The following is a 55,454-nucleotide window of genomic DNA, read 5'->3' on the forward strand; positions in this document are numbered from 1 at the left end:
GCGCGCTCGCGCCTGCTCGAACGGCGCCGGGAGGACTTCGCGCGGCAGTTCGTCGCGCCGCTCATGACCGAGGCGCACAAGCTCGGCATCGAGCCTGACTACGTGAGAAAGCTGATAGACGTGTGGGAGGAAGACCAGTGAGCATCATCGAGCTCGACCACGTCAGCAAGCGGTTCGGAGACGTCAGCGCCCTGGAAGATGTCTCAATTCGCTTGGAGGAGAACGCCATCCACGGCCTCCTCGGACGCAACGGCGCCGGCAAGACGACCCTGATGCAGATCCTGACGGCACAAGCCCTCGCGACCTCCGGCGACGTGCGGGCCTTCGGCGAGGACCCGTGGGAGAACGCCAACGTCCTCGACCGGGTCTGCTTCGTCAGGGAGGGACAGCACTACCCCGACAGCTTCACGGTGCGTCACGTCCTCTCGGCCGGCCGGATCTCGTTCGCGAGGTGGGATGAAGACCTCGCGCAGGAGCTCGTCGACCAGTTCCGGCTCCGGACGACCCAGCGGGTCAAGAAGCTGTCGCGTGGCCAGCTGTCGGCGGTCGGTGTCGTGCTCGGCCTCGCGTCACGCGCTCCCCTGACGATCTTCGACGAGCCCTACCTCGGGCTCGATGCCGTGGCTCGGCAGCTGTTCTACGACCGGCTGCTGGCCGACTACGCCGAGCACCCGCGCACCATCGTGCTCTCGACCCACCTCATCGACGAGGTGAGCGACCTGCTCGACCACGTCGTGGTGCTCGACCACGGGCGGGTGGTCGTCGACGAGGACACCGACGTCCTGCGAGGGAGCCTCGTCGTGGTCAGCGGCCCGAGCGGGGCGGTCGACGACTTCGCCACCGGTCACGAGGTCGTGCACCGAGAGAGCCTGGGCGGCTTCACGCGGTTGACCGTCCGAGGTGCACCCACCGGTATCGCCGAACGGCATGGGCTCCGCCTCGAGCCTGTTTCGCTCCAGCAGCTGGTTGTGCGCACCACCACCGGCCCACCACCGCACCCCGACACTCTCCAGCCCGACACCGTGATCCAGCACGAGGAGGCCCACCACTCATGAGTGCAGCCCTGAAGACCCTGCGGATCCACCTGCTCCCTGGACCGATCGCCATGTTCTGGCCGTGGATCATCCTGGCCATCTCGTTCTTCGCCAACCTCGCGATCTTCGGCCTCACCGACGTGCCCGTCGCCGACCGGCAGACCGGTGGTATCGCCTCGCTCTACGGCGTTGCGATCTTCGCGAACCTGTCGCTGTGGACGCAGGTGTTCCCCCTGGCGATGGGGTTGAGCTCCACCCGTCGCAGCTTCTTCCAGGGAACGTGTCTGTACGTCCTGGGGCAGTCCGTGCTCGCGGGTGTCGTGCTCACCGCCCTCCACGCCATCGAGGCGGCCACACACGGCTGGGGCGTCCACATGCGGTTCTTCGGTCCCTGGTTCCTGGACCGCGGCAACCCCGTCGAACTGTTCCTCACCTACACCGTGCCCTTCATCTGCGTGTCGGCGCTGGGAATGCTCATGGGCACCGTCTTAAAGCGGTGGGGGCAGACCGGGATGTTCTCCTTGTCGACGGCCAGCCTCCTGCTGGGATGTGGCGCGGCCCTGCTCGTCACCTGGCGCCACGCGTGGAACACCGTCGGGCGATTCTTCACCGACACCGACCCGTTGGCCCTGACCAGTGGCTACCCGCTCCTGCTGGCGGTGGCGCTCGGCGCGGCCGCCTGGGTGGTGCTTCGCCGGGTCACGCCCTGATCCCAGCTTTATCGGGTCTACCGGGAAGGGTCGGCTTCACCCCGAAACGGTTCCGGGGTGAAGCGAGAGGCGGGCCTTGACGACCTCGACGAGACGGTCGGCCACTGCCTGGGCCTGCTGCTGCTCGCCGGCTTCGACCATGACACGGACGACAGGCTCGGTGCCCGACTTGCGCAGCAGCACGCGACCGGTGCCGGCGAGCGCCACCTCCTCGGCCTTGACGGCCTGCTGGAGCTCCTCGTCGGACTCGACGCGAGACTTGTCGACGTCCTTGACGTTGATCAGGACCTGAGGCAGGCGGCGCATCACGGTGGCCAGCTCGGAGAGCGGCCGACCGGTCTCGGCCACGCGGGCAGCCAGCATCAGGCCGGTGAGGACGCCGTCGCCCGTGGTGCCGTGGTCGAGGAAGATGACGTGGCCGCTCTGTTCGCCACCGAGGGAGTACGACGACGCCCGCATGTCCTCCAGGACGTAGCGGTCGCCCACCGCGGTCTGTCGCATGGCGATCCCCTCGCGCTCCATGGCCTGGAGCAGACCCAGGTTGCTCATCACCGTGGCGACCAGCGTGTCCTTGGCGAGGGCTCCCCGCGACTTCAGGGACACCGCGAGGATGGCCATGATCTGGTCGCCATCGACCTCGACGCCGTTCGCGTCCACCGCGAGGCAGCGGTCGGCGTCACCGTCGTGAGCGATGCCGAGGTGTGCACCGCGGCGGAGGACGGCGGCCTTGAGGTGGTCGAGGTGGGTCGAGCCGTAACCGTCGTTGATGTTGAGGCCGTCCGGCTCGGTGCCGATCTCGAACACCTCCGCGCCGGCCAGCCGGAACACCTCGGGCGAGACCGAGCTCGCCGCTCCGTGGGCACCGTCGATGACGACCTTGATGCCGTCGAGCCGGTTGGGCAACACCGTGAGGAGGTGGGAGATGTAGCGGGTGTGTCCGTCGGGCATGGTCACGACCCGCCCCACGTCGGCGCCGGTGGGGCGGTCCCACTCCTGGTCGAGCCGGGCGGCGATCTCGTCCTCGATCTGGTCGTCGAGCTTGTGACCGCCTGCGGCGAAGAACTTGATTCCGTTGTCGGGCATGGCGTTGTGCGACGCCGACAGCATCACGCCGAAGTCGGCATGGGTGTCCCCGGTGAGGAACGCGATGGCGGGCGTCGGCAGCACGTTCGCGTGGTAGACGTCGACCCCGGCCGAGGCCAGGCCCGCGATCACGGCGGCGGAGAGGAACTCACCCGAGGCGCGGGGATCCCGGCCGACCACGGCCTTGGGGCGGCGACCGGCGCGGCGGGCGTCGTCACCGAGGACGTGCGCTGCCGCCACGCTGAGCCGCAGCGCGAGCTCGGCCGTGATGTCGACGTTCGCGAGGCCGCGAACACCATCGGTACCGAAGAGTCGTGCCGTTGTGGGCATGGAGGGGAGCCTTTCCGACGATCAGGGTGCGCACCCGGCATACCTCGTCGGCCTGGCCCGGGCACACGGACGCAACTGGAGCGAACCTACTCCTGACAACGCCGCAGGCGGCACCCGAACTGTCGGGTGCCGCCTGGGGCGGTGCTGCTGGCAGGAGCCAGGATCAGCGCTTGGAGTACTGCGGAGCCTTGCGGGCCTTCTTGAGACCAGCCTTCTTGCGCTCCGGGACGCGGGCGTCACGGGTGAGGAAGCCGGCCTTCTTGAGCGCCGGACGGTTCAGCTCCTCGTCGATCCCGTTGAGCGAGCGGGCCACGCCGAGGCGGACCGCGCCCGCCTGGCCGGAGGGGCCACCACCGTGGACGCGCACGAGCACGTCGTAGGCACCGTCGAGCTCGAGCAGCGTGAGCGGCTCGTTGACGATCTGCTGGTGGACCTTGTTGGGGAAGTACGCCTCGAGCGTGCGGCCGTTGATCTTCCACTCGCCGGTGCCGGGGACGATGCGCACGCGGGCGATGGCCTGCTTGCGTCGACCGGTCGCGGCGCCGGGCGCCGTGGCGCTCGCGCGACGGGTGGGCTCGTCGGAGACGGGGCCCTCGGACTCGGAGGTGTACTCGGTCAGCTCGACCTCGTCACCCTCGACAGGGGTCTCAGTGTTGATGTCAGTCACAAGAAATCCTTACTGGGAGACCTGGGTGATCTCGAACGGGACGGGCTTCTGGGCGCTGTGCGGGTGCTCGGAGCCGGCGTAGACCTTGAGGTGGGTCAGCTGCTCACGACCGAGCGTGGTGTGCGGGAGCATGCCGCGGACGGCCTTCTCCACGGCCTTGGCCGGGCTCTTGGCGAGCAGCTCGGTGTAGGAGGTGCTCTTGAGGCCGCCCGGGAAGCCGGAGTGGCGGTAGGCCTTCTTCTGCTCGAGCTTGGCGCCGGTGAGGGCGACCTTCTCGGCGTTGATGATGATGACGAAGTCGCCACCGTCAACGTGCGGGGCGAACGTGGTCTTGTGCTTGCCGCGCAAGAGGATCGCGGTCTGGCTCGCCAGGCGACCCAGGACGATGTCCGTGGCGTCGATGACGTGCCAGGTGCGAGTGACCTCGGCCGGCTTCGGGGTGAAGGTGCGCAAAGTTCTGAACCTTTACATCGGTCATGTCGGGAAATGCGGTGGTCATGAGGAACTGCGATGGTTCGGTATGCCGTGTGCGCCCGAGGCGCACGGACCGCTGGGCGGTCCGGGGTGTCGCCTTTCGAGGGCGCACGGCACAACAGTGCTCAAGTTTACGGGCAACGCGCTGTGCACCCAAATCGCCTCTGACAGCCCAGAAAACAGCCCCTGACCTGCGGCGATACCCATGCACATTTTCCTTGCACACTACTTGTGCAAACGAACTGTGCAAAGGTATTGTGCACGCATGGCCACCTCCACCACGAAGATCGGCGACCTGACCGGCCTTCGGCTCGACGCCGCCGCGCTCAAGGTCCTCGCCCACCCCCTGCGGTCACGACTGCTGAGCGCACTGCGCGTCGACGGCCCGGCGACCGCCACCGACCTCGCCACCCGGCTCTCGACCAACTCGGGGGCGACGTCCTACCACCTGCGCAAGCTCGAGTCGGTGGGCCTCGTCTCGGACACCGGCGAGGGTGAGGGCAAGCGACGGCTCTGGCAGGCGGCCACCGACTTCCACACCTGGGAGGCGAGCGACTTCGCCGGCGACGAGGACTCCGAGACGGCGCTCAACTGGCTGGTGCGCGACTACGCCCGCCACTTCGCCCAGCAGTTCGAGCGCTGGCTCGACGTCCAGGAGACCTGGCCCCTCGAGTGGCGGGACGCGGCGGGGATGAGCGACAACTTCGTCGTCGCCACCCCCGAGCAGGTGGAGCAGCTGAAGGTCGAGCTCGACGAGCTCCTCCTCAAGTACCGCCGCGTGGGGCAGGGCAACCCGAAAGCACGGCGGCTGGCCGTCTACAGCGCCATCTACCCGCTGGACCTCGACCGGGTCCCGACCGGCAAGGACATGTCGTGACCGCCCTCTCCCCCACAGCCGCCAAGCGGGTCTTCCTGATCCTCAGCACGACCCGGTGGCTCCCCGTCGGTTTCGTGGTCGGCATCTTCACCCTCGTCGCCCGCGAGCGCGGCCTCACCATCCAGCAGATCACGCTCTACATGACCGCGCAGGGGATCATGGTCTTCCTGCTCGAGCTGCCGACGAGCGGCTTCGCCGATGCGCTCGGCAGACGTCCGCTCCTGCTGGTCGCCGGGGTGGTCAACATCGGCGCCGGCGTGGCCTTCCTCTTCGCCCAGTCCTTCTGGCAGTTCGCCCTGTCGGCCGGCCTGATGGGGGTCTACCGGGCGCTGGACTCCGGGCCCCTCGAGGCCTGGTACGTCGACACGGTTCACGAGCGCGAACCAGGGGCCGACGTCCACCGCGCCATGTCTGCCCAGGGCGTGCTGGTCGGGATCGGCATGGGTGGCGGTGCACTCGTGTCGGGTGCATTGGTCGCCTGGCACCCGTTCCGCGACTCGAGCGCGCTGCTCCTGCCGATCCAGGTCTTCGTGGCCTTGTGCGTCGTGCACCTGGTCGCCACCGTCGTGCTGCTGCGCGAGACCCCGCGCAGCGACAGCAGGATGCGGGCCCGGCTGGCCGACTCGGTCCGTGAGACGCCCGTGGTGGTGCGCGACGGCGTCCGCCTGGTGACCCGCAACCGCGTGTTGGCCGGGCTGGTCACGGTCGAGCTCTTCTGGGTCATCGGGATGATGGCCTACGAGACGCTGATGCCCCTGCGCCTGTCCGACCTCCTCGGCTCGGAGGCCAGGGCCGGAGCGTGGATGGGCCCGGCGGCGGCGGGAGGCTGGGCGCTGTTCTCGGTCGGGTCGTGGCTCGGCGGCCGCGCCGCCGACCGCTTCGGGCTGGTGCAGGCCGCCGTGCTCGGTCGCGTGCTCAACGGCCTCGGCGTCGTGGCGATGGGCCTGGTCCTCGGACCTGCCGCCCTGATCGCGGCCTACCTCGTGACCTACTCGCTGCACGGGGCTGCCAGTCCCGCGTACATGGGCCTGATGCACCGCGAGGCGAGCGCGAAGAACCGAGCGACGATCCTGTCCCTGGGCTCCCTCGTCATGCAGGCGGGCGGCGCTGTCGCGGGTCCCCTGCTCGGCCTCCTGGCTGCGCGCACGTCGATCGCCACGGCGATGGTCGTCGCGGGGGCCATCAGCACCCTGGGCTTCGTCTGCTTCCTCCCGGCCTGGCGCCGGCGGCACGCCCAGCCGGTCGAGGGGCGCGACGTGGAGGAGCGCGAGGTGGAGGGGCTCGACGTGGAGGAGCTCGAGGTGGGACAGCGCGAGGTCGAGGACGCCGCCACCACCCAGTGAGCCGGCAGGGTCGCCAGCACGGGAGAGGATGGGGCATGCGCAGGTTCCTGCTCGGTCTCCTCACCGGACTGCTGGCCGCTGCCCTCCTCCTCGCGGCAGGGGTTGCGGCCCTGGTGCTGTCCGTCCCTCACGACGACCCGCCACCGAGCCCGCCGCCCGTGGCGATCCCCGGCGCGCCGACGCGGCTCGGACAGGGACAGACCTGGCTGTCGACAGTCGCCCTCGACAGCGCCGCCGTCCTCACGGCTGACGGCCCGCTCACCGACGTGCGCGCGACAGGGCGCGAGGTGAGCCTCACCGAGCGGGGCCTCACCGCGGGCAGCCTGACCATCGACGCCGTCCTCCCCTTCGCGTCCGCCGGCGCGCAGGTGGGCGACGGCGTGGTGCTGTATGCCGCGGGGTCGGGCCACGCGGGCCTGCGCCGGACCGTGACGTTGCTGGGTCGCGACGTACCGGTGACCGCGACGGGCACCGTGCGCGCCGAGGACGGCCTGCTCGTGATCGAGCCGGAGACGGTGGACCTGGGTGGCCCGGACCTCCTCAACACCGCGGCCTCGGCTGCCGTGCGACGCCTCGTGACCGTCCGTCAGCAGGTCGAGGGACTGCCCCAGGGCATGCGCCTGACCAGCGTCGAGGTGGTCGCGGGAGGCTTCCGCGTGCACCTCGAAGGCCGTCGCATCGCGTTGGTCAGCTAGCCCCTCACTCGCTCGTCACCGTCGTGAGGTGCGACACCGAGTCGAAGCTGAAGGTCGTCGTCGCGCCGGCAGCAGGCACGGTCAGTGCGATGTTGGCCGCACCACCGCCGTCCCCGTAGCTCTCGGCGAACGACAGCCCGTAGGCCACCTTGAACTCGTAGTCGCCGGCGGGGATCAGCTTCGTGGACCACGTGAAGACACCGTCACCGTCCTTGTCCTGCAACCACGGTCGCATGCAGGCGGGCTGCCAGTCGGCGGAGCAGCCGAGCTCGGACTGGAAGGTGCCCGGCGCCGTGACGATCAGCCCCTGCTCGTCGGACGTCGCCCAGTGGGTCGTGGGGTCGTAGTAGAAGGTCACCTTGCCGTCGTCGGTGTCGTAGGAGATGTTCGCGCCGTCGCGAATCCCCTTGTCGCCGTAGTTCTCCGCCCAGCCGCCGTCGAGAGCGGCCTTGTAGGAGTAGGACCCTGCGGGGAGGGTGAAGGCCTTCTTCCAGATGCCGTCGTTGGGGTCGAACGCCAGCATGGCCTGGGTGCACGCAGGCATCCAGTCCTCCGAGCAACCCATCTCGGAGTTGTGCGTGCCGGCCACAGTGACGCTGGTCGGCTGCGTGGCAGGCCGGTCACCGTTGTCGATCACCGGCTGGGGCGGGTTCGCGACCACAGCCCAGGTGGAGTCGGCGGCGACCCGGCCAGCGGCGTCCTTGGTGACGGCGCGGTACTCGAGGTAGGTGTCGACCGGGAAGCCCGAGACGTCGTGGAACACGCGGAACGGAGCGTTGTCGTCGGTGCCCAGGGTCGTCCAGGTCGACGTCCCGACCGGCCGGTAGAGGAAGGTCGTCTGGGCGAAGGTGCTGGCCTGGACCTTCGCCGTGATCTCGGCGCGGCCGTAGATGCCGTGGCCTCCGTCGGCGCCGACCACCTCGGCCTGGACGGTCGGGACCGCGCCGGAGGTGGCGATGGCCTTGTTGGCCCGCCACACGCTCACCGTGAGCGGCGGGACGGTGACGGTGACCGACCCGTCAGCCTTCGGCTTCGTCGCGGTGTCGGTGCCGAACACCGGCGTGAACACCACCCCGTTGCCCTTGCTCCACGTCGGGAACGTGGCCGTGGAAGCCTTGGTGTCGTTGTTGGCCGCGACCACGTACTCGACCTTCTGCCCCGCGTCGATGCGGGACACCGCGAAGATTCCGGCACCGTCGGCGGCATACCTGTTGATCTGGGCACCGTCGGCGAGCGCAGGGTGCTTGGCCCGGACCTGGGACAGTGCCGCGATGTGCTGGTAGATCGGGTTGGTGGTGCCGTACCGGTCCATCGAGCCGTCGGGGCCGCCGAGCACCGTCTCGTTGTTGTAGAGGGCGACCTTGCTCGCGAACATGTCCTCGCGCGCGGCCTGGTCACCACCGGTGCTCACGAAGCCCTGCTCGTCGCCGTAGTAGGTGACCGGGTTGCCACGTGTCGTGAACATGAGCGAGTCCGCGAACTGGACCCGCTTGAGGTGCTCGGCCTCGGTGGTCGCCGAGTCCTTGAGGAACATCGCGACGCGGCCCATGTCGTGGTTCCCGAGGAACGTCGGCAGCTGGTAGGCGTTGCTGTCGGCGTCGGTGTACCAGTCGTCCTTGGCGAAGAAGTCGGCCAAGGTCTTGGCGGGCCGGCCCTTGGCGAAGTCGACGCCCTGCTGCTGGAACCCGAAGTCGAGGGTGGCCTGGAGCTTGCCGGCCGTCGTGTACTCGGACATGACCGCGGGGTTTCCGTCGAAGACCTCGCCGAAGGCGAAGAAGTCCTGCTTCCCGGCCTGCTTGGCATGGCCGAGGATGTCGGGGATGAACTTCTGCCAGAACTCGAGGTTCACGTGCTTGACGGTGTCGATGCGGAACCCGTCGATGCCGAAGTCGACCCACTTCTTGTAGATGTCGCCCATGCCCTTGACGACCTCGGGGCGCTCGGTGAACAGGTCGTCCAGTCCCGAGAAGTCGCCGTAGGTCGAGGACTCGCCGGCAAAGGTCGAGTCACCTCGGTTGTGGTACATCAGCGGGTTGTTCAGCCACGCCGGGACCTTGGCGGTGTCGCCGCCCGGGTGGAAGAAGGGCACGTACGGGAACGACGTGGCCGGGTTCATCTCCGGGAACGCCTTGTCGATGTAGGCACGGTCGTCGAAGGTCGTGCCCGAGGCGTCCTTGTAGGGGAACCTGCCCTTGGACCGGTAGGTGTACTTGCCGCCCTCGTAGTCGATGACGTCGGCCGTGTGGTTCGTGATGATGTCGAAGAAGACCTTCATGCCCTTGGCATGGGCCGCGGCGATCAGCGACGTCATGTCGGCGTTGGTTCCCAGGTGCGGGTCGATCTGCGTGAAGTCGGTGACCCAGTAGCCGTGGTACCCGGCGCTCTCCTGCCCCGGGCCGCCCTGCACCGCCTTGTTCTTGAAGCTCGGCGTCAGCCAGATCGCTGTGGTGCCAAGGCCTTTGATGTAGTCGAGCTTGCTCTCGACGCCCTTGAGGTCGCCACCGTGGTAGAAGCCCTTGGCGGTCGGGTCCAGACCCGTCGTCAAGGGTCCACCCGTCAACCCTCCGGCGTCGTTGGCCGTCGAGGCGTTGGCGAACCGGTCGGCCATGACGAAGTAGAAGCGCTCACGCGTCAGGGAGGAGCGCAAGGAGCTCTTCGCGTATGCCGCGTCGGCGGCCGTCGTGCCCCCGGCCAGGTCCGCGGGGGCGAAGGAGACCACGTGGCTCGTGTCGTCGTAGCTGAACGCCACCCGCATCGGGCTGAGCAGCTTGAGCGAGAGGTTCGCCCCGTCGGGCTTGCCGTCCACCCCGTAGTTGACCGCCCACGAGTCGTTGATGGCGACCTTGAAGGCCCACGTCCCCGCTGGCACGGTGAAGGTGCTCGCATAGGTGGCAGTGGTGCCGACCCGGGCCAGCTTGGAGGCGTCGCACGGAGGCGACCAGTCCTCGAAGCAGCCGAGCTCGGTCTGCAGGTCTCCGACGAGGGTGACCGTTGCGGTCGGTGGCACCGCCACCGCGGGAGACCCCGACACCACCCCCGAACCGATCGCGAGGGCTGCACCCAGCAGCACGGCATACAGACGGCGTGGACCTGGCATGTGATGCTCCTCCGAGGTCGCGGCGCGACTCCTTCGGCGCGCTGCGGTGCCTCGCACGCTAGCTGCGAAAACCTTTACACGCATCCCCACGGTGACGCTCCGTGGGGGCCGGTTCAGCGGGCGCGGACGACCCGGCCCTCGTCCCAGACCGGTTCGTCCGATTCGTACACCCGCCCGTCGGCACCGAAGACCAGGAACCGGTCGAAGCCACGGGCGAACCATCGGTCGTGGGTGACGGCGATGACGGTCCCCTCGAACGCCTCGAGCCCCTCCTCGAGGGCCTCGGCCGAGTGCAGGTCGAGGTTGTCGGTCGGCTCGTCGAGCAGCAGGCAGGTCGCGCCGGACAGCTCGAGGAGCAGGATCTGGAACCTCGCCTGCTGGCCGCCCGAGAGCGACTCGAAGGTTTGCTCGCTGGCGCGGGCCAGACCGTACCGGTCGAGAACCCGGGCCGCCTCCTCGCGGGGACGTCCGGTGCGGTGCTCGTCGCCGCGGTGCAGGATCTCGAGCAGGGTCCGGCCGACGAGGGCCGGCTGCTCGTGGGTCTGGGCGAACCAGCCGGGCCGCACCCTCGAGCCCAGCCGCAGGCGACCCGTGTGCGTCACCGACACCGGCTGGATGTCGCCGACCGGGCGGTGCTCGGCGTCCGGATCGCTCCCGCCGGCGGCCACGAGGCGCAGGAAGTGCGACTTGCCCGAGCCGTTGCTGCCCAGGACCGCGACCCTCTCGCCGAACCAGATCTCGAGGTCGAACGGCTTCATCAGGCCGGTCAGCTCGAGCCGCTCGGCGATGACGGCTCGCTTCGCGGTGCGACCACCCTTGAGCCGCATGTTGACGTTCTGGCGCAGGGGCGTCTCCTGCGGGGGCCCGACCTCCTCGAACTTGCGCAGGCGCGTCTGGGCGGCGTGGTAGCGCGGCGCCATCCCGTCGTTGTACTTGGCCTTGACCTTGAGCATCTGCACCAGGTCCTTGATCTTCTGTTGCTCCTCGTCCCAGCGCCGACGCAGCTCCTCGAGGCGTGAGTTCCGGTCCTCGCGGGCCTGGTGGTAGGTCGCGAACCGGCCCGGGTGGACCCACAGGGTCGAACCGGCCCCGCCTGGTTCGAGGGTGGCGACCCTCGTCGCCACGCGGTTGAGCAGCTCCCTGTCGTGGCTGACGAACAGCACGGTCTTCGGCGAGGCGATGAGCTGGTCCTCCAGCCACCGCTTGGCCGGCACGTCGAGGTAGTTGTCCGGCTCGTCGAGCAGCAGCACCTCCTCGGGGCCGCGCAGCAGCGCCTCGAGGACGACCCGCTTCTGCTCTCCACCTGACAGGGTGGTGACCTTGCGCCACTGGGCCTTGTCGAACGGCATACCAAGGGCTGCGACGGTGCAGACGTCCCACAGCGTCTCGTAGTCGTAGCCGCCCACGTCGCCCCACGCCACCAGTGCGTGGGCGTAGGCCATCTGGTCGGCCTCGCTGTCACGCTCCATCATCAGCAGCTCGGTGCGGTCGATCTCGGCCGCAGCCTCGCGCACCGGCGCCGGCGCCACGGAGAGCAGCAGGTCACGCACCGTCGACTCGTCGCGCACCTGGCCGACGAACTGGCGCATCACGCCGAGGCCCCCGGAGCGGGTCACCGCCCCCTCGTGGGCCACCAGGTCCCCGGCGATGATCCGTCCGAGCGTCGTCTTTCCCGTGCCGTTGGGACCGATGAGCGCGACCTTGGCACCCTCTCCCACCCTCAGCGAGACGTCGCTGAGCAGCGGCCTGCCGTCGGGCAGGGTGAAGTTCACGGTGTTGATGTCGAGGTGTCCCACGGGGTCAAGGGTGCTCTACGCGGCCACCGCACGTCATCTCAGTTGTCTGGCTGGGCGAACCAGCACAAAGGGACTAGACGACCTTAAAGGCTTGGCCAAGTTGGTCAGGGGCACTGCGGCCGGCCCCCGATGATGGGCGAGGTCGTCGAAAGGACAACGTGTGCCACGCCCCGCATCTCCCCTCCGCCTCATGGCTAAGGTCGCCCTCGTGGCGATCGTCGGTGCCGTCGGTGTGACGGTGGCAGGTCAGGCAATGGCTGCCCCGCTGACCGCGGTCGACCGCTCGGGTCGCCCTGCGGCCGCACGAGCCATGTGGGTCTGGGACACCTCCGACCCACAGGCGGTCGTCACCCTCGCGACGGCCCGCAGGATCGGCCAGCTGTATGCCGCCGTGCCCCCGCACGTGGACACCTCGCCGAAGCTCGCCGAGCTGCAGCAGCTCGTCGCCCTGGCCGACGCGGCCGGCTTGCGCGTCGACGCCCTCGGCGGCGACCCGGGATGGGTCGACAACCCGGCGTGGGTGGTCACCAACTGGCTGCGACCGACGCTCGCGACCGGACTGTTCACGGGTCTCCACGTCGACATCGAGCCCTACACGACCCCCGCCTGGACGAAGAACCGCAAGGCCGTCATCACGAAGTACCTCGCCACCCTCGACACCCTGCGCACCGCCGCGGCGGGCACGGCGATCGAGGCGGACATCCCCTTCTGGTTCGACGAGGTCGCCGCGAACGGCTCGACGCTGGACCGCGAGATCATGCGACGCACCGATGCGGTCGCCGTGATGGCCTACCGCAACCACGCCGACGGACCGGACGGCACGATCGCCCTGGCCTCGGCCGAGGTGGCGGCGGGCGCCCAGCTCGGCCGCCCGGTGCGGATCGGCCAGGAGACGAACGTCCTGGGCGTCGACCCCACCGAGGTCAAGCAGACCTTCGCCGGGATGACCCGCACCCAGATGGAGGTCCAGCTGGCTGCGGTCACGGCGGCCTTCTCGACGTCGCCCACCTTCGCCGGTCTGGCGATCCACGACTCACGCGGCTACGCGTCCCTGGCTCCCTGAGCCCCGGGGCGAGCCGGCCTGCTCCCGCGTGGCTGGCTCGCCCCCGCACCCTCACCCTCACCTGGCGAACCGCACGCGACAGGGGCCCCTCAGGGGTCGCCGCTGAGCAGCATCCGACACCACAGGTCGTCAAGGTGGGCGGCGTAGCGCTGCGCCGACCAGCCGCGTGAGTCCAGGAGCAGCCAGTACTCCGGCCCGTTGGTCGACCAGACGATGTCGGCGACCTCGCGGTCGGTCAGGTCGGCCCGCAGGTGACCGGTCGACCGGAGGTCCGCGGCGAAGAGCAGCATGTTCGCTGCCCTCCGCTCCACGAGCCGGTCCCACGCCTGCGCGCACTTCTCGTCGGCGTCGCCCGCGCGACGCAAGGCGTCGATGAGCGGCGCCGTCCGCGGCATCAGCCGACCGAGCGACGCGGCATACACGGCGATCTTGGCCCGGCCCGACGGCGCAGCCCGCACCGCGCGGACGTAGTCGCGCTGCTCTGCCGGGATCGGCTCGTCGGAGGAACCCAGCACCATGTCGATCACCGCCACCATCAGCTCGGGCTTGCGCCCGACGCTGGCGTACACGGTGTCGACCGACACCCCTGCACGGGCGGCGATCTGAGCCACCGTCGTGGCGGCATACCCGTTGTCCGACAACAGGTCTCGCGCCGCCGCCAGTACCTCGCGGCGGGTGCGGGCAGCCCGCTCGGCGCGGACGGGCGAGGTGTAGCGCCGAGGCTTGACGGAGTCGCTCATCGGGCATACCTTACCAATATTCGCCCGAATCCGTTTCGGATGAATATTCGGGAGGAAACCCCATGACCGAGAAGTCGACGCCCGCCACGGCCCCCACCGCCACCGCTACCGCCACTGCCACTGCCACCGCCACCGAGCGCGACGACGAGGCCATGCCACAACCCCGGGCGGTCTTCCGGCGCCAGGGAGATGCGCGCGGCACCTGGGCCATGGGCTCGCTATTCGAGCACCTGCTGACGGCGCAGGAGTCCGGGGGCAAGCTCGGCGTTGCCCTGGTCACCCAGCCTCCGGGCATCGCGACACCCCTGCACCGCCACCACCGTGAGGCGGAGGCGTTCTACCTCCTGGACGGCAGCATGACCTACCGCGCGGGGGACGAGGTCTTCCACCTGACCGAGGGTGACTTCATCTGGTTGCCGCCGATGCTCCCCCACGCTTTCCGCGTCACGGGCGACCGGCCGGTGCGCTTCCTCGGGCTGGCCGACCCCGGTCACCTCTTCGGCCTCTACGACGAGGTCGGCCTGCCGGCCGGCGAGCTCCGCCTGCCGGGCGCTGACGGGCGACCCATGGCGGAGGAGATCCCGCGCTGGAACGCCGTCGGGCCGAAGTACGGACTCGAGGTGGTCGGGCCGCCGCTGCCCGAGGACGCCTGAGCCAAACCCGAGTGCGCGGGTCAGTCGAGGGTTCGCCTGACCCGCGACTCCCTGGCGCGGACAGCCAGCCCCGGGTCGTCGGGATAGACGACCTCCTCGAGCGAGAGACCGTGCGGCGGCATCACCACGACAGCGGCGTCCCGGACCGCCGCCCGCATCACCTCGGCCGGCCAGTCCACCGGGCGGCGTCCCTCGCCCACCGGCACCACGGCCCCCACCAGTGAGCGCACCATGGAGTGGCAGAACGCGTCAGCCACCACCGTCGCCTCGAGCGTGCCGTCGTCGGCTCGCCGCCACGAGTAGTCGAGCAGGGTCCGCACCGTGGTCGCGCCTTCCCGCCTCTTGCAGAACGCCCCGAAGTCGTTCAGCCCCAACAGCTTCTGTGCCGCCGCGTGCATGGCGTCGACGTCGAGGGTGCGCTTGGTGACAACCGTGTCGCGGCGACGAAGCGGGTCCGCCAGCTCCGGTCGGTCGGCCAGTCGGTAGAGGTACCGCCGCTGCAGCGCCGAGAACCGCGCGTCGAAACCCTCGGCGGCGACGGCCACTGCCCGCATGCCGATGTCGATCGGGAGTATGCCGCGCAGCCGGCTCAACGCCGCCTCCTCGGGAGTGCGGGTCGAGCGACCTGGCAGCTGCGCCCAGCCGGCCGGCTCCGGGTCGAGGTGTGCCACCTGACCGCGCGCGTGGACCCCGGCATCCGTGCGCCCAGCGACGGTCAGCCGCACCGGCTCCTCGGCGCGCAGGATGGTGCTCAGGGCAGCGGACAGCACGCCTTCCACGGTGCGCAGGCCCGGCTGGGCCGCCCATCCGGAGAAGTCGGTGCCGTCGTAGCCGAAGTCGAGCCGGATCCGCAGGGGCGCAGTCGTCGGCTCCCCCTGCTGCTCGTCCATACGTCAAAGCCTAGCCACGCGCGAGGGTTGGCCCCCGCCTGACCTGACGTCTGCCAGAGTGGCCGAGTGAGGAGTGCCACCGCCCCGCTGCCGACCACCGCCGCGCTGCCCCGACACCGCGCAGCGGTCGCCGCCGCCTTTGCCGTGCAGGGCCTGCTGTTCATCTCGCTGACGACGCGGCTGCCGAGGTTCCAGACCATCTGGGACCTCTCGGAGCTGTTCGTCTCGGGCCTGCTGCTCATGGTGGTGCTGCTCGCCGGCGCTGGGTCCGCCCTCGCCGAGCTGGCGGCCACCCGCATGGGCAGCGCCGGCACGCTGCGGGCCGGGTTCGCCCTGCAGGCAGTGGGCCTGGGTGCTGTCGCGGTGGCGCCGCAGCGTGCCGTCTTCGTGGCGGGCCTGGCGGTCTACGGCCTGGGGCTGGGAGCGGTCGACGCGGCCTCCAACATGCAGGCGGTGGCGGTGGAGCACCGCTACGGCCGCACCATCCTGCCGTCCTTCCACGGCGCCTGGACCGCGGGCGGGATCGTGGCGACGCTCGTCACGATCGCCGTGACCCGACTCGGACTGGTCACCGGCCTGCTGCCGCTCTGTGTGCTCGCCCTCGGACTGCTCGCGGCACCCCTGCTGCCCACGAGTGCCGACGCCCCCGCCACTGCCTCGGACAGCCCCGCCCTCGAGGTGCCCTGGCGCAAGATAGCCCTGCTCGGCGCCGCGATGGTCCTCTTCTACATGGTCGACACGGCAGCCACCACGTGGGGGCCGGTCTTCCTCAAGTCGGTGCACGATGCCCCTGACTGGTTGCTCCCCCTCGCGACCCTTCCCTACCTCGTGGCGAGCCTTGGCACTCGGCTCGCCGGCGACGCCGCGGTGGCCAGGGTCGGGGCGGTGCCGCTGCTGCGGATCGGTGCACTCGTCGCCTGCGCGGCGCTGGCCGTCATCGTCTTCTCGCCGTCGTGGCCCGTCGCCGTGCTGGGCTTCACCGTGCTCGGCGGCTCGGTGGCGGTGATCGCTCCCCTGTCCTTCTCCGCGGCGGCAGTCGTGGCCGGCGGTGGGCTCGACCCCGAGGCGCGCCGCGCGCGGGTGGACGCGGTCATCGCCCGGTTCAACCAGTTCAACTACGTCGGCGGCCTGCTCGGCGCGGTCCTCACCGGCGTCGTCGGCTCCGACTCCCTGCGGCCGGGTTTCGCCGTGCCGATGGTCCTGATCCTGGCCATCCTCCCGCTCGCCGGCGCCTTCCGCGCAGAGCCGGCCCCCCGGCATACCTGACGCGGTCGACGGCAGTCCTGACGCGCAGGACGCCCGCACTTGTTGCCACACGCACGTCACCAGACCCCCGAAACAGCCCCTCCGTGACCGCCACCCAGCAACAAGTCACAGGACGCCCGCACTTGTTGCCGGACGCACGTCACCAGGCCCCCGAAAAAGCCCCTCCGTGACCGCCGTCTGGCAACACGTCGCAGAGCGCCCGCACTTGTTGCCCCACGCACGTCACCAGACCCCCGAAACAGCCCCTCCGGGACCGCCACCTGGCAACAAGTCGCAGGACGCCCGCACTTGTTGCCGGACGCTCGTCAACGGACCCCCGAAACAGCCCCTCCGTGACCGCCGTCGGGCAACAAGTCACACGAGAAGCGGGCCGCCCACCCCGAAGGGTGGACGGCCCGCACGTGCTGCAGCGGCCTGGGTCAGGCGCCGGCCTTCGTGAAGCCAGCGCCCTCGGCGTCGGCAGCAGACTTGAACCAGAACTCGGCCACCGTCTGGTCGAACCACTGACCGTCGGCCTCGTGGTACTTGCCGGAGTCGGCGTTGCCCTTGACGGTGTACTCCGCGTCGGGGGACGAGCCGTCCTCGTTGGCGGCGACGGCGCCGGCCGGGACCTCCTTGGCCGAAGCCTCGGTGGTCTCGGTCGCCTCGGTGGTCTCCTCGGCCTCGACCTTGGCCTCGTCCTCCGCAGCCTTGGTCTCGGCAGCAGCCTCCTTGGCCTCGGCCTGCTTGGCGGAGCGCTTGGTGGCGGCCTCCGCCTCCTTGACGGTCGCCTTCTTGGCCATCGGCTCGCGGACGAGCTCGATCACGGCCATGGGGGCGTTGTCACCCTTGCGGGCGCCGATCTTGGTGATACGGGTGTATCCGCCGGGACGCTCGGCCATGTCGGGCGCGATCTCGGTGAAGAGACGGTGCACGACACCCTTGTCGGAGATGACCGACAGGACGCGACGACGGGCGTGCAGGTCACCGCGCTTGGCGAACGTCACGAGACGCTCGGCCAGCGGGCGCAGGCGCTTGGCCTTGGCCTCGGTGGTGGTGATCGAGTCGTGCTCGAACAGCGACTGCGCCAGGTTGGCCAGGATCAGTCGCTCGTGGGCCGGACCGCCGCCGAGACGGGGACCCTTGGTGGGGGTAGGCATGGTTCAGGTTCTCCTTGGTGTGCGAGGGGCGGATGGTCTCCCGCCCGCCCCTCAGCGGCGGTTGGTCAGAGCTGCTCGTCTTCGGCCAGCGAACGGCCGTCGTCAGCGAAGTCGTCGTCGTAGTCGCCGTAGTTGTCAGCGATCGCGCTCGGGTCGAACCCGGGCGGGCTGTCCTTGAGCGCCAGACCCATGCCGACGAGCTTGGCCTTGACCTCGTCGATCGACTTCGCACCGAAGTTGCGGATGTCGAGCAGGTCCGCCTCGCTGCGACCCACGAGCTCACCCACGGTGTGGATGCCCTCACGCTTGAGGCAGTTGTAGGACCGGACGGTGAGGTCGAGGTCCTCGATCGGCAGCGCCAGGTCGGCGGCCAGGGCGGCGTCGGTCGGGGACGGGCCCATGTCGATGCCCTCGGCCTCGACGTTGAGCTCACGGGCCAGCCCGAACAGCTCGACCAGCGTCTTGCCGGCCGAAGCCATGGCGTCACGCGGAGCCATCGAGTTCTTGGTCTCGACGTCGACGATGAGCTTGTCGAAGTCGGTGCGCTGCTCGACACGGGTGGCCTCGACCTTGTAGGTCACGGCCAGCACGGGCGAGTAGATGGAGTCGACCGGGATGCGGCCGATCTCCTGGTCACCGGACTTGTTCTGGTTGGCCGAGACGTAGCCGCGACCGCGCTCGACGGTCAGCTCCATCTCGATCTTGCCCTTGCCGTTGAGCGTGGCGATGTGCAGGTCGGGGTTGTGCACCTCGACCCCGGCCGGCGGCGCGATGTCCGCGGCGGTGACGGCGCCCGCACCCTGCTTGCGCAGGTACATGACGACCGGCTCGTCGTGCTCCGAGGAGACGACCAGGCCCTTGATGTTGAGGATGATCTCGGTGACGTCTTCCTTGACCCCGGGGATCGTGGAGAACTCGTGCAGCACACCGTCGATGCGGATGCTGGTCACGGCTGCGCCGGGGATGCTCGACAGGAGCGTGCGGCGCATGGAGTTGCCGAGCGTGTAGCCGAAGCCGGGCTCGAGGGGCTCGATGACGAAGCGGCTGCGGTTGTCTGCAACCACGTCTTCGCTGAGGGATGGGCGCTGTGCAATGAGCACGGGTATTTCCTTCCTCGTCGGCGACCGCTATATGACGCCGATGATGTGCCGGTCCGACCGGCTGCCGTGGTTGCCTCTGTCTGCGACCACAGCCGAAGGCGAGGTATGCCGCGTGGTCACCCACGCGGCATACCTCCTGCCGTCAGTTCTTGGAGTAGAGCTCGACGATCAGCTGCTCCGTGAGGATCGTGTCGATCTGCGCACGCTCCGGGAGCTGGTGGATCATGATCTGCAGCGTGCCCGGGACGACCTGGAGCCAGGCCGGGGTGGGGCGCTCACCGAAGGTCTGGCGAGCCAGCTCGATCGGGAAGGTGTTCACGGACTGCTTGCGAACGGTGATGATGTCGTACTGCTCGACGCGGTAGGACGGAACGTCCACGCGCACGCCGTTGACCTCGAAGTGGCCGTGCGTGACGAGCTGGCGAGCCGCACGACGGGTGCGGGCCAGGCCGGCGCGGTAGACCACGTTGTCCAGGCGGGACTCGAGGATCTGCAGCAGGGTCTCACCGGTCTTACCAGAACGCCGTGAGGCCTCCTTGTAGTAACCGCGGAACTGCTTCTCCATGACGCCGTAGGTGAAGCGAGCCTTCTGCTTCTCCTGCAGCTGGGTGAGGTACTCCTTCTCCTGCATCCGACGACGGCCGTGCTGGCCGGGCGGGAAGGGACGGAGCTCGAAGTTCTTGTCGCCGCCGACGAGGTCGACCTTGAGGCGACGCGACTTCTTGGTGATGGGGCCGGTGTAACGAGCCATGAGTTTTCTCTATCTCCCTGTTCTTTACCGACGGCTCAGACGCGGCGGCGCTTGGGCGGGCGGACACCGTTGTGCGGCGAGGGGGTGACGTCGCTGATCGCACCGACCTCGAGGCCGGTCGCAGTCAGGGAGCGGATGGCGGTCTCGCGGCCAGAACCCGGACCCTTGACGAAGACATCGACCTTGCGCATGCCGTGCTCCATCGCGCGGCGGGCGGCAGCCTCGGCGGCCATCTGCGCAGCGAACGGGGTGGACTTGCGTGAACCCTTGAAGCCGACCTGGCCGGCGGAGGCCCAGGCAATGACGGCGCCGGTGGGGTCCGTGATCGAGATGATGGTGTTGTTGAAGGTGCTCTTGATGTGAGCGTGCCCGTGGGCGATGTTCTTCTTTTCCTTGCGGCGCACCTTCTTGGCGCCGGCAGTGCGAGCCTTGGGAGGCATTACTTACCAACCTTCTTCTTGCCGGCGACGGTGCGCTTCGGGCCCTTGCGGGTGCGCGCGTTGGTCTTGGTGCGCTGTCCACGCACGGGCAGGCCGCGGCGGTGGCGGATGCCCTCGTAGGAACCGATCTCGACCTTGCGGCGGATGTCGGCGGCGATCTCGCGACGGAGGTCACCCTCGATCTTGACGTTCGCCTCGAGGAAGTCACGGAGCTGGACCAGCTCGGTGTCGGTCAGGTCGCGGACGCGGGTGTTCGGGTTGACACCCGTGGCAGCCAGCGCCTGCTGGGAGCGGGTACGACCCACTCCGAAGATGTAGGTGAGAGCGATCTCGACGCGCTTCTCGCGTGGGAGATCAACACCAACAAGACGTGCCATCTTGTGTGTTTCCTTTGTTTCACCGGAGGTCTGGAGCAGTACCGTTCCGGGCTTGGTCCCGAAGCTTTCCTCGGGGCACCGGTCCTCGGCCTCCGGGCCGGGGGTGACGTCCTGGGCTGCGTCGACGACGCTGCCTCCAGGGGCCGGGTACTGCGGTCAATTCACTTGTGCGCTTCTCGAAGAGATGCGAGTCGTGCTCAGGCGAGACCCGTTTCGGGGTCTCGCGGTACTTCTGGTCAGCCCTGGCGCTGCTTGTGGCGCAGGTTCTCGCAGATCACCATGACCCGGCCGTGACGGCGGATCACCTTGCACTTGTCGCAGATCTTCTTGACGCTCGGCTGAACCTTCATAGCCTCTGCTTCGCCTCGATCTGGCACTGCCGGTCCGGATGGGCCAGCAGGTCTAACGGGTGGTGCGTCTAGCGGTAGCGGAAGACGATCCGGCCACGGGTCAGGTCGTACGGGCTGAGCTCCACCACCACGCGGTCCTCGGGGAGGATCCGGATGTAGTGCTGGCGCATCTTGCCCGAGATGTGAGCGAGAACCTTGTGACCGTTCGTGAGCTCGACCCGGAACATCGCGTTCGGGAGAGCCTCGACGATCGTGCCCTCGATCTCGATGACACCGTCCTTCTTGGCCATATCCTCCACAATCTGTTGCGTGGTGCCCCCTGCTGGGGCGCGCACACGAATACGGCGCGCGAGGTCGCGCACCGACAGACGAGTCTACGCCAGGACGCGCTGAGCACGAAATCGTGCTCCGGACCGCCGCCCGCAGGAGGTCAGCCCAGGGGTGCGTATGCCGCGCCGGCGGCTTCCAGCCGCTCCTTGCCACCGTCGAGGGCGGTGAGCACCCACAGCCCGTCGTCGGTGACCGCCACGGTGTTCTCCCAGTGCGCGGCACGGGAGGAGTCGGTGGTCACTACCGTCCAGTCGTCCTGGAGCACCCGGGTCTCGGCGGACCCGAGCGTCACCATCGGCTCGATCGCCACCGTCACCCCCGAGCGCACCGTGGGGCCCTTGTCGCGAACGCGGTAGTTCGGCACCTGCGGGTCCATGTGCATCTCGGTGCCGATGCCGTGGCCGACGTACTCCTCGACGATCCCGTAGTCGTGGCCGTCGCGCTCGCCCGAGGCGACGATGCTGTCCTCGACACCGGCACCCACGGCATACAGCGACTCCCCCACGGACAGTGCGGCGATGCCGGCCCACATGGAGTCCTCGGTGGCGTCGATGAGCGCGAGGTCCTCGGGGCGCCCGGCGTCGCGGCCGCCCACGATCACGGAGATGGCGGCGTCACCGTGCCAGCCGTCCACGATGGCGCCGCAGTCGATGGAGATGAGGTCACCCTCGGCCAGCACCCGCGCCCCGGGGATCCCGTGCACCACCTCGTCGTTGACCGACGTGCAGAGCGAGCCGGTGAAGCCGTGGTAGCCGAGGAACGACGGGGTCGCCCCACACCCGCGGATGTGCTCCTCCGCGAGCTCGTCGAGCTGCTTGGTCGTCATCCCCGGACGGACCGTCTGGGCCATCAGCTGCAGGGTCTGACCGACCACCAGACCAGCCTTGCGCATCCGCAGGATCTGGTCTGGGGTCTTGGTCTCGATGCGGGACCGGCCGAACATCAGGATCGAGCAACCCCTTCGAGGGCGTCGGAGATGCGGGTGAAGACGTCGTCGACCGAACCCATCCCGTCGACCTGCACGAGCAGGCCACGAGCGGCGTAGACGTCGGTGAGCGGAGCTGTCTCGCGACGGTAGATCGCCTGTCGTTCGCGGATGACCTCTTCGGTGTCGTCCTCGCGACCCTCGATCTGGGCCCGCTTCAGCAGTCGCTGGACCACGGCCTCGTCGTCGACGGTCAGCTCGAGGACGGCCTCGAGCGCGTGGCCGTGCTCGGCCAGGATCGCGTCGAGGGTCTCGACCTGCGCCGCGGTGCGCGGGAAGCCGTCGAGCAGGAAGCCCTGCTCCGCGTCATCCTCGAAGAGCCGGTCGCGGACGACGGCGTTGGTGATCTCGTCGGTGACGTAGCCACCGGACGCGAGCACCTCCTTGACCTGGCGGCCCAGCGGGGTCTCGTTCTTGATGTTGGCGCGGAAGATGTCACCCGTGGAGATCGCGGGGATGCCCAGGCTCGCGGCGATCTTGGCGGCCTGGGTGCCCTTACCGGCACCCGGCGGGCCGAGGATGATGAGGCGCATCAGCGGAGGAACCCTTCGTAATGGCGCTGCTGCAGCTGCGACTCGATCTGCTTCACCGTCTCGAGGCCGACGCCGACGATGATGAGGATGGAGGTGCCACCGAACGGGAAGTTCTGGTTGGCCCCGACGAGTACCAGTGCGATGAGCGGGATCAGCGAGACGAGGCCGAGGTAGATGGCCCCTGGAACCGTGATGCGGGTGAGCACGTAGTCGAGGTACTCGGCCGTGGGTCGCCCGGCGCGGATACCTGGGATGAAGCCGCCGTAGCGCTTCATGTTGTCAGCCACCTCGACCGGGTTGAACGTGATCGACACGTAGAAGAACGTGAAGAACAAGATCAGCACGATGTAGGCGAGCATGTAGATCGGGTGGTCGCCCCGCACGAGGTGCTGGTCGATCCAGGTCACCCAGCCGGCTTGGTCACCGGTGGTCGACCGGTTGAACTGTGCCAGCAAAGAGGGCAGGGCGAGCAGGGACGAGGCGAAGATCACGGGGATGACGCCGGCCATGTTGACCTTGAGCGGGATGTAGGTCGAGGTGCCGCCGTACATCTGGCGGCCGACCTGGCGCTTGGCGTACTGCACGGGGATGCGCCGCTGGCTCTGCTCGACGAAGACGACCAGCGCGATGATCAGGAACCCGAGCAGGATGACGCCGATGAAGATGTCCCAGCGGCCGTCCTTCTGCTGGATCGCCCACAGCGAGGACGGGAACGAGCTGGCGATCGAGGTGAAGATCAGCAGCGACATGCCGTTGCCGATGCCCTTGTCGGTGACCAGCTCGCCGAGCCACATGACGACGCCGGTGCCGGCGGTCAGGGTGAGCACCATGATGACCAGGGTCACGATCGACTCGTCGGGCAGGATGCTCGTGCAGTTGGGGCCGAACAGTGCCGAGGGGTTCTGGGCGAACGTGATGAGCGTCGAGGACTGCAGGACCGCCAGGCCGATCGTCAGGTAGCGCGTGTACTGCGTCATCTTCGTCTGGCCCTGCTGGCCCTCCTTCTTCAGGGCCTCGAACCGCGGGATGACCACGGTGAGGAGCTGCACGATGATGCTCGCCGTGATGTACGGCATGATCCCGAGCGCGAAGATCGACAGCTGCAGGAGCGCGCCGCCACTGAACAGGTTGGCGAGGCCGAGCACACCGGTGGTCGAGTCCGCACCCTTGATGCAGGCCTGGACGGCCTTGTAGCTCACGCCGGGAACCGGCACGTGCGAGCCGAGCCGGAAGATGATGACGATCGCGAGGGTGAACAGCAGCTTCCTGCGCAGGTCCGGCGTCTTGAACGCACGGGTGAAGGCGGTGAGCACAGGTCCTCCTGGTGACGCGGGCCGGTTCGGCCTCGCGAGAATGATGGTCAGGCAATCCTACGAAGGTTACCCCGAGCGCCAGCGAGGGGTTGCAAAGACGTGGTCCCGAGACTTTGCGCGGAACAGGCTGACTTGCTGGAGGCCACAAATGGGGTATGCCGCGTGCTCACCTTGAGCGGTGAGCCCGCGGCATACCCTGTCGTCGTTGCGTGGTCAGGCGGAGGTGACCGAGCCGCCGGCGGCTTCGATCTTCTCCTTGGCGGTCGCCGAGAACTTGTCAGCGGTCACGTTGACCTTGACGGTGATCTCGCCGGTGCCGAGCACCTTGACCGGGGAGTTGTCGCGGACCGCACCCTTGGCCACGAGGTCGGCGATGGTCACATCGCCACCCTCGGGGAACAGGGCGGACAGCTTGTCCAGGTTCACGACCTGGAACTCCACGCGGAACGGGTTCTTGAAGCCACGCAGCTTCGGGAGACGCATGTGCAGCGGCATGGCGCCACCTTCGAAGCGCTCCGGAACCTGGTAGCGGGCCTTGGTGCCCTTGGTGCCACGACCGGCGGTCTTGCCCTTGGAGCCCTCACCGCGACCCACACGGGTCTTCGCGGTCTTGGCGCCGGGGGCCGGACGCAGGTGGTGCACCTTGAGGGTCGTGCCCTCGGGCGCGGCAGCGGCCTTGACGGCCTTCTTCTCTGCCATGGTCAGTCAACCTCCTCGACGGCAACGAGGTGCGTCACCGTCTTGACCATCCCGCGGATCTCGGGACGGTCCTCCTTGACGACGACGTCGCCAATGCGCTTCAGACCGAGGCTGCGCAGCGTGTCACGCTGGTTCTGCTTGCCACCGATCTCGGAACGGGTCTGGGTCACCTTGAGACGCATCAGGCACCTGCCTTGGCGGCTTCGCGGCCAGCAGCCTGGGCGCGCAGCATCGCGGCCGGGGCCACGCGGTCGACCGGGAGGCCGCGGCGGGCAGCCACTTCCTCCGGACGCTCGAGACCCCGCAGGGCCGCGACCGTCGCGTGGACGACGTTGATGGCGTTGTCCGAGCCGAGCGACTTGCTCAGCACGTCGTGGATGCCGGCGCACTCGAGCACCGCACGCACCGGACCACCGGCGATGACACCGGTACCGGGAGCGGCGGGACGGAGCATGACGACACCGGCAGCGGCCTCACCCTGCACGGGGTGCGGGATGGTGCCCTGGATGCGGGGGACCTTGAAGAACTCCTTCTTGGCCTCCTCGACACCCTTGGCGATCGCCGCGGGAACTTCCTTGGCCTTGCCGTAGCCGACGCCGACGGTGCCGTCGCCGTCGCCCACGACCACGAGGGCGGTGAAGCTGAAGCGACGTCCACCCTTGACGACCTTGGACACGCGGTTGATGGTCACGACGCGCTCGACGTAGGCGCTCTTCTCGGCCTGGTCACGGCCGCCGTCACGACGGTTGTCGCGGCCACCGCGGCGGTCGCCGCGCTCACCACGAGCTGCGTCGCCGCCAGCAGCGGCACCAGTGCCTCGACGCTGGGGTCCGGGCATCAGATGTTCCTCATCTCAATAACAGTTGCGGTCACGGTGCTCACAGGGCCAGTCCACCCTCGCGGGCGCCCTCGGCGATGGCAGCGACGCGGCCGTGGTACTTGTTGCCACCACGGTCGAAGACGACAGCCTCGACACCGGCGCTCTTGGCGCGCTCGGCGAGCAGCTCGCCCACCTTGCGGGCCTTGGCGGTCTTGTCACCCTCGAACGAACGCAGGTCCGCCTCCATGGTGGAGGCCGACGCCACGGTCTTGCCGAGGGTGTCGTCGACGATCTGCACGAAGACGTGGCGCGAGGACCGCGACACGACCAGGCGGGGACGAACCGTCGTGCCGGTCACCTTCTTGCGCAGGCGCAGGTGGCGACGTCCGCGTGCAGCGGACTTGCCCTTGGCGCGCTTGACGATCATTGCCATGGCTTACTTACCGGCCTTTCCGACCTTGCGACGGATGTGCTCGCCCGCATAGCGAACGCCCTTGCCCTTGTACGGGTCGGGCTTGCGCAGCTTGCGGATGTTTGCAGCAACCTCGCCAACGAGCTGCTTGTCGATGCCCTGGACCGCGAAGCGGGTCGGGTTCTCGACGGCGAAGGAGATGCCCTCAGGGGCCTTGACGGTGATCGAGTGGCTGTAGCCCAGCGCGAACTCGAGGTCCCCGCCCTTGTTGGCCACGCGGTAACCCGTGCCGTGGATCTCCATCTTCTTCTCATAGCCCTCGGTCACACCGAGCACCATGTTGTTGATGAGCGACCGGGTCAGGCCGTGCAGGGCACGCGACTGGCGCTCGTCGTTGGGGCGCTTGACCTCGAGGTCCGCGTCACCCTTCTCGACGGTGATCGGCTCGGCCACGACGTGGCTGAGCTCGCCCTTGGGGCCCTTCACCTTGACGGACTGGCCGTCGATGGTGACCTCGACACCGCTCGGGATGGAGACCGGGAGTCGTCCGATACGCGACATGTCGAATCCCCTTACCAGACGTAGGCGAGGACTTCCCCGCCCACACCCTTGGCTTTGGCCTGGCGGTCCGTGAGGAGACCAGACGAGGTGGAAAGGATGGCCACACCGAGACCGCCGAGAACCTTGGGCAGGTTCGTCGACTTGGCGTAGACGCGCAGACCGGGCTTGGAGACACGGCGCACGCCAGCGATGGACCGCTCGCGGTTGGGGCCGTACTTGAGCTCGATGGTCAGCGTCTTGCCGACCTCGGCGTCCTCGACCTTCCAGGCGGCGATGTAGCCCTCCGCCTGGAGGATCTCGGCAATGTGGGACTTCAGCTTGGAAAACGGCATGGAGACATCGTCGTGGTGCGCCGAGTTGGCGTTCCTGACGCGGGTCAACATGTCCGCAATCGGGTCAGTCATGGTCATGGGCTTCTCCGGCCCTCTCTCACCGTGGTTTCACTGCGGATGCAGCGACCTGCGATGTAAGGATGAAATCGGTGGGTATTACCAGGAGCTCTTGGTGACGCCGGGCAGCTCGCCGCGGTGAGCCATCTCGCGAAGGCAGATGCGGCACAGCCCGAACTTGCGGTAGACCGAGTGCGGTCGGCCGCAGCGCTGACAACGGGTGTAGCCGCGCACCTTGAACTTCGGCTTCTTGTTGGCCTTGTTGACCAGGGCGGTCTTCGCCATGTCAGTTCTCCTTGAAGGGGAAGCCGAGCGCCTTGAGCAGTGCGCGGCCCTCGTCGTCATTGGTGGCGGTGGTCACCACGGTGATGTCCATGCCACGCACGCGGTCGATCCGGTCCTGGTCGATCTCGTGGAACATCGACTGCTCGGTGAGACCGAAGGTGTAGTTGCCGTTGCCGTCGAACTGCTTGGGCGACAGGCCGCGGAAGTCACGGATACGGGGCAGAGCCACCGACACGAGACGGTCGAGGAACTCCCACATCCGGTCGCCGCGCAGCGTGGTGTGCGCACCGATCGGCATGCCCTCGCGCAGCTTGAACTGCGCGATGGACTTGCGGGCCTTGGTCACCAGCGGCTTCTGGCCGGTGATGGCGGACAAGTCCCTGATCGCGCCCTCGATGAGCTTGGCGTCCTTGGCGGCGTCACCAACACCCATGTTGACGACGACCTTGACCACGCCGGGCACCTGCATGACGTTCTCGTAGCCGAACTGCGTGAACAGCCCGCCCTTGATCTCGTCCGCGTAGCGCTGCTTGAGGCGCGGCGTGACCGCTGCGGAAACTTCGGTCTGAGGCTTGGTTTCTGTTTCGGTCATGTCTCTCACAGGTCCTTGCCCGAGCGCACCGCGACACGGGTGCGGACGGTCTTGGTGCGGCCGCCACGCTCGACGGTCTCGACGCGGGTCTTGATCCGGGTCGCGAGCTTCTTGTCATCGGGGTCCACGACGGCCACGTTGCTCACGTGGATCGCGGCTTCCTGGACGACCAGGCCACCGGTACGGGTACCGCGGGCGGACTGACCGGCCTTGGTGTGGCGGGTCACCCGGTTGACGCCCTCGACGAGCACGCGTTCGGTCTCGGGGTACACGGCGATGACCTTGCCGATGCTGTTGCGATCCTTGCCGGTGAGCACCTTGACGGTGTCACCCTTCTTGATCTTCATCTTCTTCTTGTCAGCCATGGGTCAGAGCACCTCCGGCGCCAACGAGATGATCTTCATGAACTTCTTCTCACGCAGCTCGCGGCCCACCGGGCCGAAGATGCGGGTGCCACGGGGGTCCCCGTCGGCCTTGAGGATGACGGCGGCGTTCTCGTCGAACTTGATGTACGACCCGTCGCCGCGACGGCGCTCCTTGGTGGTGCGCACGATGACGGCCTTGACGACGTCGCCCTTCTTGACGTTGCCGCCGGGAATGGCGTCCTTGACGGCGGCGACGATGACGTCACCGATGCCGGCGTAACGACGACCCGAGCCACCGAGAACACGGATGCAAAGGATTTCCTTGGCACCAGTGTTGTCGGCGACGCGCAGTCGCGACTCCTGCTGGATCACTGTCTAACTCCTGTCGTCGAGCTGGTTCTCACGCACGGTGAGCCTTGCCGAACTGTGGGGGGCTTGTTGTCCGTGCCCCCGCGGCATACCTGGCGTTGTTTCTCCGGTATGCCGCGTGGGCGGCGGATGCTGAGGTTGGTACTACTTGGCCTTCTCGAGGATCTCCACCACGCGCCAGCGCTTGGTGGCCGAGAGCGGACGGGTCTCCATGATCGAGACGCGGTCACCGATACCGGCGGCGTTGTCCTCGTCGTGGGCCTTGACCTTGCTCGAGCGTCGCAGGACCTTGCCGTAGAGAGCGTGCTTGACGCGGTCCTCGACCTCGACCACGACGGTCTTGTCCATCTTGTCGCTCACCACGTAGCCCTGACGGGTCTTGCGGTAGTTGCGGTCTTGCGCCGTCACTGCCTCATCCTTCACGTCCTTGGTCATGCCGACTCCTCCTTGGCTTCGACACTCGGGCTCTGCCCGATGCCGAGCTCGCGCTCACGCAGCTCGGTGTAGATGCGGGCGATGTCCTTGCGGACGGCGCGCAGGCGGCCGTGGTTGTCCAGCTGGCCGGTGGCCGACTGGAACCGGAGGTTGAACAGCTCCTCCTTGGCCTTGCGGAGCTCGTCCACAAGGTGGTCGTCGTCGAGACCACGAAGGTTCTCGGACACCAGGTCCTTGGATCCGACTGCCATCAGATGTCACCACCCTCACGCCGAACGAAGCGGCACTTCATGGGGAGCTTGTGCATCGCCAGACGCATGGCTTCACGGGCGACCTCTTCGGACACACCGTTCACCTCGAACATCACGCGACCAGGCTTGACGTTGGCGATCCACCACTCGGGGGAGCCCTTACCGGAACCCATGCGGGTCTCGGCAGGCTTCTTGGTCAGCGGGCGGTCGGGGTAGATGTTGATCCACACCTTTCCGCCACGCTTCATGTAACGCGTCATCGCAATACGAGCGGACTCGATCTGACGGTTGGTGACGTAGGCGGGCTCGAGGGCCTGGATGCCGTAGTCGCCGAACGCGATCTTGGTGCCACCCTTCGCAGCGCCCGAACGACCCGGGTGGTGCTGCTTGCGGTGCTTGACTCGACGAGGAATCAACATGTCAGGACTGCTCTCCCTCAGTGCTGGCTGAGGCTGCGGTCGCCTCAGCGGCGGGAGCCTCAGCAGCGGTCTCGGTGGCGGCCTCCGGACGCTCGCGACGAGCGCGGGCCGGACGGTCTGCGCCGTCACGACGCGGGCCACGGCTCGGACGCGGCGCAGCAGCCTGCTGCTGAGCCAGCTCGCGAGCGGTGACGTCGCCCTTGTAGATCCACACCTTGACGCCGATGCGACCGAACGTGGTGCGGGCCTCGTAGAAGCCGTAGTCGATCTGCGCACGCAGGGTGTGCAGCGGAACGCGACCCTCGCGGTAGAACTCGGTGCGAGACATCTCGGCGCCGCCGAGGCGACCGGAGACCTGGACACGGATGCCCTTGGCCCCGGCGCGGGTGGCGGACTGCATGCCCTTGCGCATCGCACGACGGAACGACACACGAGCAGAGAGCTGCTCGGCGATGCCCTGCGCGACGAGCTGGCTGTCCACCTCGGGGTTCTTGACCTCGAGGATGTTCAGCTGGACCTGCTTGCCGGTCAGCTTCTCGAGCTCGCCACGGATGCGGTCGGCCTCGGCGCCACGACGACCGATGACGATGCCGGGACGCGCGGTGTGGATGTCCACACGGACGCGGTCACGGGTGCGCTCGATCTCGACGCGGGAGATGCCGGCCCGCTCCATGCCCTCGGACATGAGCTTGCGGATGGCGACGTCTTCCTTGACGTAGTCGCGGTACCGCTGACCCTCCTTGGTGGAGTCAGCGAACCAGCGGCTCTTGTGCTCGGTGGTGATACCGAGGCGGAAGCCGTGCGGGTTGACCTTCTGACCCATTAGCGGGTGCCTCCCTTGGTGGTCTTCGGCGTGACGACCACGGTGATGTGGCTGGTCCGCTTGTTGATGCGTGCCGCGCGGCCCTGGGCCCGCGGGCGGAACCGCTTCATGGTCGGACCCTCGTCGACGAACGCCTCGCTGATGACCAGGTTGGTCTCGTCGAAGGCCTCAGAGGCCTTGTCCGCCTTGACCCGGAGGTTGGCGATGGCGCTCTCGAGCACCTTCTGCACCGGGTCGGAGGCGTACTGCGGCGCGAACCGGAGCACGGCGATGGCCTCAGTGGCCTGCTTGCCGCGGATCAGGTCCACCATGCGGCGGGCCTTCTGGGGCGTGACGCGGACGTGCCGCGCACTCGCCTTGGCTTCCATCACGTTGTCCTTGTTCTCGGTCGGGGCAGCCATCAGCGACGACGCCCCTTCTTGTCGTCCTTCACGTGACCCTTGAACGTGCGGGTCGGTGCGAACTCACCGAGCTTGTGGCCGACCATCGACTCGGTGACGAACACCGGGACGTGCTTGCGACCGTCGTGCACGGCGAGGGTGTGACCCAGCATGTCGGGGCTCACGACCGACCGACGCGACCAGGTCTTGATGACGTTCTTGGTGCCCGCTTCGTTCTGGACGTCGACCTTCTTCTGAAGGTGGCCGTCGATGAAAGGGCCCTTCTTCAAGCTACGAGGCATGGTTTCTCAGGCTCCTTCTCAGCGCTTCTTGCCAGTACGACGGCGGCGAACGATCATCTTGTCGCTCGGCTTGCCGGGGCGGCGGGTGCGGCCCTCGGCCTGACCCCACGGGCTGACGGGGTGACGACCACCGGACGTCTTACCCTCACCACCACCGTGCGGGTGGTCGACCGGGTTCATGGCGACACCACGGACGGTCGGGCGCTTGCCCTTCCACCTCATGCGGCCGGCCTTGCCCCAGTTGATGTTGGACTGCTCGGCGTTGCCGACCTCGCCGACCGTGGCGCGGCAGCGCAGGTCGACGTTGCGGATCTCACCGGACGGCATACGCAGCTGGGCGTAGGGACCGTCCTTGGCGACGAGCTGCACGCGCACACCAGCGGAGCGGGCGATCTTCGCACCGCCACCGGGCTTGAGCTCGACGGCGTGGATGACCGTACCGGTCGGGATGTTGCGCAGCGGCAGGCTGTTGCCCGGCTTGATGTCGGCCGAGGGGCCGTTCTCGATGTTGGCGCCCTGCTCCAGGCCCTTGGGGGCCAGGATGTAGCGCTTCTCACCGTCGGCGTAGTGCAGCAGCGCGATGCGCGCCGTGCGGTTGGGGTCGTACTCGATGTGAGCGACCTTGGCCGGCACGCCGTCCTTGTCATGGCGACGGAAGTCGATGACGCGGTAGGCGCGCTTGTGTCCACCACCGATGTGACGGGTGGTGATGCGGCCGTTGCTGTTGCGTCCACCGGACTTCGTCAGGGGGCGCACCAGCGACTTCTCAGGCGTGGAGCGCGTGACCTCGACGAAGTCGGCGACGCTGGAGCCTCGGCGGCCAGGCGTGGTCGGCTTGTACTTACGGATACCCATGTTTCGTAATCCCTTACGTCTCTTCAGCGATTCCGTCAGGCGCCGGCACCGAAGATGTCGATCGAGCCCTCGCGGAGGGTGACGATCGCACGCTTGGTGTCCTTGCGCTTGCCGAGGCCGAACCGGGTGCGGCGGGTCTTGCCGACACGGTTGAGGGTGTGGACGGAGTCAACCTTGACGTTGAAGACGCGCTCGACGGCGATCTTGATCTCCGTCTTGTTCGCCCGCGGGTCGACGATGAAGGTGTACTTGCCCTGGTCGAGCAGCGAGTACGACTTCTCGGAAACGACCGGCGCGATCAGGATGTCGCGGGGGTCCTTGCCGTACAGAGCAGACTGGGTGCTCACTTGGTCTCCTCCTCAGCCACGTCAGTGGTCTCCTGGGCAGCAGCGCCACCGGCGGGGACGAAACCTGCAGCCGCGGCGGCATCCGCAGTGCGGAACCAGACCTCGGCGACGGTCGCGTCGTACCAGCGGGAGCCGGGGACGTGGAACTTCATCGAGTCCTTGTTGCCCTTGACCTCGAAGCCCTCCGGCGCGGAGCCGTCCTCGAGGGCGACAGCCGAGTCGGCGCCGTAGCCACCGTCGGTGTCCTCGGGAGCGTCCACCAGCGTCGCGGCCTTCTCAGCCTTGGCGGGCTTCTCGGCCGTGGCGGGCTTGTCGGCCTTGGCAGGCTTCTCGGCCTTGGCAGGCTTGTCCGCCTTGGCCTCGGACTTCTCGGTCTTGGCAGCCTTGGCCGGCTTGTCGGCCTTGGCAGGTGCGTCGTCGACGATCTCGACCTCGATGACGCCGCCGACCGGCTGCGCCTTGGAGACGAACGCCTCCAGGGCAGCGGTGGTGAAGACGACATCGTCCGCGCACAGCACGTCGTACGTGTTGAGCTGGTCGGCGGCGAGCACGTGCACGCCGTCGAGGTTGCGGACCGACTTCAGCGACACGACATCGCTGCGGTCGAGCACGACGAGCAGGTTGGGACGGTCGGTCAGGCCGGCGAGCAGCGCGAGCGCGTCCTTGGTGGACGGCGCAGTGCCGGTCACGAGGGACTCGACGACGTGCACCCGGTCGTTGCGGGCCCGGTCGGAGAGGGCACCGCGCAGGGCGGCGGCCTTCATCTTCTTGGGGGTCCGCTGGGCGTAGTCACGCGGCTGCGGGCCGTGGACGACGCCACCGCCTGCGAACTGCGGGGCGCGGGTCGAGCCCTGACGGGCGCGGCCGGTGCCCTTCTGGCGGTAGGGCTTGCGGCCACCACCGCGGACTTCGCCGCGGGTCTTGGTGGAGTGCGTGCCCTGACGCGCGGCGGCCAGCTGGGCCACGACGACCTGGTGGATCAGCGGAACGTTGACCTGGACGTCGAAGATCTCGGCGGGCAGGTCAGCAGCGACGGTCTTGGTTGCCATCTGGCTCAGGCTCCCTTCGCGGCCGTGCGGACGAGGACGATGCCGTTGCGGGGGCCGGGAACGGCACCCTTGATCAGCAGCAGGCCCCGCTCCACGTCCACGGCGTGGATCGTGAGGTTCTGGGTGGTCTGGCGCTCGCCGCCCATCCGGCCGGCCATGCGCATGCCCTTGAACACGCGACCCGGGGTGGCGCAGCCACCGATCGAGCCAGGCTTGCGGTGGTTCTTGTGGGAACCGTGGGAGGAGCTGACGCCGTGGAAGCCGTGACGCTTCATGACGCCGGCAAAGCCCTTGCCCTTGGTGGTCCCGGTGACGTCGATCGCCTGGCCGGCCTCGAAGGTCTCGACCGTGACTTCCTGGCCGAGCGTGTACTCGGCGGCGTCAGCGGTACGGAGCTCCACGAGGTGGCGACGCGGGGTCACGCCGGCCTTCTCGAAGTGCCCGGTCAGGGGCTTGGTCACCTTGCGGGGGTCGATGGCGCCGAACGCGATCTGGACGGCGTCGTAGCCGTCCTTCGCAGCGGCGCGGACCTGCGTGACGACGCAGGGGCCCGCTTCGATGACGGTGACGGGGATGAGCCGGTTGTCGGCATCCCACACCTGGGTCATACCGAGCTTCTTGCCCAGTACGCCCTTCACGGTCTTGGTAGCAGTGGTGGTCATTTCGCCAGCCTCAGAGCTTGATCTCGATGTTGACGTCTGCCGGCAGGTCGAGACGCATCAGCGAGTCGACGGCCTTCGGCGTCGGGTCGATGATGTCGATCAAGCGCTTGTGGGTGCGCATCTCGAAGTGCTCGCGGCTGTCCTTGTACTTGTGGGGCGAACGGATGACCACGAAGACGTTCTTCTCCGTGGGCAGCGGCACAGGGCCGACTACCGTCGCGCCAGCACGGGTCACCGTGTCGACAATCTTGCGCGCCGAGTTGTCGATGACCTCGTGGTCATACGACTTCAAGCGGATGCGGATCTTCTGTCCCGCCATCTCCGTTACGTCTCTCTCTCGCCGAACATCTAGCTTGGCCGGCTCTTGGCCATCTCCGACCCCCGCGGTCGGGTGTGTCGCACCCGCTTCGCGGCCGGACGACACGCGTTTTCACGCAGTCGTGCGGTTCGGATTGACCGGCAGAGCCGGGGCTTGCGCTTCCCTGGAGTGTCGCCCCGCGCATCAATGCACGGTTCGAGGTGTGTCACCGGGGGTGGCGGCGTCGACATGGGTCAACGGCGCGCGTCAAGCAACCGGTCCAGTGTGCCAGAGGCGACGGTGACCTACCAAATCGAGGCCGGGCCACGCGGCATACCCGCTCCGATGGCGCGTCGCGCCGCTCTGCCCCCTCCCGGGTATGCCGGGTGCTCACCGGTGTCGTTCACCCCCAGCGGGGTGGTCCCGCTGGCAGGATCGGGGCCATGACGACGCCGCCCGAAGGTCCAGGCAGGGCCAGGCAGGGCCTGATCTACCGCGCGGGAGTGCTGGGCCACCGCCCCACGGTGCCGACCGACTTCGCCGAGCTCGAGCGACGTGCGGCAGCGACGATGTCACCACGGGCCTGGGCCTATGTCGCGGGCGGGGCGGGCGAGGGCGCGACCATGCGGGCGAACCGCGCCGCCTTCGAGCGCGTCCGGATCGTGCCCCGCCTGCTGCCCGGCAACGCCCAGCGCGACCTGTCCACCGAGATCCTCGGCCGACGGCTTCCCGCACCGGTGCTGCTCGCTCCCGTGGGTGCGGCCGGGTTGGTCCACCGCGACAGCGACCTCGAGATCGGCTCGGCGGCGGCCGAGCTCGGCCTGCCGTACATCCTGTCCAACCAGGGGTGTTCCCCGATGGAGGACGTCGCGGCAGCCATGGGGGCGGCGCCGCGATGGTTCCAGCTCTACTGGTCCACCGACGAACCGCTCGTCGACAGCTTCCTCGCCCGCGCCGCCGCGAGCGGCGCCGAGGCGATCGTGGTCACCCTCGACACGACGATGCTGGGGTGGCGCCCCCGGGACCTGAACCTCGGATCCCTGCCGTTCTCCCAGGGCATCGGCATCGCGCAGTACACCTCCGACCCGCGCTTCCAGCAGGTGGTCCGCGACCGGATCGCGGCGAAGGCGGCCGCGGCTGAGGCAGCCGTGCGCGCCAAGGACGACGTCAAGGTGACGGTGGGCGCGCTCCGGTCGCTGTTGTCGATCAGCCGCGAGCACCCCGGCGACCTGCGGGCCAACCTCCGCTCCCCCACGCCCCGGGCTGCGGTCGAGACGTTCCTCGACATCTACTCGAACCCCGGGCTCACCTGGGAGCAGCTCGCCACCCTGCGCGACCGCACGGACCTCCCGTTCCTGGTCAAGGGTGTCCTGCACCCTGACGACGCGACACGAGCCGTGGAAGCGGGTGCCAGCGGGGTCGTGGTCAGCAACCACGGCGGACGGCAGGTCGACGGCGCGATCGCCTCCCTCGACGCCCTGCCGTCGGTGCGCGCAGCCCTCGGACCCGACCTAGCGGTGATCCTGGACAGCGGTGTCCGCACCGGCAGCGACGTCGTCAAGGCCATCGCGCTGGGCGCCGACGCCGTCGCGATCGGCCGGCCCTACCTCTACGGCCTGGCCCTCGGTGGGCGGGACGGTGTCAGGGACGTGCTGGCCAACATCGTGGCCGAGCTGGACCTGACGATGGGGCTGTCGGGAGTCGGCTCGGTGGCGCAGATCGGTCCCGAGCTGTTGCAGACGCCCTCCTGATGTCCAGGCCGCACCTGACGACGCCGCGGCTCCAGCTGCGTCCACTGAAAGCGGACGACAGCGACCTGCTGGTCGAGCTCGACGGCGATCCTGACGTGATGGAGTTCCTGACCGGGAGGGCCACCGGGCCGCAGGAGGTCATCGAGGTCTGGATGCCGCACCGCACCGAACCCGCGCACGACGCGCTGGGCCTGGGCTACTGGTCCGCCTTCGAGGACGGGGAGTTCGTCGGGTGGTTCTGCCTCACCCCGGACGACGGGTTGACGAGCGAGGCTGCCGAGCTGGGCTATCGGCTGCGCAGGCGAGCGTGGGGGCGAGGGCTGGCCACCGAGGGCGCCACCCGCTTGATGGAGCACGGCTTCGTCACCGTCGGGCTCGACCGGATCTGGGCCGAGACGATGGCAGTCAACGTCCGCTCCCGGGCGGTCCTCGAACGGCTCGGCCTGCGCCACGTCCGCACCGACATCAGGGAATGGGACGAGCCGCTGCCCGGTGCCGAGCTGGGCGAGGTCGTCTACGAGCTGACCGCCGCCGAGTTCGCAGCGGCCCACGGCTGACCCCCGCCCACATGTTGCCGGCTGGTGGTCACCAACCCCCGCATTCGCCGCCCCATGACGACCTGGCGGCAACAAGTCACTAGAGGCCCCCACCTGTTGCCGGCTGGTCGGCACCAACCCCGGGAAATCGGCGCCCCGTGACGACCTGGCGGCAACACGTCGCAGGCCCGCGCGGCATACGGGACAGCGAAGGGCCCCCCCGCCGMAGCTGCGGGGCCCTCCTGTGGTGCTGGTGCGTCAGATCACCGGTGGCGAAGTCGCCGAGTGTTACTTGGTGATCTTGGTGACGCGGCCGGCGCCGACGGTACGGCCGCCCTCGCGAATGGCGAAGCGCAGGCCCTCCTCCATGGCGATCGGCTGGATGAGCTCGACGTTCATCTCCGTGTTGTCACCGGGCATGACCATCTCGGTGCCCTCGGGGAGGTGCACTACGCCGGTCACGTCGGTGGTGCGGAAGTAGAACTGCGGGCGGTAGTTGTCGTAGAACGGCGTGTGACGGCCGCCCTCATCCTTGGACAGGATGTAGACGTTGGCCTCGAAGTCCGTGTGCGGGGTGATCGAGCCCGGCTTGACGATGACCTGGCCGCGCTCGACGTCCTCGCGCTTGGTGCCACGAAGAAGCAGGCCGACGTTCTCGCCCGCACGACCCTCGTCGAGCAGCTTGCGGAACATCTCGATGCCGGTGACCGTGGTCTTGGCCGGCGGGCCGGGGTGGATGCCGACGATCTCGACCTCAGCGTTGACGTTGAGGATGCCGCGCTCGATACGACCGGTGACGACGGTGCCACGACCGGTGATCGTGAACACGTCCTCGACGGGCATGAGGAACGGCTTGTCGACGTCACGCTCGGGGATCGGGATGTGGTTGTCCACGGCGTCCATGAGCTCCAGGACGGAGTTGCCCCACTCGGCGTCGCCCTCGAGCGCCTTGAGCGCCGAGACCTTGACGACCGGCAGGTCGTCGCCCGGGAACTCGTAGTCGGACAGCAGCTCGCGGACCTCCATCTCGACGAGCTCGAGGATCTCCTCGTCGTCGACCATGTCGGCCTTGTTGAGCGCCACGACGATGTAGGGAACGCCGACCTGGCGGGCCAGGAGGACGTGCTCCTTCGTCTGCGGCATCGGGCCGTCGGTCGCCGCAACCACGAGGATCGCACCGTCCATCTGCGCCGCACCCGTGATCATGTTCTTCACGTAGTCAGCGTGACCGGGGCAGTCGACGTGGGCGTAGTGACGGCTCTCCGTCTGGTACTCGATGTGCGCGATCGAGATCGTGATACCGCGCTGCTTCTCTTCGGGTGCCTTGTCGATGTCGTCGAACGCGAACTGCGGGTTCAGGTCCGGGTACTTGTCGTGCAGGACCTTGGAAATCGCAGCCGTCAGCGTCGTCTTACCGTGGTCGATGTGACCAATGGTGCCGATGTTGACGTGCGGCTTAGTCCGCTCGAACTTTGCCTTCGCCACTTGATGTCCTCCTCAGGACTCTTCTTGGTGAAACGCCTTTTGCCCAGATGGGACGTGGCGCGGATTGGGGGTTGTGGAGCTCTGGTGGTTCGTTGCGTGGAGTGCGACCGGTAATGCTACCGGTCACTCACCACGCGTCTTCTTGATGATCTCCTCGGCAACAGCCTTGGGGACCTCGGCGTAGGAGTCAAACTCCATCGAGTAGTTCGCCCGACCCTGGGTCTTGGACCGCAGGTCACCGACGTAGCCGAACATCTCCGACAGGGGGACCAGACCGCGGACGACCTTGGCACCACTGATGTCCTCCATGGCCTGGATCTGGCCACGGCGGGAGTTGATGTCACCGATGACGTCGCCCATGTAGTCCTCGGGCGTACGCACCTCGACGGCCATCATCGGCTCGAGGAGCACGGGGTCGGCCTTGCGGACGGCCTCCTTGAGCGCCATGGAACCGGCGATCTTGAACGCCATCTCGGAGGAGTCGACGTCGTGGTAGGCGCCATCGAGCAGCGTCGCCTTGATGCCGACCAGCGGGTAGCCGGCGAGCACGCCGTACTGCATGGCGTCCTGGATACCGGCGTCGACCGACGGGATGTACTCGCGCGGAACGCGGCCACCAGTGACCTTGTTCACGAACTCGTACATCTCGCCCGACTCGGCGGTGTCGAGGGGCTCGATGCTGATCTGGATCTTGGCGAACTGGCCGGAGCCACCCGTCTGCTTCTTGTGGGTGAAGTCCAGCTTCTCCACGGTGCGACGGATCGTCTCGCGGTAGGCCACCTGCGGCTTGCCGACGTTGGCCTCGACCTTGAACTCGCGCTTCATGCGGTCCACGAGGATGTCCAGGTGGAGCTCGCCCATGCCGGCGATGATCGTCTGGCCGGTCTCCTCGTCGTGGTGGACCTGGAAGGTCGGGTCCTCGGCGGAGAGCTTCTGGATGGCCGTGGAGAGCTTCTCCTGGTCACCCTTGGTCTTGGGCTCGATGGCCACCTGGATGACCGGGTCCGGGAACGTCATCGACTCGAGCACGATCTGCTCGTTCGGGTCGCTCAACGTGTCACCGGTGGTGGTGTCCTTGAGGCCGATCGCCGCGTAGATGTGACCCGCGAGGGCCTCCTCCACGGGGTTCTCCTTGTTGGCGTGCATCTGGAAGAGCTTGCCGATGCGCTCCTTGCGGCCCTTGGTCGTGTTGACGACCGCGGAGCCGGCGGAGATCTGGCCGGAGTAGACGCGGATGAAGGTCAGCGTGCCGAAGAACGGGTGCGTGGCGACCTTGAACGCCAGCGCCGAGAACGGCTCGCTCGTGTCGGGCTTGCGCGTCATCTCGATCTCCTCGTGGTTCGGCTTGTGGCCGACCATCGGGGGGACATCGAGCGGCGAAGGCAGGTAGTCGACGACGGCGTCGAGCATCGGCTGCACACCGCGGTTCTTGAAGGCAGAGCCGCACAGGATCGGGTAGAGCTCGGAGTTGACCGTGAGCTTGCGGATGGCGCCCTTGATCTCCTCGGGCGTCAGCTCCTCGCCACCGAGGTACTTCTCCATGAGGACGTCGTCGGACTCGGCAACGCGCTCGACGAGGGCGTGGCGGTACTCCTCGACCTTCTCGAGCATGTCGGCCGGGATCTCCTGGATCTCGTACTTGGCACCCATGGTGACGTCACCCTTGGAGTCACCGGGCCACACGAGGGCACGACGGTAGATGAGGTCGACGACGCCGACGAACTCGCTCTCGGAGCCGATCGGCAGCTGGAGCACGAGGGGCTCCGCGCCGAGGCGGTCCTTGATGGTGTCGACGGTGAAGTAGAAGTCCGCGCCGAGCTTGTCCATCTTGTTGACGAACGCGATGCGGGGGACGTCGTACTTGTCGGCCTGACGCCACACGGTCTCGGACTGGGGCTCGACGCCCTCCTTGCCGTCGAACACGGCGACGGCACCGTCGAGGACGCGCAGCGAGCGCTCCACCTCGACCGTGAAGTCCACGTGACCGGGGGTGTCGATGATGTTGATCTGGGTGCCCTCCCAGAAGGAGGTCACCGCGGCAGACGTGATCGTGATGCCGCGCTCCTTCTCCTGCTCCATCCAGTCGGTCGTCGACGCACCGTCGTGGGTCTCACCGATCTTGTGGTTGACACCGGTGTAGAAGAGGATGCGCTCAGTCGTCGTCGTCTTGCCGGCGTCGATGTGCGCCATGATCCCGATGTTGCGGACCTTGGTCAGGTCCGTCAGGACGTCGAGTGCCAATGTGATCGTCTCATCTCGCTCGTTAGAAAAAGTTCGTTGTGGTGCATGGGGGCGGGGCCTCGACCACGCACCTGCGGTATGCCGCGGGCGTGTGTTGCGCCCGCGGCATACCGGTCGCTGTTACCAGCGGTAGTGCGCGAAGGCCTTGTTGGACTCGGCCATCTTGTGGGTGTCCTCACGACGCTTCACCGCGGCACCGAGGCCGTTGGACGCGTCGAGGATCTCGTTCATGAGGCGCTCGGTCATGGTCTTCTCACGACGCTGACGCGAGTAGCCGACCATCCAGCGCAGGGCCAGGGTGGTCGCGCGGTTGGGCTTGACCTCGATCGGCACCTGGTAGGTGGCGCCACCGACACGGCGGGACTTGACCTCGAGCGTCGGACGGATGTTGTCCAGCGCGCGCTTGAGGGTCACGACGGGGTCGGAGCCGGTCTTCTCCTTGACGCCCTCGAGGGCGCCGTAGACGATCGTCTCGGCGATGGACTTCTTGCCATCGAGGAGGATCTTGTTGACCAGCTGGGTCACCAACGGGGAGTTGTGGACCGGGTCGACGACGAGGGGGCGCTTGGGCGCAGGTCCCTTGCGAGGCATTACTTCTTCTCCATCTTCGCGCCGTAACGGGAGCGGGCCTGCTTGCGGTTCTTGACACCCTGGGTGTCGAGCGAGCCGCGGACGATCTTGTAACGCACGCCGGGGAGGTCCTTCACACGACCACCGCGCACGAGCACGATCGAGTGCTCCTGCAGGTTGTGGCCGACGCCCGGGATGTAGGCCGTGACCTCGATGCCGCTGGTGAGGCGCACGCGGGCGACCTTCCGCAGGGCAGAGTTCGGCTTCTTGGGGGTGGTGGTGTACACACGCGTGCACACACCACGGCGCTGGGGCGAGCCCTTGAGGGCAGGAGTCTTGGTCTTGGTGACCTTGTCCTGACGCCCCTTGCGCACAAGCTGGTTGATCGTAGGCAACCTGTTCTCCGTACGTAGTTGATGTTCTGTGTCGTCGGGCTGCGTCTCGCAACCCTCGGGCACTCCTTGGTGTGGTGCCTCGCCCGACCCCCGCACTCGGGTGTGTCGTGCTTGGCGCTCTCCCCTGCACCCTCCACGCGCGACCCAGTGCGGATCGGTTGCGGAGTGCCCGGCGAGAGGGGTGCTGGTCCAGCGGCCGACATCTTGCTGTCTGGTCGGCACCGACTCCAGCGCATGACTGAGGCAGACCTCAGACACAGTGTTCAAAGATACCGCCTGCGTGGTGGCGGTCCAAATCGGTTACACCAAGCGCCGCCGGCCCGACGTGCTGTGACTTGGTGCGCGCAGATCGTCACCGGACCCCCGAATCGCCGCCTCGTGTCCACCAGCCGGCAACAAGTCCGGGGTCGTGCCGACTTGGTGCGCGCAGATCGTCACCGGACCCCCGAATCGCTGCCTCGTGACCACCAGCCGGCAACAAGTGGCGCACCGGACCATGCGAAAGGGCGGGTGGAGCCGGAGGCTCAGTCCAGGCCGAGCTCGGCGTCGTCGAGGCGGATGGCCTCGCCGGAGCCGGGACCGAACACCGGGTAGTCGTACTCGTAGCTGGGCATCGAGTACATCGCAGCCTTGGCCTCTTCCGTGGCCTCGACCTTGACGTTCCGGTAGCGCGGGAGACCCGTGCCGGCCGGGATGAGCTTTCCGAGGATGACGTTCTCCTTCAGACCCAGCAACGGGTCCGACTTGGCGTTCATCGCTGCCTCGGTCAGCACGCGGGTCGTCTCCTGGAAGGAGGCGGCCGAGAGCCAGGAGTCCGTGGCCAGCGACGCCTTGGTGATACCCATGAGCTCGGGGCGACCCGAGGCCGGGCGGCCACCTTCGGCGACGACGCGACGGTTCTCGGTCTCGAACCGACCACGCTCGGCCAGCTCACCGGGGAGCAGGTCGGCATCGGCGGACTCGATGATCGTGATCCGGCGCAGCATCTGGCGGACGATGACCTCGATGTGCTTGTCGTGGATCGACACACCCTGCTGGCGGTAGACGTGCTGCACCTCGTCGACGAGGTGCATCTGGACCGCCCGCGGGCCGAGGATGCGAAGGACCTGCTTGGGGTCGATCGAACCCTGCGTCATGCGGTGCCCGACCTCGACGTGGTCGCCGTCGGCGATCAGCAGACGCGCGCGCTTGCTCACCGGGTAGGCGTGCTCCTCGGAGCCGTCGTCCGGGGTGAGCATGATGCGACGGGTCTTGTCGGTGTCCTCGATGCTGACCCGACCGGACGCCTCGGCGATCGGGGCCACACCCTTGGGGGTGCGGGCCTCGAACAGCTCGACGACACGGGGCAGACCCTGCGTGATGTCGTCACCAGCCACACCACCGGTGTGGAAGGTACGCATCGTCAGCTGGGTGCCGGGCTCACCGATGGACTGGGCCGCGATGATGCCGACGGCCTCGCCGATGTCCACGAGCTTGCCGGTCGCGAGTGACCGGCCGTAGCAGGCGGCGCAGGTGCCGACGTGGGACTCACAGGTGAGCACCGACCGGACCTTGACCTGCTCGACGCCGGCGGCGACGAGCGCGTCGATGACGACGTCACCGAGGTCGATGCCGGCCTCGGCCAGGACGGAACCGTCCTTCTCGACGTCGGCGGCGAGCGTGCGGGCGTAGACCGAGGTCTCCACGTCGTCGTGCTCGACCAGGGCGCCGGAGGTGGTCTTCTGCGCGATCGGCATGGTCAGGCCACGCTCGGTCCCACAGTCGTCCTCGCGGATGATGACGTCCTGCGAGACGTCCACCAGGCGACGGGTCAGGTAACCCGAGTCGGCGGTACGCAGCGCGGTGTCGGCAAGACCCTTACGAGAACCGTGCGTGGAGATGAAGAACTCGAGCACGGACAGGCCCTCGCGGAAGTTCGCGCGGATCGGTCGCGGGATGATGTCGCCCTTCGGGTTGGACACCAGACCACGCATACCGGCGATCTGCCGCAGCTGCATCCAGTTACCACGCGCACCCGAGGACACCATCTTGTAGATGGTGTTGGTCTTCGGGAGGTTGGCCTCCATCTCCTTGGCGACCTCGTTGGTGGCCTGAGTCCAGATCTCGATGAGCTCCTGACGGCGCTCGTCGTCCGTGATCAGACCACGCTCGTACTGCACCTGGACCTTGGTGGCCTTGACCTCGTAGCCCTCGAGGATCTCGAGCTTGCGCGGCGGGGTCACGACGTCGGAGATGGCCACCGTGGTGCCCGAGCGGGTCGCCCAGTGGAAGCCGTACTCCTTGAGCGCGTCGAGGCTCGCAGCGACCTGCACCTTGGTGTAGCGCTCGGCCAGGTCGTTGACGATGGTCGACAGACGCTTCTTGTCGACGACCGCGTCCACGAACGGGTAGTCCACGGGCAGCGTCTGGTTGAACAGCGCGCGACCGAGGCTGGTCTCGATGGTGAGCGAGGCCACCTGGCCCTGCTCGTTGACCTCGGTGCCCTCGGCGAGCTCCGTGCCCGGGATCGGGACGACGTCGAGCAGGCGGATCTTGACGATGCTGCCGAGCTCGAGCTCGCCGGCGTCGAACGCCATGCGGGCCTCGGAGACCGACGAGAACGCGCGGCCGGAACCCTTGCCGTTCTCCACCTCGGACGTGAGGTGGTAGAGCCCGATGATCATGTCCTGGGTGGGCATGGTCACCGGACGGCCGTCGGCCGGCTTGAGGATGTTGTTGCTCGAGAGCATCAGGATGCGGGCCTCGGCCTGCGCCTCGGTGCTCAGCGGCACGTGCACAGCCATCTGGTCACCGTCGAAGTCGGCGTTGAAGGCCGAGCAGACGAGCGGGTGGATCTGGATGGCCTTGCCCTCGACGAGCTGAGGCTCGAAGGCCTGGATGCCGAGGCGGTGCAGGGTGGGCGCGCGGTTGAGGAGCACGGGGTGCTCGGTGATGACCTCTTCGAGGACGTCCCACACGACCGGACGGGCGCGCTCGACCATGCGCTTGGCCGACTTGATGTTCTGCGCGTGGTCGAGGTCGACCAGGCGCTTCATCACGAACGGCTTGAACAGCTCGAGGGCCATCTGCTTGGGCAGACCGCACTGGTGCAGCTTGAGCTGCGGGCCGACGACGATGACCGAACGGCCGGAGTAGTCGACGCGCTTGCCGAGCAGGTTCTGGCGGAACCGGCCCTGCTTGCCCTTGAGCATGTCGGACAGCGACTTGAGCGGACGGTTGCCGGGACCCGTGACCGGGCGACCACGACGGCCGTTGTCGAAGAGGCTGTCGACAGCCTCCTGGAGCATCCGCTTCTCGTTGTTGACGATGATCTCCGGCGCACCGAGGTCGAGCAGACGCTTGAGCCGGTTGTTGCGGTTGATCACGCGACGGTAGAGGTCGTTGAGGTCGGAGGTCGCGAAGCGGCCACCGTCGAGCTGCACCATCGGGCGCAGATCCGGCGGGATGACCGGGACGGCGTCCAGGACCATGCCGGACGGCTTGTTCGTCGTGGCCTGGAAGGCGGTGACGACCTTGAGCCGCTTGAGGGCACGGGTCTTCTTCTGGCCCTTGCCGGTGGCGATGATCTCGCGCAGCAGCTCGGACTCGGCCTGGAGGTCGAAGTCCTGCAGGCGCTTCTGGATCGCGGCGGCGCCCATGCCACCCTCGAAGTACAGACCGAAGCGGTCACGCATCTCGCGGTAGAGGATCTCGTCGCCCTCGAGGTCCTGGACCTTGAGGTTCTTGAACCGGTCCCAGACCTGCTCGATGCGCTCGATCTGCATGTCGGCGCGCTTGCGGATCTGGTTCATCTCGCGCTCGGCGGACTCGCGCACCTTGCGGCGGGCGTCAGCCTTGGCACCCTCGGCCTCGAGCTCGGCGATGTCGGACTCGAGCCGCTTGGCCCGGGTGTCGACCTCGGAGTCACGCTTGTTCTCGTACTCCTTCTTCTCCACCTCGATCTGGGCCTCGAGCGAGGGCAGGTCCTTGTGGCGCTGCTCCTCGTCGACCGAGGTGATCATGTAGGCCGCGAAGTAGATGACCTTCTCGAGGTCCTTCGGGGCGAGGTCGAGCAGGTAGCCCAGGCGCGACGGGACGCCCTTGAAGTACCAGATGTGGGTGACGGGGGCAGCGAGCTCGATGTGGCCCATCCGCTCACGACGCACCTTGGCACGAGTGACCTCGACGCCGCAGCGCTCACAGATGATGCCCTTGAAGCGGACCCGCTTGTACTTGCCGCAGTTGCACTCCCAGTCCCGGGTGGGGCCGAAGATGCGCTCGCAGAACAGGCCCTCCTTCTCAGGCTTGAGGGTGCGGTAGTTGATCGTCTCGGGCTTCTTCACCTCGCCGTGGCTCCACTGACGGATGTCGTCAGCAGTGGCCAGGCCGATGCGCAGTTCGTCAAAGAAGTTGACGTCGAGCACGTGGTTCCTTCTTCCGTGTCTCTAGCTAAAACTCAAAGGGTGGGTCGTGAGGAGGGCCGGTATGCCGCGTGCCCGCCCAGGGCGTCCACGCGGCATACCCGCGCCTTAGACCTCTTCGACCGAACTGGGCTCGCGCCGGGACAGGTCGATGCCGAGCTCCTCCGCCGCGCGGAAGACGTCCTCGTCGGACTCCTTCAGCTCGATGGAGGTGCCCTCGCTGTTGAGCACCTCGACGTTCAGGCACAGCGACTGCATCTCCTTGATGAGCACCTTGAAGGACTCGGGGATGCCGGGCTCCGGGATGTTGTCGCCCTTGACGATCGCCTCGTAGACCTTCACGCGGCCCTGGACGTCGTCGGACTTGATCGTGAGCAGCTCCTGCAGCGCGTAGGCCGCGCCGTAGGCCTCGAGTGCCCACACCTCCATCTCACCGAAGCGCTGGCCACCGAACTGAGCCTTACCACCCAGCGGCTGCTGCGTGATCATGCTGTAGGGGCCGGTGCTGCGGGCGTGGATCTTGTCGTCCACGAGGTGGTGCAGCTTGAGGATGTACATGTAGCCCACGGACACCGGCTCGGGGAACGGCTCGCCGGAGCGACCGTCGAAGAGCCGGGACTTGCCGGAGCCGTCGATGAGCCGCACGTCGTCGCGGGTCTTGGTCGTGGAGTCCAGCAGACCCACGATCTCGTCCTCGCGCACACCGTCGAACACCGGCGAGGCGACACGGGTGCCGGCCGGGGCCGAGCGCGCGTCCTCGGGGATGAGCTTGGCCCAGTCCGGGTTGCCCGCGATCTCCCAACCGCGGGAGGCGGCCCAGCCGAGGTGCAGCTCGAGGATCTGGCCGACGTTCATACGACCGGGGACACCGAGCGGGTTGAGCACGACGTCCACAGGGGTGCCGTCCTCGAGGAACGGCATGTCCTCGACGGGCAGGATCTTGGAGATGACGCCCTTGTTGCCGTGACGGCCGGCGAGCTTGTCTCCATCGGTGATCTTGCGCTTGTTGGCGACGTAGACGCGGACGAGCTGGTTGACGCCCGGGGGCAGGTCGTCGCCTTCGTCCTTGTCGAACACCTTGACGCCGATGACCGTGCCGGTCTCGCCGTGGGGCACCTTGAGCGACGTGTCGCGGACCTCGCGAGCCTTCTCACCGAAGATGGCGCGCAGCAGGCGCTCCTCCGGCGTCAGCTCGGTCTCACCCTTGGGCGTGACCTTGCCGACGAGCAGGTCCCCGTCGCGGACCTCGGCGCCGATGCGGATGATGCCGCGCTCGTCGAGGTCGGCCAGGACCTCCTCGGAGACGTTCGGGATGTCCCGGGTGATCTCCTCGGGGCCGAGCTTGGTGTCGCGGGCGTCGACCTCGTGCTCCTCGATGTGGATCGAGGAGAGGACGTCGTCCTGCACCAGACGCTGGCTGAGGATGATCGCGTCCTCGTAGTTGTGGCCCTCCCACGGCATGAACGCCACGAGCAGGTTGCGGCCCAGGGCCATCTCGCCACCGTCGGTCGCGGGACCGTCGGCGATGACGCCGCCGGCCTCGACCCGGTCGCCCTCGTTGACGACGACGACCTGGTTGTAGGACGTGCCCTGGTTGGAGCGCGCGAACTTGGCGATCCGGTAGGTGCGCGTCGAGCCGTCGTCCCCGGCGACGGTGACGAGGTCGGCGGACACCTCGGTGACCACACCAGCGGTCTCGGCCCGGACGACGTCGCCCGAGTCGAGGGCGGCGCGGTACTCCATGCCGGTGCCGACCAGCGGAGCCTCGGACTTGACCAGCGGCACCGCCTGACGCTGCATGTTGGAACCCATGAGCGCACGGTTGGCGTCGTCGTGCTCGAGGAACGGGATCAGCGCCGTCGCGGCCGACACCATCTGGCGCGGGGAGACGTCCATGTAGTCGACGTCGGCACCGGGGATGTAGTCGATCTCGCCGCCCTTGGTGCGCACCAGGACGCGGTCCTCGGTGAACAGGCCCTCGGCGTTGATGACGGCGTTGGCCTGCGCGATGACGTGGCGGTCCTCCTCGTCGGCGGACAGGTAGTCCACCTTGTCGGTGACCTTGCCCTTGACGACCTTGCGGTAGGGCGTCTCGATGAACCCGAACGGGTTGATCCGACCGTAGGACGCGAGCGAGCCGATCAGGCCGATGTTCGGGCCCTCAGGGGTCTCGATCGGGCACATGCGGCCGTAGTGCGACGGGTGGACGTCACGGACCTCCATGCCGGCGCGGTCGCGGGACAGACCACCCGGGCCGAGGGCCGACAGACGCCGCTTGTGCGTCAGGCCCGCGAGCGGGTTGTTCTGGTCCATGAACTGCGACAGCTGGGAGGTGCCGAAGAACTCCTTGATCGACGCCACCACGGGGCGGATGTTGATCAGGGTCTGCGGGGTGATCGCCTCGACGTCCTGCGTGGTCATGCGCTCGCGGACGACGCGCTCCATGCGGGACAGCCCGGTGCGGACCTGGTTCTGGATGAGCTCGCCCACGTTGCGCAGACGACGGTTGCCGAAGTGGTCGATGTCGTCGACCTCGACCGGCACCTCGTCGCCGTTCTTGCCGGCGAGCGTCGACTCACCGGCGTGCAGCGAGACGATGTACTTGATCGTGGCGACGATGTCGTCGACGGACAGGACCGAGGCGCTGAGCTCGGCGGCGACGCCCAGCTTGCGGTCGATCTTGTAGCGGCCGACCTTGGCCAGGTCGTAGCGCTTGGGGTTGAAGTAGAGGTTGTCCAGCAGGGTCTGGGCAGCCTCGCGGGTCGGCGGTTCGCCCGGGCGCAGCTTGCGGTAGATGTCGAGCAGCGCGTCGTCCTGGCCGGCCGTGTGGTCCTTCTCCAGGGTGAGGCGCATCGACTCGAACTCGCCGAACTCCTCGAGGATGTCGGCCTCGGTCATGCCCAGGGCCTTGAGGAGGACGGTGACCGACTGCTTGCGCTTGCGGTCGACGCGGACGCCCACCATGTCGCGCTTGTCGATCTCGAACTCCAGCCAGGCACCGCGGCTCGGGATGACCTTGGCGGTGTAGATGTCCTTGTCGGACGTCTTGTCGGGCGTGCGCTCGAAGTAGACGCCCGGGCTGCGGACCAGCTGGGAGACGACGACACGCTCGGTGCCGTTGATCACGAAGGTGCCGCGCTCGGTCATGAGCGGGAAGTCACCCATGAAGACCGTCTGGCTCTTGATCTCGCCAGTCGTGGTGTTCATGAACTCCGCGGTGACGAACAGGGGCGCGGAGTAGGTCTGGTCGCGCTCCTTGCAGTCCTCGATGGAGTACTTGACCTCCTCGAAGCGGTGGTCGCGGAACGACAGCGACATGGAGCCGCTGAAGTCCTCGATCGGGGAGATCTCTTCGAAGATCTCCTCGAGGCCGGAGCGATCCGGCACATCCCCACGGCCGGCGGCCTTGGCCTCTGCGACACGGGCCTGCCAGCGCTCGTTACCGAGCAGCCAGTCGAAGCTTTCCGTTTGCAGCGCCAGGAGGTCGGGGACCTCGAGGGGTTCGCGGATCTTTGCGAAGGACAGACGGCCTGAAACCGTCCGTGCGGTGGACACAGTCTGAGTCGCGTTGCGCGAGGCAGCCAAGGAGGGGTCCTTCCACGGGCCTTGTCTTAAATCTGATGGTTCGAAACCGGTGCAGCGCTGACCGCCGGTGCCGACCACGCAGGAGACAGGGCCAGGAATTCGTGCCGCAGGGCACGACGAAAGGCTGAGGTCTGAGGCGGGATCGAAGAAAGAGGGCAGCGCAAAGGAAGAGCATACACGAAAGAGGGCAGCCTCGTCCAACCGTGTCCAGCGGGCTCACGCCACGACCGTTGACGGGGGTCAGGCCCGGGCCACAAGCCACGGGCTGATCCGACGCAGACGAGGATGACGCGCGAAACCCCCCACGTCAAGACATTCGCCCCGTGTGGCGCCGAATGACCTGCGGCGACGCACCCGAAGAGGGGATGCATCGCCGCAGGTCAGGAGGATCCGGGAGGCGTCCGGGAGGTCTCGCCGCGCCGGATCTCCGAAGGGGTGGTACCCCCCTAGAAGGCTTCGACCTTGCTGATCAGCCAGCGGTCGCCGACCTTGGTCATCGTCGCGATGACCCGGTTCTGGTCGACCACGGGGTCCTGCTGGTCGGTGCCGATGCGGGCCTGGTTGACGAACGCCAGCACCTTGACGGTCGTGGGCGAGGAGCTCATCACCCCGACGTCGGACACCTTGGCCTGCACGACGGTCTGGTTCTTGACCGCGAGCGGCTTGATGTCCTTGTCCATGGCGGCCGTGAACTCGCCCTTGAACGACCCGGTGAGCAGGCCCTCGATCTGCGCCGACTGCGCGTCGATGGTCTTGTAGCTGTAGCTGAGCATCTGCTCGATCGAGGTGCGGGCCTGGCTGGCCGCCGCCCGGTTGGTGGCGGCCTGGGCGCCGGCGTCGCGCAGGCTGACGCCCACGACGGTCCCGAGCACGGCCAGCACGGCCACGAGGGCCACGAGCGGAGCGATCCAGCGTCGCCGGCCGTCGGCCGCAGGCCGTGACGACGTCCAGGTATGCCGCGTGGGCAGCTTCGGGAGCCGGGGCCAGCTCCGCGTGGGGCTCGACTGGTCACCTGCCCCCGGCGCGCCTGCGCCAGGGTCGACGAGGGGCTGCTGGGGGGCGCGTGCCCGGGACCGCTCTCCGGCCACCCGGGGGCGGGCCTTCACCTTGGTATCAACCGACGAACTCAAGGTTCTCCACCTTCCACTCGTCGCCGACCAGGCGCAGGTCGAGCCGCATCCGGTAGGTCTTGGTCTCGCCGTTCGGAACGGCGGTGTTCTTGGTCGGGGCGACCACGCCCACGAGCGCGACGGCGGAGTCCTTGTCACCGGAGACCAGGGCGGCCTCGGTGCGCTGCACCGAGGAGACCGTCTTGTTGGCGACGAGGACCTTGCTGAGCTGGTCGGCCGAGGTCGAGTAGCTCTTGAGGAAGTCCCCCGTGGCGCCGGCCTTCACCCGGGCCATGTCCGCGTCGACCTTGGTGTAGTCGACCGTGACGAAGTTGATGGCCAGCTGCTTGGCAGCTGCCACGGCGTCGGCGTTGGCCGCCGACGTCTGCCGCGCGGCATACCAGTCGCGTCCGCGGGTGGCCCCGAGGGCGAGGCTCGCGATGAGCGCGATGGCGACCACGACCCACACCATGGTCGGGGTGATGCGCAGGGACCTGGCCCGGTCACGGGCTGTCTGGTGATCTGTGTCGGCAGCGAGCGCGTCGGGGGGTGACACGTCCTCGTCCGCCTCCACCGCCCTCCCGGCGTGGGTGGTGATCGTGCTCATCGAGCAGCCTCCTTCATGATCCACAACCACGAGGCGTCGCCGCTCTCGGCCCCGGAGGGAGGCAGTGGCACCGATACCTGTGGTGTTGTCAGGCTCAACGAGGCAGCCATGCCCGGGGATACGGGCTGGTTGCCGAAAGCGAACGGGACGGTGGAGTTCGTGCTCGAGTGCGGACCCGGGGCGTTCTGGGCGCCGCGAACGCTGGCCGCCGACCCGCGGGGGGCCGTGCAGCGTGCCGAGGTGTTCGCCTTGGTGTTGCTGGTCTGGTTGGGCGTGCGCCGCACCGTGCCCTGGTAGCCCTGCGTGCAGACCGGCGGGTCGTGCGCCATGGCCAGTCCGAAGTGGGCGGTGCCGTCGCCGGGGACGACCGTGAAGCCGCCGGCCACGACATCGGGGTAGGTGACGAGGAGCTGCTGGATCCCGTCGACCCGTGCCGTGGTCACCTGGCCGACGGTGATCAGGTTGGCCAGCAGCGCGGCGAGGTTGCCCTGGTTGTCCCTGATCAGGGACTCGAGCTCCTTGGACGCGACGACGCCGCGGTCGAGGATCAGGCGCAGGTCGCCGTCAGAGGCCTTGAGGGTCTCGGACAGGTCCGCGAAGTTCTTGGCGAAGACCTTGATGTCGCCCGAGGTCTCGCGCTGCGTGTCGAGCACGATGCGGCCGTCGTCGATCAGCTTGACCGTCTCGGGCAGCGCCTCGGTGGCCGACCTCGTCAGCTTGTCACCGCTGTCGATCAGTCGCTGGAGGTCCTGTCCCCCGTCGGCGAACCCCTTGCCGAGCTCGTCGACCACGGTGCGCAGGTCCTGCTTGTCGACCGAGTTGACGGTCCCGTCGAGGTCGAGCAGCAGCGTGTCGACCCGCAGCGGGAAGACCGTGTCCTTGCGCGGGATGGTGTCGCCGTTCCTCAGCGAGGCGCCCTTGTCGGTGCGCGGCTGGAAGTCGAGGTACTGCTCGCCGACCGCGGAGCGGTTCTCCACGACGACCTTGGTGTCCTTCGGAATCACTACTCCCCGTTGGATTTTCGCGTCGACGATCACACCGTCCCTGGACAGCTTCAGGTTGTCGACCCGGCCGACGGTGACGCCGCGGTAGGTGACCTCGGAGCCGACGAAGATGCCGCCGGACTGCTCGAAGTCGGCCGCGACGTGGTACTGCCCACCGGCCACCTGGTCGTAGAGCCCGACGTAGCGGGCCGAGAGGACCGAGACGGTGACGAGGGTGATCAGCAGGAACGCGAACAGCTGGACCTGCACCGAACGGCGGATCATGCGGCACCTCCGTAGAGCGAGCGCCACGAACCGTCCGAGCCCGACGAGCCGGACTGCTGGTCGCGGGCACCGACGCAGATCACGCCCGGGACGCACGCGCCCGAGGTCGAGCTGCCGCCCGGGGTGATCGGCACACTCGGGATGCTGGGCGTCGGCAGCGGCAGGCTGGGCAGCCCGGTGGGCCCGCCCGTCGGGCCGCCGGGGGGCGGAGTCGTCGGGATCCCCAGGTTGCCGGCGAGGTGCGCGAAGTTGAGGTCCAGGTCGGCGGACATGTTGGTGTAGTCGCCCTTCATGGCCCCGGTCGTCGCGTCCGAGAAGGGGTAGGTCAGCAGCAGCTGCAGCGACTTCGGCAGGTTGTCCCCGGCCTTGGTGAGCTGGGCCAGGATCGGCGCGAGGGCCTGGAGGTTCGCGGCGGTGTCGGCCTTGCTCTGCTGGATGACCTGGGTCCCGACGGCCCCGAGCCTGCTGAGCGCCTGGAGCATCTGCACGAGCTGCTGGCGCTGGTCGGCGAGCACCTTGAGGCCATTGGGCAGCGCCTCGAGGGCCCTGCCGATGTCCTCCTTCTGGGCTGCGAGCTTGGCGGCGAGCGCGTCGATGTTGTCGATGGCGCGGACGATCTCGGACTTCTGGCTGTCGAGGCCGCCGATGAAGGTGTCGAGCTGCTTGATGACGTCCTTGATCTGCGCCTGGTTGCCCCGCGCGGCGTTGTTGAGCTCGGTCTCGATCACCTTGAGCTGGGCGACGCCACCACCGTTGAGCAGCAGCGACATCGCGCTGAGCACCTCCTCGACCTCCGGGTTGCGGCCGGTGCGGGCGAGGGGGATGTTGTCGCCGTCGCCGAGCCGGCCCTCGGGGGCCGCACCGGTCGGCGCGGACAGCTGGACGTACTTCTCCCCCAGCAGCGAGGTCTGCTTGAGCTCCGCCACGGCGTTGTCGGGCAGCTTGACGTTCTTGGGCAGGCGCAGCGTCACCCGAGCCGTCCAGCCGTTGAGCTCGATCTTCTCGACCGAGCCCACCGTCACCTGGTCGACCTTGACCGACGACTGCGGGACGAGGTCGAGGACGTCGGCGAACTCGGCCGTCACGCGGAAGATGTCACCGCGGTTGGCTGCTCCGCCGGGCAGCGGCAGGTCGAAGGCGCCCTGGCAGCCGGTGACGCCGAGGAGGACGGCGCCCACGACGAGCCCGGACACGGCGCGCCGGCCACGCGGCATACCCGTGGTCCGTGGCTCGGTGGTCTGTGGCTTGGTGGTCTGTGGCTGGTGGTCGTTCATCGGGTCCCTCCCAGCAGGCCGCCCAGGGTCGGGTCGGCACCGCGCATCGTCACGACGGCCCCGCCCTGGCCGGGGGTGGTCGCGGGCGATCCCGACGACGCTCCGGCCTGGGCCTGCGGCACGGCGGACAGGAGGTTGACCGGCAGTTTCACGCCTTGTCCCGCGAGCTGGTCGAGCAGCGACTGGATCGGCTTGAGGGCCCCGCTGACGGTCTTGCACAGCGAAGCCGGCTGACCGCCCTGGACGATCAGGGAGCACAGCATGTTCTGCACGGTGAGGTTCTCGTTCACGTTGGCCCGGGTGTCGAGCGTGCCGGTGTCGGGGTTGTAGGCGTTCTGCAGGTTGCTGATCGCCACCGGGGCGTTCGTGAGGGTCTCGGCCAGGGCATCCCGCTGCTTGGCCACCGTGCCGGTCACCGACGCCAGCTGCTTGAGGTTGGTGGTCAGGCCCGCCCGGTTGTCGTGGACGAACGAGCTGATCTCGCTCAGCGCGACAGCGAGGTTCTTCAGGGCGGCGGCGAGGTCGTCGCGCTCCCCGTCGAGCTGCTGCGAGACGTTGGCGAGGTCGCTGTTGAGCCTGCGGACCTGGCTGTCGTTGGTGGCGAGCATGGTCGTGAAGGTCTGGAGGTTCTTCACGGTGCCAAACAGGTCGTTGCGGCCACCGGACAGAGCCTCGAGCGCCAGGCTGAGGTCGCGGTTGGTGTCGTGCAGCTTCTGGCCCTGGCCGCCGAGGTTCTTGGCGCCGGTGTCGAGCACGTCGGCGAAGGCGCCGTCCTTGTTGGCACCCGTGGGACCGAGGGCCACCAGGAGGTCGTCCAGGCTCGAGGAGATGCGGTCCAGCTCGACGGGAACCGCCGTGCGGTCCAGGCCGATCTGGGCGTTGTCCTTCATCACCGGACCAGCGGTGTATGCCGGGAGCAGCTGCACGTAGCGGTCGCTCACCAAGGAGGGGGCCACCACCGCGGCCTTGGCGTCCGCGGGCACCCGGTACTTGCGGTCGAACTCGAACTTGACCTCGACCTTGTCGCCCTTCGGAGTCACCTCGGTGACCTTGCCGACCTGGACGCCGAGGATGCGTACGTCGGACCCGGGGAACAGGCCGACCGCGCGGCTGAACTCACCGGTCACGTGGATGCTGTCCTGCCGCGGCCAGAAGGCGTACGCGCCGGCGACGAGGGCGACCACGACGAGCGCGGCGACGACCTTGGGGATCAGGCCGAGCCGGGGCGTGGCGGGCAGCGACGGCAGTCGCAGGGCGGGCAGGCGCTTCATCAGTTGCCTCCCGGAGACACGGGGGTCGTGAGGTTCTGGATGTAGGTGTCGAACCACCGGCCGTTGCCGAGGACGTTGGCGAACAGCCGCGTGAACGGGCCCATCGCGGCAATGGTGTCCCCGAGGTCCTTCTCGTGCTTCTGCAGCACCGCGAGGACCTTGGTCAGCTGGTCGAGGGCGGGCTTGAGCTCCGAGCGGTTGTCCCGGACCAGCCCGGTGAGCTGCTGGGCCATCGCAGAGGTGTTGGTGAACAGCGTGTGGATCGCCTCGCGACGGGCATTGAGCTCGACCATCAGGAGGTCGGCGTTCTTGATGATCGACTCCACGGCCTTGTTGCGCTCGGCGACGGTGCCCGAGACGCTGTTGGCCGAGGCGAGCAACCGCTTGAGCTCGTCGTCGCGCGAGGCGATGGTGTTGGACAACCTGCTGAGGCCGTCCAGGGCCGCCTTGACGTCGGGCGGGCTGTCCTTGAACTCGGTCGCCAGGGTGGTCAGCGACTTCGCCAGCATGTCCGTGTCGATCTCCTCGGACGTGGTCGCGAGGTCGCTGAACGCGTTGACGATGTCGTAGGACGAGATGGTCCGCTCCAGCGGGATCTCGCTGTCCGCCTTGA

General features: G+C 68.0%; 61 protein-coding genes (2 of these 61 only partly in view). 11 read left to right on the forward strand and 50 right to left on the reverse strand.

What is annotated here, in order from left to right; translation table 11 throughout:
• The 3 genes in view from AC1DS4_RS07290 to AC1DS4_RS07300 are tightly spaced (each overlapping or abutting the next) and all read left to right on the forward strand, a layout consistent with a single transcriptional unit that may run on beyond the window.
• A protein-coding gene (locus AC1DS4_RS07290) for a GntR family transcriptional regulator (RefSeq protein WP_477624101.1) crosses the window boundary here: on the forward strand, positions 1–141 show its 3' end. 219 nt of this gene lie to the left of the window's left edge; 141 of the gene's 360 nt are visible here — the last part of the coding sequence; its start codon lies off the left edge, out of view; it ends in the stop codon at positions 139–141.
• On the forward strand, positions 138–1,055 hold the full coding sequence (locus AC1DS4_RS07295; RefSeq protein ID WP_477624100.1) for an ABC transporter ATP-binding protein: 918 nt from the start codon (positions 138–140) through the stop codon (positions 1,053–1,055). Before AC1DS4_RS07290 ends, AC1DS4_RS07295 begins: the two co-directional genes overlap by 4 nt.
• Positions 1,052–1,744, forward strand: coding sequence for a hypothetical protein (locus tag AC1DS4_RS07300; protein ID WP_477624099.1), 693 nt, complete (start codon positions 1,052–1,054; stop codon positions 1,742–1,744). Before AC1DS4_RS07295 ends, AC1DS4_RS07300 begins: the two co-directional genes overlap by 4 nt.
• 36 nt (positions 1,745–1,780) lie before the next feature.
• Here the strand turns inward: AC1DS4_RS07300 and glmM are convergent, their stop codons facing one another.
• The 3 genes from glmM to rplM form a co-directional block, all read right to left on the reverse strand.
• Complete coding sequence (glmM, locus tag AC1DS4_RS07305; protein WP_477646016.1) at positions 1,781–3,157, reverse strand: phosphoglucosamine mutase; 1,377 nt, start codon at positions 3,155–3,157, stop codon at positions 1,781–1,783.
• A 163-nt stretch (positions 3,158–3,320) separates the two neighbouring features.
• Positions 3,321–3,824 (reverse strand): 30S ribosomal protein S9, encoded by a 504-nt coding sequence (rpsI, locus tag AC1DS4_RS07310; protein ID WP_477613485.1) that lies wholly within the window; start codon positions 3,822–3,824, stop codon positions 3,321–3,323.
• A 9-nt stretch (positions 3,825–3,833) separates the two neighbouring features.
• Positions 3,834–4,277, reverse strand: a complete 444-nt coding sequence (rplM, locus tag AC1DS4_RS07315; RefSeq protein WP_140743592.1) for a 50S ribosomal protein L13 — start codon at positions 4,275–4,277, stop codon at positions 3,834–3,836.
• Positions 4,278–4,563: 286 nt separating this feature from the next.
• Here rplM and AC1DS4_RS07320 point away from each other — a divergent pair, with 286 nt between their 5' ends.
• Genes AC1DS4_RS07320 through AC1DS4_RS07330 form a run of 3 tightly spaced genes read left to right on the forward strand, consistent with a single transcriptional unit; the run spans position 4,564 to position 7,213 of the window.
• Positions 4,564–5,175: a helix-turn-helix domain-containing protein gene (locus AC1DS4_RS07320; RefSeq protein WP_477624098.1), complete on the forward strand. Its 612-nt coding sequence runs from the start codon at positions 4,564–4,566 to the stop codon at positions 5,173–5,175.
• The gene (locus tag AC1DS4_RS07325) at positions 5,172–6,518 is read left to right on the forward strand and encodes an MFS transporter (protein ID WP_477624097.1); all 1,347 of its coding nucleotides are present in this window, start codon (positions 5,172–5,174) and stop codon (positions 6,516–6,518) included. Before AC1DS4_RS07320 ends, AC1DS4_RS07325 begins: the two co-directional genes overlap by 4 nt.
• 35 nt (positions 6,519–6,553) lie before the next feature.
• The gene (locus AC1DS4_RS07330) at positions 6,554–7,213 is read left to right on the forward strand and encodes an LmeA family phospholipid-binding protein (RefSeq protein ID WP_477624096.1); all 660 of its coding nucleotides are present in this window, start codon (positions 6,554–6,556) and stop codon (positions 7,211–7,213) included.
• Positions 7,214–7,217: 4 nt separating this feature from the next.
• Here AC1DS4_RS07330 and AC1DS4_RS07335 read toward each other — a convergent pair whose 3' ends face one another.
• Together AC1DS4_RS07335 and AC1DS4_RS07340 are read right to left on the reverse strand one after the other, a co-directional pair.
• Positions 7,218–10,310, reverse strand: coding sequence for a pullulanase X25 domain-containing protein (locus AC1DS4_RS07335; protein ID WP_477632340.1), 3,093 nt, complete (start codon positions 10,308–10,310; stop codon positions 7,218–7,220).
• Positions 10,311–10,423: 113 nt separating this feature from the next.
• The gene (locus AC1DS4_RS07340; protein ID WP_477632339.1) at positions 10,424–12,106 is read right to left on the reverse strand and encodes an ABC-F family ATP-binding cassette domain-containing protein; all 1,683 of its coding nucleotides are present in this window, start codon (positions 12,104–12,106) and stop codon (positions 10,424–10,426) included.
• A 190-nt stretch (positions 12,107–12,296) separates the two neighbouring features.
• Between AC1DS4_RS07340 and AC1DS4_RS07345 the strand changes: the two genes are divergently transcribed.
• Complete coding sequence (locus tag AC1DS4_RS07345) at positions 12,297–13,169, forward strand: hypothetical protein (protein WP_477624093.1); 873 nt, start codon at positions 12,297–12,299, stop codon at positions 13,167–13,169.
• An 89-nt stretch (positions 13,170–13,258) separates the two neighbouring features.
• Here the strand turns inward: AC1DS4_RS07345 and AC1DS4_RS07350 are convergent, their stop codons facing one another.
• A complete protein-coding gene (locus AC1DS4_RS07350) occupies positions 13,259–13,909 on the reverse strand; it encodes a TetR/AcrR family transcriptional regulator (protein ID WP_477624092.1) in 651 nt (216 codons plus the stop codon).
• A gap of 62 nt (positions 13,910–13,971) precedes the next feature.
• On the opposite strand from AC1DS4_RS07350, the gene AC1DS4_RS07355 reads away from it, so the two are divergent.
• Positions 13,972–14,562, forward strand: a complete 591-nt coding sequence (locus AC1DS4_RS07355; protein WP_477624091.1) for a dimethylsulfonioproprionate lyase family protein — start codon at positions 13,972–13,974, stop codon at positions 14,560–14,562.
• A 20-nt stretch (positions 14,563–14,582) separates the two neighbouring features.
• On the opposite strand, the gene truA is transcribed toward AC1DS4_RS07355, so the two are convergent.
• The gene (gene truA / locus AC1DS4_RS07360; RefSeq protein ID WP_477624090.1) at positions 14,583–15,452 is read right to left on the reverse strand and encodes a tRNA pseudouridine(38-40) synthase TruA; all 870 of its coding nucleotides are present in this window, start codon (positions 15,450–15,452) and stop codon (positions 14,583–14,585) included.
• A gap of 66 nt (positions 15,453–15,518) precedes the next feature.
• On the opposite strand from truA, the gene AC1DS4_RS07365 reads away from it, so the two are divergent.
• Positions 15,519–16,718 carry an MFS transporter gene (locus AC1DS4_RS07365; protein WP_477624089.1) on the forward strand — a complete coding sequence of 400 codons (1,200 nt, stop codon included), beginning with the start codon at positions 15,519–15,521 and terminating at the stop codon, positions 16,716–16,718.
• Between the two features lie 419 nt (positions 16,719–17,137).
• Here AC1DS4_RS07365 and rplQ read toward each other — a convergent pair whose 3' ends face one another.
• The 31 genes from rplQ to rpsJ all read right to left on the reverse strand — a co-directional run bounded on the left by rplQ (position 17,138) and on the right by rpsJ (position 34,370).
• The gene (gene rplQ, locus AC1DS4_RS07370; protein ID WP_477624088.1) at positions 17,138–17,857 is read right to left on the reverse strand and encodes a 50S ribosomal protein L17, sunset domain variant; all 720 of its coding nucleotides are present in this window, start codon (positions 17,855–17,857) and stop codon (positions 17,138–17,140) included.
• Positions 17,858–17,922: 65 nt separating this feature from the next.
• Positions 17,923–18,957 (reverse strand): DNA-directed RNA polymerase subunit alpha, encoded by a 1,035-nt coding sequence (locus tag AC1DS4_RS07375; RefSeq protein WP_477613497.1) that lies wholly within the window; start codon positions 18,955–18,957, stop codon positions 17,923–17,925.
• 142 nt (positions 18,958–19,099) lie between these two features.
• Positions 19,100–19,708 carry a 30S ribosomal protein S4 gene (gene rpsD, locus AC1DS4_RS07380; protein WP_477613498.1) on the reverse strand — a complete coding sequence of 203 codons (609 nt, stop codon included), beginning with the start codon at positions 19,706–19,708 and terminating at the stop codon, positions 19,100–19,102.
• 35 nt (positions 19,709–19,743) lie between these two features.
• Positions 19,744–20,148 (reverse strand): 30S ribosomal protein S11, encoded by a 405-nt coding sequence (gene rpsK / locus AC1DS4_RS07385; RefSeq protein WP_057378146.1) that lies wholly within the window; start codon positions 20,146–20,148, stop codon positions 19,744–19,746.
• Positions 20,148–20,525, reverse strand: a complete 378-nt coding sequence (rpsM, locus tag AC1DS4_RS07390; RefSeq protein WP_477613499.1) for a 30S ribosomal protein S13 — start codon at positions 20,523–20,525, stop codon at positions 20,148–20,150. Before rpsM ends, rpsK begins: the two co-directional genes overlap by 1 nt.
• Before the next feature lie 236 nt (positions 20,526–20,761).
• Positions 20,762–20,875, reverse strand: a complete 114-nt coding sequence (rpmJ, locus tag AC1DS4_RS07395) for a 50S ribosomal protein L36 (RefSeq protein ID WP_010148647.1) — start codon at positions 20,873–20,875, stop codon at positions 20,762–20,764.
• A 68-nt stretch (positions 20,876–20,943) separates the two neighbouring features.
• Positions 20,944–21,165, reverse strand: coding sequence for a translation initiation factor IF-1 (infA, locus tag AC1DS4_RS07400; RefSeq protein WP_006946284.1), 222 nt, complete (start codon positions 21,163–21,165; stop codon positions 20,944–20,946).
• A 140-nt stretch (positions 21,166–21,305) separates the two neighbouring features.
• Positions 21,306–22,148, reverse strand: coding sequence for a type I methionyl aminopeptidase (map, locus tag AC1DS4_RS07405; RefSeq protein ID WP_477624086.1), 843 nt, complete (start codon positions 22,146–22,148; stop codon positions 21,306–21,308).
• Entirely contained in the window at positions 22,148–22,723 is a 576-nt protein-coding gene (locus tag AC1DS4_RS07410; protein WP_477624085.1) for an adenylate kinase, read from the reverse strand. Before AC1DS4_RS07410 ends, map begins: the two co-directional genes overlap by 1 nt.
• Entirely contained in the window at positions 22,723–24,036 is a 1,314-nt protein-coding gene (gene secY / locus AC1DS4_RS07415; RefSeq protein WP_477613502.1) for a preprotein translocase subunit SecY, read from the reverse strand. Before secY ends, AC1DS4_RS07410 begins: the two co-directional genes overlap by 1 nt.
• Positions 24,037–24,249: 213 nt before the next feature.
• A complete protein-coding gene (rplO, locus tag AC1DS4_RS07420) occupies positions 24,250–24,735 on the reverse strand; it encodes a 50S ribosomal protein L15 (protein ID WP_477613503.1) in 486 nt (161 codons plus the stop codon).
• 2 nt (positions 24,736–24,737) lie between these two features.
• Entirely contained in the window at positions 24,738–24,920 is a 183-nt protein-coding gene (gene rpmD, locus AC1DS4_RS07425) for a 50S ribosomal protein L30 (protein WP_056924254.1), read from the reverse strand.
• Positions 24,917–25,573: a 30S ribosomal protein S5 gene (gene rpsE / locus AC1DS4_RS07430; RefSeq protein WP_477613504.1), complete on the reverse strand. Its 657-nt coding sequence runs from the start codon at positions 25,571–25,573 to the stop codon at positions 24,917–24,919. Before rpsE ends, rpmD begins: the two co-directional genes overlap by 4 nt.
• Positions 25,574–25,613: 40 nt before the next feature.
• The gene (rplR, locus tag AC1DS4_RS07435; RefSeq protein WP_477613505.1) at positions 25,614–25,988 is read right to left on the reverse strand and encodes a 50S ribosomal protein L18; all 375 of its coding nucleotides are present in this window, start codon (positions 25,986–25,988) and stop codon (positions 25,614–25,616) included.
• Between the two features lie 3 nt (positions 25,989–25,991).
• Positions 25,992–26,528 (reverse strand): 50S ribosomal protein L6, encoded by a 537-nt coding sequence (gene rplF, locus AC1DS4_RS07440; RefSeq protein WP_477613506.1) that lies wholly within the window; start codon positions 26,526–26,528, stop codon positions 25,992–25,994.
• Between the two features lie 11 nt (positions 26,529–26,539).
• Positions 26,540–26,938 carry a 30S ribosomal protein S8 gene (gene rpsH / locus AC1DS4_RS07445; protein WP_477613507.1) on the reverse strand — a complete coding sequence of 133 codons (399 nt, stop codon included), beginning with the start codon at positions 26,936–26,938 and terminating at the stop codon, positions 26,540–26,542.
• A gap of 78 nt (positions 26,939–27,016) precedes the next feature.
• Complete coding sequence (locus AC1DS4_RS07450; RefSeq protein WP_035902511.1) at positions 27,017–27,202, reverse strand: type Z 30S ribosomal protein S14; 186 nt, start codon at positions 27,200–27,202, stop codon at positions 27,017–27,019.
• Between the two features lies 1 nt (position 27,203).
• On the reverse strand, positions 27,204–27,794 hold the full coding sequence (rplE, locus tag AC1DS4_RS07455) for a 50S ribosomal protein L5 (protein ID WP_477613508.1): 591 nt from the start codon (positions 27,792–27,794) through the stop codon (positions 27,204–27,206).
• A 5-nt stretch (positions 27,795–27,799) separates the two neighbouring features.
• Positions 27,800–28,159 (reverse strand): 50S ribosomal protein L24, encoded by a 360-nt coding sequence (rplX, locus tag AC1DS4_RS07460; protein ID WP_477613509.1) that lies wholly within the window; start codon positions 28,157–28,159, stop codon positions 27,800–27,802.
• Between the two features lie 3 nt (positions 28,160–28,162).
• Positions 28,163–28,531 (reverse strand): 50S ribosomal protein L14, encoded by a 369-nt coding sequence (gene rplN / locus AC1DS4_RS07465; protein ID WP_056923992.1) that lies wholly within the window; start codon positions 28,529–28,531, stop codon positions 28,163–28,165.
• Between the two features lie 141 nt (positions 28,532–28,672).
• Positions 28,673–28,963: a 30S ribosomal protein S17 gene (gene rpsQ, locus AC1DS4_RS07470; RefSeq protein ID WP_477613510.1), complete on the reverse strand. Its 291-nt coding sequence runs from the start codon at positions 28,961–28,963 to the stop codon at positions 28,673–28,675.
• Positions 28,960–29,214 carry a 50S ribosomal protein L29 gene (gene rpmC / locus AC1DS4_RS07475; RefSeq protein ID WP_477613511.1) on the reverse strand — a complete coding sequence of 85 codons (255 nt, stop codon included), beginning with the start codon at positions 29,212–29,214 and terminating at the stop codon, positions 28,960–28,962. Before rpmC ends, rpsQ begins: the two co-directional genes overlap by 4 nt.
• Entirely contained in the window at positions 29,214–29,633 is a 420-nt protein-coding gene (gene rplP, locus AC1DS4_RS07480) for a 50S ribosomal protein L16 (protein ID WP_477613512.1), read from the reverse strand. Before rplP ends, rpmC begins: the two co-directional genes overlap by 1 nt.
• 1 nt (position 29,634) lies before the next feature.
• Entirely contained in the window at positions 29,635–30,456 is an 822-nt protein-coding gene (gene rpsC / locus AC1DS4_RS07485) for a 30S ribosomal protein S3 (protein WP_477632338.1), read from the reverse strand.
• A complete protein-coding gene (gene rplV / locus AC1DS4_RS07490; protein WP_477613901.1) occupies positions 30,456–30,824 on the reverse strand; it encodes a 50S ribosomal protein L22 in 369 nt (122 codons plus the stop codon). The genes rpsC and rplV overlap by 1 nt, the downstream gene beginning before the upstream one ends.
• 32 nt (positions 30,825–30,856) lie before the next feature.
• Complete coding sequence (gene rpsS, locus AC1DS4_RS07495; RefSeq protein WP_056923996.1) at positions 30,857–31,138, reverse strand: 30S ribosomal protein S19; 282 nt, start codon at positions 31,136–31,138, stop codon at positions 30,857–30,859.
• Positions 31,139–31,156: 18 nt separating this feature from the next.
• The gene (gene rplB / locus AC1DS4_RS07500; RefSeq protein ID WP_056923997.1) at positions 31,157–31,993 is read right to left on the reverse strand and encodes a 50S ribosomal protein L2; all 837 of its coding nucleotides are present in this window, start codon (positions 31,991–31,993) and stop codon (positions 31,157–31,159) included.
• A 35-nt stretch (positions 31,994–32,028) separates the two neighbouring features.
• Positions 32,029–32,340, reverse strand: a complete 312-nt coding sequence (rplW, locus tag AC1DS4_RS07505; RefSeq protein ID WP_477613514.1) for a 50S ribosomal protein L23 — start codon at positions 32,338–32,340, stop codon at positions 32,029–32,031.
• Positions 32,337–33,389: a 50S ribosomal protein L4, sunset domain variant gene (gene rplD / locus AC1DS4_RS07510; protein ID WP_477624083.1), complete on the reverse strand. Its 1,053-nt coding sequence runs from the start codon at positions 33,387–33,389 to the stop codon at positions 32,337–32,339. The genes rplW and rplD overlap by 4 nt, the downstream gene beginning before the upstream one ends.
• Positions 33,390–33,394: 5 nt before the next feature.
• A complete protein-coding gene (rplC, locus tag AC1DS4_RS07515) occupies positions 33,395–34,051 on the reverse strand; it encodes a 50S ribosomal protein L3 (protein ID WP_477624082.1) in 657 nt (218 codons plus the stop codon).
• A 10-nt stretch (positions 34,052–34,061) separates the two neighbouring features.
• Complete coding sequence (gene rpsJ, locus AC1DS4_RS07520; RefSeq protein ID WP_009775966.1) at positions 34,062–34,370, reverse strand: 30S ribosomal protein S10; 309 nt, start codon at positions 34,368–34,370, stop codon at positions 34,062–34,064.
• A 422-nt stretch (positions 34,371–34,792) separates the two neighbouring features.
• On the opposite strand from rpsJ, the gene AC1DS4_RS07525 reads away from it, so the two are divergent.
• Together AC1DS4_RS07525 and AC1DS4_RS07530 are read left to right on the forward strand one after the other, a co-directional pair.
• The gene (locus tag AC1DS4_RS07525) at positions 34,793–36,100 is read left to right on the forward strand and encodes an alpha-hydroxy-acid oxidizing protein (RefSeq protein ID WP_477624081.1); all 1,308 of its coding nucleotides are present in this window, start codon (positions 34,793–34,795) and stop codon (positions 36,098–36,100) included.
• Positions 36,100–36,657, forward strand: coding sequence for a GNAT family N-acetyltransferase (locus AC1DS4_RS07530; RefSeq protein ID WP_477624080.1), 558 nt, complete (start codon positions 36,100–36,102; stop codon positions 36,655–36,657). Before AC1DS4_RS07525 ends, AC1DS4_RS07530 begins: the two co-directional genes overlap by 1 nt.
• A 267-nt stretch (positions 36,658–36,924) precedes the next feature.
• Here AC1DS4_RS07530 and tuf read toward each other — a convergent pair whose 3' ends face one another.
• From tuf to AC1DS4_RS07590, 12 genes are all read right to left on the reverse strand, one after another.
• Positions 36,925–38,121: an elongation factor Tu gene (gene tuf, locus AC1DS4_RS07535; protein ID WP_477613520.1), complete on the reverse strand. Its 1,197-nt coding sequence runs from the start codon at positions 38,119–38,121 to the stop codon at positions 36,925–36,927.
• A gap of 123 nt (positions 38,122–38,244) precedes the next feature.
• On the reverse strand, positions 38,245–40,362 hold the full coding sequence (gene fusA, locus AC1DS4_RS07540) for an elongation factor G (protein ID WP_477613521.1): 2,118 nt from the start codon (positions 40,360–40,362) through the stop codon (positions 38,245–38,247).
• Between the two features lie 120 nt (positions 40,363–40,482).
• Complete coding sequence (gene rpsG / locus AC1DS4_RS07545; protein ID WP_056915473.1) at positions 40,483–40,953, reverse strand: 30S ribosomal protein S7; 471 nt, start codon at positions 40,951–40,953, stop codon at positions 40,483–40,485.
• Complete coding sequence (gene rpsL, locus AC1DS4_RS07550; RefSeq protein WP_056883290.1) at positions 40,953–41,327, reverse strand: 30S ribosomal protein S12; 375 nt, start codon at positions 41,325–41,327, stop codon at positions 40,953–40,955. The genes rpsG and rpsL overlap by 1 nt, the downstream gene beginning before the upstream one ends.
• Before the next feature lie 524 nt (positions 41,328–41,851).
• Positions 41,852–45,730, reverse strand: a complete 3,879-nt coding sequence (locus AC1DS4_RS07555) for a DNA-directed RNA polymerase subunit beta' (RefSeq protein ID WP_477613522.1) — start codon at positions 45,728–45,730, stop codon at positions 41,852–41,854.
• 105 nt (positions 45,731–45,835) lie between these two features.
• Entirely contained in the window at positions 45,836–49,312 is a 3,477-nt protein-coding gene (gene rpoB, locus AC1DS4_RS07560) for a DNA-directed RNA polymerase subunit beta (RefSeq protein ID WP_477613523.1), read from the reverse strand.
• A 446-nt stretch (positions 49,313–49,758) separates the two neighbouring features.
• Positions 49,759–50,418, reverse strand: a complete 660-nt coding sequence (locus AC1DS4_RS07565) for a hypothetical protein (protein ID WP_477632337.1) — start codon at positions 50,416–50,418, stop codon at positions 49,759–49,761.
• A gap of 7 nt (positions 50,419–50,425) precedes the next feature.
• Positions 50,426–51,028 (reverse strand): hypothetical protein, encoded by a 603-nt coding sequence (locus AC1DS4_RS07570; protein WP_477632336.1) that lies wholly within the window; start codon positions 51,026–51,028, stop codon positions 50,426–50,428.
• Complete coding sequence (locus AC1DS4_RS07575) at positions 51,025–52,296, reverse strand: MCE family protein (protein ID WP_477613526.1); 1,272 nt, start codon at positions 52,294–52,296, stop codon at positions 51,025–51,027. Before AC1DS4_RS07575 ends, AC1DS4_RS07570 begins: the two co-directional genes overlap by 4 nt.
• Positions 52,293–53,570, reverse strand: coding sequence for an MCE family protein (locus AC1DS4_RS07580; RefSeq protein ID WP_477632335.1), 1,278 nt, complete (start codon positions 53,568–53,570; stop codon positions 52,293–52,295). The genes AC1DS4_RS07575 and AC1DS4_RS07580 overlap by 4 nt, the downstream gene beginning before the upstream one ends.
• Positions 53,567–54,841, reverse strand: coding sequence for an MCE family protein (locus tag AC1DS4_RS07585; protein WP_477613528.1), 1,275 nt, complete (start codon positions 54,839–54,841; stop codon positions 53,567–53,569). The genes AC1DS4_RS07580 and AC1DS4_RS07585 overlap by 4 nt, the downstream gene beginning before the upstream one ends.
• A protein-coding gene (locus AC1DS4_RS07590; RefSeq protein ID WP_477624075.1) for an MCE family protein crosses the window boundary here: on the reverse strand, positions 54,841–55,454 show its 3' portion. The gene runs 358 nt beyond the window's last position; only the last 614 of its 972 coding nucleotides appear in the window; the start codon falls outside the window, past its right edge; its stop codon occupies positions 54,841–54,843. Before AC1DS4_RS07590 ends, AC1DS4_RS07585 begins: the two co-directional genes overlap by 1 nt.

Source organism: Pedococcus sp. P3_C7 (genome assembly GCF_056402615.1).

Coding starts and splice junctions, on each gene's coding strand:
- rpsD (WP_477613498.1), bottom strand. CDS start 19,708: ATGGCTCGTTACACCGGCCCCATCACCAAGAAGTCGCGTCGCCTCAAG.
- rpsJ (WP_009775966.1), bottom strand. CDS start 34,370: ATGGCGGGACAGAAGATCCGCATCCGCTTGAAGTCGTATGACCACGAG.
- AC1DS4_RS07300 (WP_477624099.1), top strand. CDS start 1,052: ATGAGTGCAGCCCTGAAGACCCTGCGGATCCACCTGCTCCCTGGACCG.
- AC1DS4_RS07530 (WP_477624080.1), top strand. CDS start 36,100: ATGTCCAGGCCGCACCTGACGACGCCGCGGCTCCAGCTGCGTCCACTG.
- rpsM (WP_477613499.1), bottom strand. CDS start 20,525: ATGGCACGTCTTGTTGGTGTTGATCTCCCACGCGAGAAGCGCGTCGAG.
- AC1DS4_RS07320 (WP_477624098.1), top strand. CDS start 4,564: ATGGCCACCTCCACCACGAAGATCGGCGACCTGACCGGCCTTCGGCTC.
- AC1DS4_RS07350 (WP_477624092.1), bottom strand. CDS start 13,909: ATGAGCGACTCCGTCAAGCCTCGGCGCTACACCTCGCCCGTCCGCGCC.
- rpsC (WP_477632338.1), bottom strand. CDS start 30,456: ATGGGTCAGAAGGTCAACCCGCACGGCTTCCGCCTCGGTATCACCACC.
- rplB (WP_056923997.1), bottom strand. CDS start 31,993: ATGGGTATCCGTAAGTACAAGCCGACCACGCCTGGCCGCCGAGGCTCC.
- rpsG (WP_056915473.1), bottom strand. CDS start 40,953: ATGCCTCGCAAGGGACCTGCGCCCAAGCGCCCCCTCGTCGTCGACCCG.
- rpsK (WP_057378146.1), bottom strand. CDS start 20,148: ATGCCTCCCAAGGCTCGCACTGCCGGCGCCAAGAAGGTGCGCCGCAAG.
- rplX (WP_477613509.1), bottom strand. CDS start 28,159: ATGGCTGACAAGAAGAAGATGAAGATCAAGAAGGGTGACACCGTCAAG.
- glmM (WP_477646016.1), bottom strand. CDS start 3,157: ATGCCCACAACGGCACGACTCTTCGGTACCGATGGTGTTCGCGGCCTC.
- rplO (WP_477613503.1), bottom strand. CDS start 24,735: ATGGCAGAGAAGAAGGCCGTCAAGGCCGCTGCCGCGCCCGAGGGCACG.
- rplR (WP_477613505.1), bottom strand. CDS start 25,988: ATGGCAATGATCGTCAAGCGCGCCAAGGGCAAGTCCGCTGCACGCGGA.
- truA (WP_477624090.1), bottom strand. CDS start 15,452: ATGGACGAGCAGCAGGGGGAGCCGACGACTGCGCCCCTGCGGATCCGG.
- AC1DS4_RS07580 (WP_477632335.1), bottom strand. CDS start 53,570: ATGAACGACCACCAGCCACAGACCACCAAGCCACAGACCACCGAGCCA.
- rpmC (WP_477613511.1), bottom strand. CDS start 29,214: ATGGCAGTCGGATCCAAGGACCTGGTGTCCGAGAACCTTCGTGGTCTC.
- map (WP_477624086.1), bottom strand. CDS start 22,148: ATGTTCGGCCGGTCCCGCATCGAGACCAAGACCCCAGACCAGATCCTG.
- rplF (WP_477613506.1), bottom strand. CDS start 26,528: ATGTCGCGTATCGGACGACTCCCGGTCTCCATCCCGAGCGGTGTCGAG.
- AC1DS4_RS07355 (WP_477624091.1), top strand. CDS start 13,972: ATGACCGAGAAGTCGACGCCCGCCACGGCCCCCACCGCCACCGCTACC.
- rplC (WP_477624082.1), bottom strand. CDS start 34,051: ATGACCACCACTGCTACCAAGACCGTGAAGGGCGTACTGGGCAAGAAG.
- AC1DS4_RS07410 (WP_477624085.1), bottom strand. CDS start 22,723: ATGCGCCTCATCATCCTCGGCCCGCCGGGTGCCGGTAAGGGCACCCAG.
- rpsE (WP_477613504.1), bottom strand. CDS start 25,573: ATGCCCGGACCCCAGCGTCGAGGCACTGGTGCCGCTGCTGGCGGCGAC.
- rplP (WP_477613512.1), bottom strand. CDS start 29,633: ATGTTGATTCCTCGTCGAGTCAAGCACCGCAAGCAGCACCACCCGGGT.
- AC1DS4_RS07335 (WP_477632340.1), bottom strand. CDS start 10,310: ATGCCAGGTCCACGCCGTCTGTATGCCGTGCTGCTGGGTGCAGCCCTC.
- infA (WP_006946284.1), bottom strand. CDS start 21,165: ATGGCCAAGAAGGACGGTGTCATCGAGATCGAGGGCACGATCGTCGAG.
- AC1DS4_RS07450 (WP_035902511.1), bottom strand. CDS start 27,202: ATGGCGAAGACCGCCCTGGTCAACAAGGCCAACAAGAAGCCGAAGTTC.
- rplV (WP_477613901.1), bottom strand. CDS start 30,824: ATGGAAGCCAAGGCGAGTGCGCGGCACGTCCGCGTCACGCCCCAGAAG.
- AC1DS4_RS07345 (WP_477624093.1), top strand. CDS start 12,297: ATGGCTAAGGTCGCCCTCGTGGCGATCGTCGGTGCCGTCGGTGTGACG.
- rplD (WP_477624083.1), bottom strand. CDS start 33,389: ATGGCAACCAAGACCGTCGCTGCTGACCTGCCCGCCGAGATCTTCGAC.
- AC1DS4_RS07575 (WP_477613526.1), bottom strand. CDS start 52,296: ATGATCCGCCGTTCGGTGCAGGTCCAGCTGTTCGCGTTCCTGCTGATC.
- AC1DS4_RS07330 (WP_477624096.1), top strand. CDS start 6,554: ATGCGCAGGTTCCTGCTCGGTCTCCTCACCGGACTGCTGGCCGCTGCC.
- AC1DS4_RS07570 (WP_477632336.1), bottom strand. CDS start 51,028: ATGAGCACGATCACCACCCACGCCGGGAGGGCGGTGGAGGCGGACGAG.
- rpsQ (WP_477613510.1), bottom strand. CDS start 28,963: ATGACCAAGGACGTGAAGGATGAGGCAGTGACGGCGCAAGACCGCAAC.
- rpsS (WP_056923996.1), bottom strand. CDS start 31,138: ATGCCTCGTAGCTTGAAGAAGGGCCCTTTCATCGACGGCCACCTTCAG.
- rpsH (WP_477613507.1), bottom strand. CDS start 26,938: ATGACCATGACTGACCCGATTGCGGACATGTTGACCCGCGTCAGGAAC.
- AC1DS4_RS07585 (WP_477613528.1), bottom strand. CDS start 54,841: ATGAAGCGCCTGCCCGCCCTGCGACTGCCGTCGCTGCCCGCCACGCCC.
- rplQ (WP_477624088.1), bottom strand. CDS start 17,857: ATGCCTACCCCCACCAAGGGTCCCCGTCTCGGCGGCGGTCCGGCCCAC.
- AC1DS4_RS07525 (WP_477624081.1), top strand. CDS start 34,793: ATGACGACGCCGCCCGAAGGTCCAGGCAGGGCCAGGCAGGGCCTGATC.
- rplE (WP_477613508.1), bottom strand. CDS start 27,794: ATGACCGAAACAGAAACCAAGCCTCAGACCGAAGTTTCCGCAGCGGTC.
- rpmJ (WP_010148647.1), bottom strand. CDS start 20,875: ATGAAGGTTCAGCCGAGCGTCAAGAAGATCTGCGACAAGTGCAAGGTG.